Source organism: Serratia sp. Tan611, assembly GCF_905188235.1.
Lineage (GTDB): Bacteria > Pseudomonadota > Gammaproteobacteria > Enterobacterales > Enterobacteriaceae > Serratia_B > Serratia_B rhizosphaerae.
Genome location: NZ_LR994655.1, coordinates 803,848 through 861,518, shown reverse-complemented (window position 1 = coordinate 861,518; position 57,671 = coordinate 803,848). Strand labels below are relative to the sequence as shown.

Below are 57,671 nucleotides of genomic sequence, written 5' to 3'. Positions count from 1 at the left end.
GCGCCGCTATATATTAAGGTGCACGCCGATGATAATGTCGCTATCGTGGTCAATAAGCAGGGATTAGCCAAAGGCACGCTGTTTCCCTGCGGTTTACAGTTAATTGAACATGTGCCGCAGGGGCATAAGGTGGCGTTGAATCATATCGCCGCCGGCGAAGCGATTATTCGCTACGGGGAAACCATCGGCTATGCACAGCGCGATATCTTACGCGGCAGCTGGATTGATGAGTCGCTGGTGACGCTGCCGGAAGCGCCGGCGCTGGACAGCCTGCCGCTGGCCAATCGCGTGCCGCCGCCGTTGCCGCCGCTGGAGGGCTACACCTTCGAGGGCTACCGCAACGCCGACGGCAGCGTCGGCACTAAAAACCTGCTGGGGATTACCACCAGCGTGCACTGCGTCGCCGGCGTGGTCGACTTCGTGGTGAAAATCATCGAGCGCGATCTGCTGCCGAACTACCCCAACGTAGACGGCGTGGTGGCGCTGAACCATCTCTACGGCTGCGGCGTCGCCATCAACGCGCCGGCCGCCGTGATGCCGATCCGCACTATCCATAATCTGGCGCTTAACCCCAATTTCGGCGGCGAAGTGATGGTGGTCGGCCTTGGCTGCGAGAAACTGCAGCCGGAACGGCTGCTGCAGGGCACCCCCGATGTGCAGCCGATCTCGCTGGACGCCGGGCAGATCGTGCGTCTGCAGGATGAGAAGCATATCGGGTTTAAATCAATGGTGGACGATATTCTGGCGCTGGCGGAACGGCATCTGCGCAAACTCAATCAACGCCGGCGCGAACCCTGCCCGGCGTCAGAGCTGGTGGTCGGCATGCAGTGCGGCGGCAGCGACGCTTTCTCCGGCGTGACCGCCAACCCGGCGGTGGGCTATGCCTCCGATCTGCTGGTGCGCTGCGGCGCTACGGTGATGTTCTCGGAAGTGACGGAAGTGCGCGACGCCATTCATCTGCTGACGCCGCGCGTCGCCGACCAGGAAGTAGGCCGGCGCCTGCTGGAGGAGATGCGCTGGTACGACGATTATCTCAGCCAGGGGCAGACCGACCGCAGCGCCAACCCGTCGCCCGGCAATAAAAAAGGCGGGCTGGCCAACGTGGTGGAAAAGGCGCTGGGATCGATCGCCAAGTCCGGCACCAGCGCGATTGTCGAAGTGCTCTCCCCCGGCCAGCGCCCGAGTAAACGCGGCCTGATCTTCGCCGCCACGCCCGCCAGCGACTTCGTCTGCGGTACGCAGCAGCTGGCCTCCGGCATTACCCTGCAGGTGTTCACCACCGGACGCGGCACGCCTTACGGCCTGACCGCCGTTCCGGTGATCAAAATGGCGACGCACAGCGCGCTGGCCGAACGCTGGCACGATCTGATGGATATCGACGCCGGCAGCATCGCCAGCGGCGAAGCCACCATTGAGCAGGTGGGCTGGCAGCTGTTTGAACTGATTTTGGCCATCGCCAGCGGGCGCAAGAAAACCTGGTCGGATCAATGGGGACTGCACAATGCGCTGGCGGTGTTCAACCCGGCGCCGGTCACCTGAGCTATTCGTCCAGCTGCAGGCCGATATACAGCAGTAAACGTGCGTCGAAGCTGGACAGGTTCAGGCCGGTCAGTTCGGAAATACGGTTCAGGCGGTATTCCAGGGTGTTGCGGTGAATATACAGCGCCTTGGCGGTGGCGCTCGGCTGTACGTTATTCAAAAACCAGGCGCTGAGGGTACGCCGCAGCAGGCCGTTGCCGTCCATCGCCTTCAGGCGCGCCAGCGGCCTGACCAGCTCGTCCGCCTGCCAGCCGCCGCGCAGGCTGTCCAGCAGCACCGGCAGCATCAGGTCCTGGTAGTAGTAGGCGCGCTGCTCGAACATCCGCTGCTTGCCCACCGCCATGGTGGTGCGCGCGGTGCGGTAGGAGCGGGCGATGCTGCCCGGCCCGGTAAAGTAATTGCCCAGCGCCACCCGCACCCGCAGCCGGCTGCTCTCTTTCATGCGCGACAGCAGGTTTTCTACCCGGCGACGATGATCTTCAGCGTCCCAGCGGCCGTGGCCGTTGAGCGCCGGCTTCAGCACCACCATTTCGCTGAGCGAGACGATGGCAATCAGATTGTCGCGCTCCGGCAGCGTCAGCAGCGCCTGCAGCTGCTGCAGTTCCGCCATTGCGCTGTCGACGCCGAGCTGTCCGCTGTCCACCTCGACCACCGCCGCCACGCGCGGCTCTTCAGGGTCGATACCCAGCCGCTGCGCCCACTCCATCAGCGCCGGCGACAGCGCCTCCGCACGGATCAGGTTCAGCACCAGCTCTTCACGAAAACGGCTGTCCTGCGCCAGCAGGTGCATCAGCCGCGCCTGCTCCAGCATCATTTCAGCCGCCATGCACACCAGCTCGCCGTATTGGCGCAGCTGCGCCGGATTGCCGGTCAGGCCGATCACCCCGACGATGCTGCCGTCGATGCGCAGCGGCAGATTGATGCCCGGCCGCACGCCGTGCAGATGGCGGGCGACGGCTTCATCAATATCCACCACGCGGGCCTGCGACAGCACCAGCAGCGCCCCTTCGTGCAGTTCACCGACCCGCTCGCGGTCGCCGCTGCCGATGATCCTGCCGCGCGCGTCCATCACATTGACATTGCCGTCAATGATTTGCATGGTGCGCGCCACGATTTCCTGCGCCAGCTTGCCGTCAAGATGGTATTCCGCCATTCAATTCGCCCCAACCCGATTTTAGATAATCGCCCAGCATACCGACGCGCTGAGAGCGGCACATTGTGCAGATGCCCAAAGCGTTTCGGCAGCGCCGGGAGTTGTGGCAGGCTTCACAATTTAGCAACATGAAAAAGGCACGCCGTAGCGTGCCTGTCGGATGAGAGAGCGCAAGCAGATTACTGCATCAGCAGGTACAGCGTGCTGTCGCCGCGCAGGATGTTCAGCGCCAGTACCGGCGGCTTGCTGTCGAGAATTTTGCGCAGTTCGCTCAGGTTCTGCACCGGCTGTTGGTTGACCCCCAGGATCACGTCGCCTTTCTTCAGGCCAATGCTGGCGGCGGCGCTGCCGGCCTTCACGCTGTCGACCCTGACCCCTTTATGGTTGCCGGCCTGCGCGTTGCTCAGTTCGGCCCCCTCGATGCCGGCATTGATATTGCCGGAATCAACCTGCGTCTGCTTGCTTTGCTCCAGCGTCACATCCACGGTGACCGGTTTGCCCTCGCGGATAATCCCCAGCGACATTTTGCTGCCGGCCGGCAGCGTGCCGATCTGCGCGCGGAACGAGGCGAAGCTGGAAATGGCTTTGCCGTTCATGGTGACGATCACATCGCCCGCCTTGATGCCCGCTTTGGCGGCGGAGGATTTCGGCATCACCTGGCTGACGAAGGCGCCGCGCTGGGCGTCGACCTTCATCGCCTGCGCCAGCTCGGAATTCAGCTCGGTGCCCATAATGCCCAGCTCACCGCGTTTGACCTGGCCATATTGCACCATCTGCGCCGTCAGGCTTTTCACCATATTGCTCGGAATGGCGAAGCCGATACCGATATTGCCGCCGTCCGGCGCCAGGATCGCGGTGTTGATACCGATCAGCTCGCCGTTCAGATTAACCAGCGCGCCGCCAGAGTTGCCGCGGTTGATCGCCGCATCGGTCTGGATAAAGTTTTCGTAGTTTTCCAGGTTCAGGCCGCTGCGCCCCAGCGCCGAAACTATACCGGAGGTGGCGGTTTCACCCAGGCCATAAGGGTTGCCGATCGCCACCGTGTAGTCGCCGACCCGCAGCCGATCGGAATCCGCCATTTTGATCGCGGTGAGGTTCTTGAAGTTTTTCAGCTGGATCAGCGCAATATCAGAGCGCGGATCCTTGCCGATGATCTTGGCGTCAAAGCGGCGGCCGTCGCTCAACTGCACCTGGATCTTGCTGGCGTTGTCCACCACATGGTTATTGGTCACCACGTAGCCCTTCGCCGCATCGATCACCACCCCGGCGCCCAGCGCCTTAAAGCTCTCTTTGGCGCCCTGGCCACCCGGCCCGCCCTGACACATCGGCGAGCCCTGGAACGGCGAACCGTCCTGACAGAACGGCGAGTCTTCGCCGAAAAATTGCTGGAACTGCTGCGGCATACGCGGCGTATTGACGGCGGCGCTGCCTTCAACGTTGATGCTGACCACCGACGGCATCACCTTTTCCAGCATCGGCGCCAGGCTCGGCAACTGTGACGACGGCGTGCTGGCGGAAGCCGTTTCTGCGGCGGCGGCGCTTGCCGGGCCAAGGGCCATACCCATGCTGAAAGCCAGGGCGCTCAGAACTAATGCGGTTTTTTTCATCTGTGTGTCTCTATAAAGTCAGTCAATGCAGGGACATACCCCGTTCAGCGGGCGCCGCAGGGTATTGCGCTTGTTGTACTCAATGAGAACCTATTAATAACCTGAAGTTCAGCCGTGGAGTATTGAGAAGCGTAAAAAAATATTCTTCGTCTTTACACTTCTCTAAATAATAAACCGCGCCCTGAATGACGCGGTGGGATAAGAGATGTTTACGCGCCGGGATTATTCTGCTGCCATTAAACGTCGGTATTCATCATAGGCATAAAGATCGGTCATACCGCTGATATAATCCTGTAACAGCCGCGCGCGGAAATAATATTCTCGAATCTCCCGCTGCTCCGGGGATAAATACTGTATCCCCTCGACGGCTTCGATATAAGCCAGCCGATGCTTGGTGGACAATTTATGAAACAGCCGCGTCTCAATCGGGAAACCACGGTGGCTGTCTTCCTGCACCAGTTGGCTGAAATCCGCCAGCGACATCGCCAGCAGCGGGCTGTAAATATCCAGCAGACCGCTGATGACCCGGTAGCCCTGCAGCTCCAGCTGTTCCACTTCCGGATGGTTGAACACGTATTTAAACGCCACCTTCTTGAAGACTTTCAGCAGCCGGAATGCCGGACTGGAATCCTCCAGCAGCGCCTGATTAAAGCTGCCCTGATAAATCGCGTCCAGATTATCAATAAAACGCCCGGCGGCATGAGGCACCAGTTTAGCAACGGTAAATACCCGCAGGTACATAAAGAACTGATCTTCCGAACTGCGTCGCGCGCCGCCCTGCGCTATTTTGCCAAACGCGCCGGCCACCGTTTTATCAAACAGATCGCCCGGCGTCACCGCGCCCCATTCCTGGCTCAAATAGTGATAAAGCTGAACGACGGTGAAAATGTTTTTTTCCACCGCGTCTTCCAAATCGGCAATGCAATAAGAAATATCATCGGCAGCTTCCATGATATAAGTCAGCGGGAAACGGTCGAATTCCCCCATCTGCAATTCACGCCGCAGGCGGTCAACAAACGCCTCCTCCGCCAGATAGAAACCCGGCTTTTTCATCAGATAGCTGTGGCTGGCGGGGATATCCTGCGCCCAATACGCCGGGCGGGTATATTTCAGGATGCAGCCCACCTGGGCATAGGTCAGATTCAGTTTCAGCAGCGTATACACCAGCCGGATCGCCTGTGCGTTGCCTTCAAACTGGCTCAGATCGTGGCGGATGCGGCTGCGCAGCCGGTTCAGATCGCCATCCCCTTCACGCAGGCGCAGCACCTCGACCTGGCAGCCGTCCTGGCTGTTCGGCTCGCTGCCGCTGCTGGCCGGATCGAGCCGCTGGCTGAACCAGTCGTTAATCGCCGACTCGCCGAAGTGGCCAAACGGCGGATTGCCGATATCATGCATCAGGCAGGCCATTTCAACGATGCTTTCAAACGGATCCAGCAGATTGGTCAGGCCGAGTTCATCAATACGCTGCTCTTGCTTAAAGCGGTTGAGGATCTCTTTGGCAATGTGCCTCCCCACCTGCTGTACTTCCATCGAGTGGGTTAACCGGCTGCGCACCGCCGCGTTGCGCTCCAGCGGGAAGACCTGGGTTTTCTGCTGCAGCCGGCGAATCGCCGCCGAGTTGACGATCCGCCCGCGGTCGCTTTCAAACTGGCGGACAATGTCATATTCCTGCTCCGCCGCGATCGGATTGCTGAACGGGCGCTGAAAGCTGATTTTCTGTTTAAAGTCGATCCCGGACATCTGCGGCTCCCCTGTTTTGGCCCTGGCGCGTCTGCCTCCGTGATAACAATTCCACACGGCGGATGCAACGGATTATCTCTGTTTAACAGCCATGATAGACTATGCGGCACTTCTTCCCCCTATCAGCGAGTATTATTTATGAAAGTAGGCATTATCGGCGCCATGGAGCAGGAAGTTACCCTGCTGCGCGATCAAATCGAAAACCGTCAGACCATCCAGCGCGCAGGCTGTGAAATTTACACCGGCCAGATCAACGGAGTAGAGATTGCGCTGCTGAAATCCGGCATCGGTAAAGTCTCGGCGGCGATGGGCACCACCCTGCTGCTGGAGCACTGCCAGCCGGATATGGTGATCAACACCGGTTCCGCCGGCGGTCTGGCCGCCACGCTGAAAGTCGGGGATATCGTGGTGTCCGAAGAAGTCCGCTACCACGATGCCGACGTCACCGCATTCGGCTATGAGCCGGGCCAGATGGCGGGCTGCCCGGCGGCGTTCGTCGCCAACGACGCGCTGATCGCCCTGGCGGAACACTGCATCCGCCAGTTGGATCTTAACGCGGTACGCGGCCTGATCTGCAGCGGTGACGCCTTTATCAACGGCGCAGAACCGCTGGCACGCATTCGCGCCACCTTCCCGAGCGTCGCAGCGGTGGAAATGGAAGCGGCGGCGATCGCCCACGTCTGTCACCAGTTCGGTACGCCGTTTGTGGTGGTGCGCGCCATCTCCGACGTGGCCGACAGCGAGTCGCATATGAGCTTTGACGAGTTCCTGACCGTAGCCGCCAAACAGTCCTCGCTGATGGTCAACGCAATGCTGCAGATGTTGGCAAAGCGCGACTAAGGTGAAACGACGCTTTTGCTGCCTGTTGTGGCTGCTGGCGCTGGCGGTCTCCCTGCCCGCAGCTGCTGCACAGCGGGTGATCAGCCTGGCGCCCAATACCACCGAACTGGCCTACGCCGCCGGCATGGGGGATACCCTGCTGGCGGCCAGCGCCTTTTCCGATTACCCGCCGCAGGCCAAGAAGCTCGAACAGGTGGCGTCGTGGCAAGGGGTTAATCTGGAGCGGATCCTGGCGTTAAAGCCGGATCTGATCCTGGCCTGGCGCGGCGGCAATCCGCAGCGGGTCCTGGATCAGCTCGCCGCATTCGGCATTCCGATCTTTTACGCCGACGCCAAAACGCCGGAAGAGATCGCCCGTTTGCTGGACGATCTGGCCGCTTACAGTCCGCACCCGGAGCAGGCGCATCAGTCAGCAGCGCAGGTACGCCAGCAGCTCGCCCGTCTGAAGGCCCGCTATGCCGATAACCCACAGCGCCGCGTGCTGCTGCAGTTCGGCACCCAGCCGCTGTTCACCAGCTCCGCCGCGACGCTGCAAAGCCGACTGCTGAGCCTGTGCGGCGGCGAAAACATCTTTGCCGACAGCCGCGTACCCTGGCCGCAAATCGGCCGCGAGCAGGTGCTGGCTCGTCAGCCGCAGGCGATCGTCATCAGCGGCGGCGCCAAAGAGGTTGCCAACGTCAAAGCATTCTGGTCGCCTCAGCTGCAGGTGCCGGTCATCGCGCTGAATGAAGACTGGTTCAACCGCGCAGGGCCGCGCATTATGCTGGCGGCGCAGCAGCTGTGCAGCCAGCTGGCGGAGATTCGCTGATGCTGGTGTTCTGGCTGGATATCCTCGGCACGGCGGTGTTCGCCATCTCCGGCGTATTGCTGGCCGGCAAGCTGCGGATGGATCCTTTCGGCGTGCTGGTGCTCGGGGTGGTGACCGCCGTGGGCGGCGGCACCATCCGCGACATGGCGCTGGCCAATGGCCCGGTGTTCTGGGTGCAGGATCCCACCGATTTGGTGGTGGCGATGATCACCTGTGTGCTGACGCTGATGCTGGTGCGCCAGCCGCGCCGCCTGCCGAAGTGGGTGTTGCCGGTGCTGGATGCGGTCGGGCTGGCGGTGTTCGTCGGCATCGGCGTCAATAAGGCCTTTGCCGCCGGCAGCGGCGCGCTGGTGGCGGTATGTATGGGCGTGATTACCGGCGTCGGCGGCGGCATTATCCGCGACGTGCTGGCGCGCGAAATCCCGATGATCCTGCGCACGGAAATCTACGCCACCGCCTGCATTATCGGCGGCATCGTGCACGCCACGGCGTATTCCAGCTTCGGCATGCCGCTGCAGCAGGCGATGATGCTCGGCATGACCATTACGCTGCTGATCCGGCTGGCGGCCATTCGCTGGCACCTGAAGCTGCCGGCGTTTATTCTCGAACAATAAAAAACCCGCCTTACGGCGGGTTTTCTTAAGATCGGACGTCAGATTAGATGCTGAACGACGAGCCGCAGCCACAGGTGGTTTTGGCATTCGGGTTGGTCACCACAAAGCGCGACCCTTCCAGACCTTCGGTATAATCCACCGAACCGCCCACCAGATATTGCAGGCTCATCGGATCGACCACCAGAGCCACGCCCTGTTTTTCGATGGTCATATCGCCTTCGTTGACCTTATCGTCAAAAGTGAAGCCGTATTGGAATCCGCTGCAGCCGCCGCCGGTGATGTAAACCCGCAACTTCAGGTTCGGATTTTCTTCATCAGCGATCAGGAATTTCACCTTGTTCGCTGCTGCCTCGGTAAATTGCAGGGGCAGTGCTGTTTCTTCACTCATACTCTTAACTCCCAACATGATTCAGCATCAGGCTCCCTTATACGTCGGGCGGGTGCCGGCAACCTGATTAATACTGTGATTATCCAATACCTGAGTGTTGCGTTCAAGTATTCACCGCATTTGTTGCATTTTCTTTGCTTGTTTTCTCCGCCGCCCGCTGCTTCTCCAGCGTGCGCGCCAGCAGCGACGAATACAGCGGCTGACCGCCGAGGAACTGGGCCACCAGCGTCGCGCCAAGGCACGTAATGATCATCGGCAAAATCAGCTGATAATTGTCCGTCATTTCCAACACCAGCACGATGCCGGTCAGCGGCGCACGCACCGTCGCGGCAAACAGCGCCCCCATGCCGGCAATGGCGAACGTCCCCGGCTCGATGCCATACTGCGGGAAAAGGTGGCTGCTCGCCAGACCAAATGCGGTGCCGAACAGCGTACCCAATGCCAGCATCGGCGCAAAAATCCCGCCCGGCGCGCCGGAGCCAAAGCACAGCAGCGTGGTGACAATCCGGGCGATAAAGATAAACATCAGCATGCCGACGGTATAGTTGCCCGCCGCCGCAATCGGAATCAGGCCGAAACCGCCGCCGGCGGCCTCCGGCTGAATCAGCGCCAGTACGCCGCACAGGCCGCCCAGCCCACCGCCCATCAGCACAATTTTGCGCATTTCGCCGCCGTGCAGGCGGGCAAACATATCCTGGGTACGGAAGATCAGCCGGTTAAACATCACGCCGACGCCGCCGAACACCGCGCCCAGCACCAGATACAGCCACAGAGTGTTGGTCGGTGCCGATGAGAGTTTACCCACCTCGATCACCGCATGCTGACCATTGCACAACTGGTAGACCACGGTCGACATAATCACGCCGATAAATACCGCTTTAATCGAGATCAGGTTGTAACGAAACTGCGGGCGCATCTCTTCGATAATAAACAGAATCCCCGCCAGCGGCGCGTTAAACGCGGCGGACAGCCCCGCCGCCGCCCCGGTCGCCAGCAGCGAGTGGCGCGCCTCGGCGCCGCGGATACGGAAGATATCCAGCACCATGCGCCCGACATTGCCCCCCATCTGCACCGTCGGCCCTTCGCGCCCCAGCACCATGCCGGCGCCCAGCGTGCCCATGCCGCCGACAAATTTTACCGGCAGAACCCGCCACCAGCGCACCGGACGCAGCTCTTCCAACGCGCCTTCTATCTCCGGAATGCCCGACCCGCCGGCCTCCGGCGCAAAACGCCGCACCAGATAATAGCCCAGCATCGCCAACCCGGCGGACAACAGAAAAGCCAGAGGCCACACCAGATACCAGGCATCGGCGACGTACGACAGCGCGGAGAAACGCTGTTGCTGCACCCAGTCCACCGACTTTTCAAACGCTACGCCCAACAGCCCGGCCAGCGCGCCCACCAGGGCCGCCATCAACAAGATCGCCACCGGCGTTTTATCACGGCGAATAAACTGACGCACACTGTCAACGCGCTTCACACGCGGAGTAAGTACTAACGAGGGTTGTGGTTGCTGCTCACTCATAAGGGGTTGGTTACCGCCGGTAAGAATAAGTCATATAAATCGCAGAGCCGTCCATTCTATACCCAAAAAAGCGTACGGCACACCTCTCTTGGCAAACAGCGAAACTCACCGTTTACCCGTATCACGCTGCGGCGATCGTTTCATAACGGCGCGCACTCCACTAGAATAGCCCGGTAAAACACATTCAATATACATTCCTGGAGCCGATTTATGAGCTTACACAGCAAGTCCGAAAGTCTGTACGCCGAAGCGCAGCAGCTGATCCCCGGCGGGGTGAACTCCCCGGTGCGGGCATTTACCGGCGTCGGCGGGGTGCCGCTGTTTATCGAACGTGCCGACGGCGCCTACCTTTTTGACGCCGACGGCAAAGCCTATATCGATTACGTCGGCTCCTGGGGCCCGATGGTGCTGGGCCATAACCATCCTGCCATTCGCAACGCCGTCATTGCCGCCGCCGAACGCGGCCTGAGCTTTGGCGCGCCGACCGAAATGGAAGTGAAAATGGCCGCGCTGGTGACCGAACTGGTGCCGACGATGGATATGGTGCGCATGGTGAACTCCGGCACCGAAGCCACCATGAGCGCCATCCGTCTGGCGCGCGGCTACACCCAGCGCGATAAAATCATCAAGTTTGAAGGCTGTTACCATGGCCACGCCGACTGCCTGCTGGTCAAAGCCGGTTCCGGCGCGCTGACCCTCGGCCAACCGAACTCACCGGGCGTACCGGCGGACTTCGCCAAACATACCCTGACCTGCACCTATAACGATCTGGACTCGGTACGCAGCGCCTTTGAACAGTTCCCGTCAGAGATTGCCTGTATTATCGTCGAGCCGGTGGCGGGCAATATGAACTGCGTACCGCCGCAGCCGGACTTCCTGCCGGGGCTGCGCGCGCTGTGCGACCAGTACGGCGCACTGTTGATTATCGACGAGGTAATGACCGGCTTCCGCGTGGCGCTGGCCGGTGCGCAGGCGCACTACGGCGTTGAGCCGGACCTGACCTGTCTGGGTAAAATTATCGGCGGCGGTATGCCGGTAGGTGCATTCGGCGGCCGTCGCGACGTGATGGAAGCGCTGGCGCCGACCGGCCCGGTGTATCAGGCCGGGACGCTGTCCGGCAACCCGATCGCCATGGCGGCGGGCTTTGCCTGCCTGAGCGAAGTGGCGCAGCCGGGCGTTCACCAGACGCTGAACGAACTGACCGAAATGCTGGCGGACGGCCTGCGCCATGCCGCACAGGCGGAGAACATCCCGCTGGTGATCAACAACGTCGGCGGCATGTTCGGCCTGTTCTTTACCGATGCCGACGCAGTCACCTGCTATCAGGACGTGATGCAGTGCGACGCCGAACGCTTTAAGCGCTTCTTCCACCTGATGCTGGACGAAGGCGTATATCTGGCGCCGTCCGCCTTTGAAGCAGGTTTTATGTCCGTCGCCCACAGCAAAGAAGACATTCAGCGCACCATCGACGCCGCGCGTCGCTGCTTCGCCAAGCTGTAACGACGAGCGTTGCCGCAAACAAAAAGGGCTGAACCTGCGTTCAGCCCTTTTTTATCGCACGATGGCGGATTACAGCAAAGTGCCGTAAATCGTCAGCACCGCCACCACCACCACCAGAATCATCGTCACCTTACGCGCCAACACCACCGCGGCACGCGGCGTTTGTACCGGATCGTCATGCGGGTCCCGAGCCAGCGCAAACTGCGCCAGACGCGTCAGCACCTGGTACTGTGAAGTACGGCGATCGCCCAGCGAGGCGAACCAGGCCGGCAACGCCCTTTCTCCGTGGCCGATCAGCGCGTAGGCCACGCCCGCCAGCCGCACCGGGATCCAGTCCAGCCAGTGCAGCAATGCATCAATCCCCGATTGCGAACGCTCCAGCGGCGTATTGTGCCGCGCCAGCCAGGTTTGGTAAGCACGCAGGAAAGCATAGCCGGCCAACGCTATCGGCCCATAAGGACCGCACGCCACAAACCAGAACAGCGGCGCCAGATAATAGCGGTAGTTAATCCACAGCAGCGCATTTTGCAGTTCGCGCAGACGCTCTTCTTCGCTGCAGTCCACCGGCAGGCCGTGGATCAGCGCCAGCTCTTCCGCCATGGCATCAACCGCATGGCTGTCGCCCTGACGCGCCGCCTTCAGGTAGGCGCGGTAATGCTTGCGCTTAATGCCCGCCCCGACGCACAGCAGCGCCACGACAATCCACAGCAGCAGCGTCAGCAGACCGAAAAACAGCCCCTGTGCCAGCCATAAAATGCCCCAGACCACCACCATCCAGCCGCAGGCCAGCGCCAGCGTCTGCAGCAGCGAAAAACGGCGCAGACGCCGGAAAACCACTTCAAGCCGGTGATCCAGCTGCCAATGCTCGCCCAGCTTGAATAAACGTTCCCACGCCAGAACCAGTAACAGCGAAAACAGCGTCATTTGTTATGCCTCTCCCTTGTCATTGCGCCCGAGCGCTCGCCGGGGCCAACCACGTTGTTCCACAGATGCCAGATATTGCTCGCCACCGGTATCGGATAATACCTGATTCCTTGTTTAGCGACAGCGCATGCTGGCTATCACTGCCAGTGGTACTTGCCTGCACAACAGAGTAGCATGTTTCCTCCACATTCTTAGTTCCCTTTTCGGAGCCTTCTATGCCGACACGCCGCTACAGCGCCGACAGCCGTCGTGCTGAACTTCTTGAACGAATTGAACATGATATCCCTTTTGCCGTCGCCCAGGCGTTACGGGAAGATCTGGGTGGTGAAGTCAATCCTGAACGGGATATTACCGCCCAACTGCTGCCGGCGGACAAACAGGCCGAAGCCACGATCATCACCCGTGAAGCCGGCGTGTTTTGCGGCCAGCGCTGGTTAAATGAAGTCTTTATTCAGTTGGGTAATCAGGTGCGCGTGGAATGGCTGGCGGCCGACGGCGAAACGGTCACGCCGAACCAGCCGCTGTGCCGTCTGAGCGGCCCGGCGCGCATTATGCTGACCGGCGAGCGCACCGCGCTTAACTTTGTACAGACCCTGTCAGGCGTGGCGACCGCCGTCAGCCGCTATGTCGCACTGCTGGAAGGCACGCAGACGCGGCTGCTGGACACGCGTAAAACGCTGCCGGGGCTGCGCACCGCGCTGAAGTACGCCGTGCTGTGCGGCGGCGGCAATAACCACCGGCTGGGGCTGTCCGACGCCTTCCTGATCAAGGAAAACCATATTATCGCCTCCGGCTCAATCAAGAACGCGGTGGAGAAAGCCTTCTGGCTACACGCCGACGTGCCGGTCGAAGTGGAAGTGGAATCGCTGGACGAACTGCAGCAGGCGCTGGACGCCGGCGCGGATATCATCATGCTGGATAACTTCAGCGTGCCGATGATGAAGCAGGCTGTAGAACTGACCCAGCATCGCGCACAGCTGGAAGTCTCCGGTAATGTCACCAGCGACACCTTGCGCCAATACGCTGAAACCGGCGTGGATTATATTTCGGTCGGCGCGCTCACCAAGCACGTTACCGCCCTCGATTTATCCATGCGCTTTAAATAATCCCCCTTTTTTGCGCTCGCATCGCCAGCCCGGCGGCGCGAGCGGCTTTACACTGCGATCCGCGCCGCATTACACACTGCGAAAAACGGTAACCATCCAGATAGTGCTGGAAGCCATACGCAGTCCTGTCAGCATGCACTCGCACGCCCGGCCTCCTGACGCTACCGTTGCCACCCCACAACCAGGAGGAAGCAACGCATGGAAACACAACGTGGATTTACCCTGATCGAACTGATGGTGGTGATCGCCATCATCGCCACCCTGAGCGCCATCGGCGTGCCCGCCTATCAGCGCTATATCCAGAAAGCCGCAATGACCGACATGCTGCAGGCGATGACCCCCTATAAAATGGCGGTGGAGCTGTGCGTGCTGGACAGCGGCACCGCCGACGAATGCAACGCCGGCAGCAAAGGCATCCCGACAGGCGCCGCCTCGCGCTATGTCAGCGCCGTCAGCGTCAGCCGGGGAGTTATCACACTCACAGGCGCCCAGACGCTACAGGGGTTAACGGTCACAATGACGCCGACGCCGGACAGCAACGGCCTGATGCGCTGGGCGCGCAGCTGCAGCGCCGCAGAAAGCAGCGCGCTGCAGGATACCTGCCGGGAAGTGTTCCGCTTTGACGATGAGGCGGAACCATCCTGATGAGCCAGGCTATCAACGCTGAAATACAGACCCTGTGCCGGCGCTACCAGGCGCTGGCGCTGAGCGAAGATGAGCAATGCCTGACTATCGCCCTGCACGGCGAACCGCCGGCGCCGCTGCTCAATGCGCTGCGCTTCGCCAGCGGGAAACAGATCGCGCTGGAACAGTGGCCGCTGGCGCGGCTGGAGCAGGCGCTGTTTCAGTCGCCGGCGCTTCAGCCGGCTCAGACAGAGACCGCCGAGGCACACAGCTCCACGCTGGATGACGATACCGATACGCCTGCGGTCAACTTTATCAACCAAACGCTGCGCAGCGCGATCCAGCGACGCGCCTCCGACATTCACTTTGAACCTTACCAGCAACAGCTCAGCATCCGCCTGCGCATCGATGGCGTACTGCAGACGATCTCTCCGCCGCCGCTGGCCCTGGGCCTGCGCATTATCGCCCGGTTGAAGATCATGGCTCAGTTGGACATTGCCGAACGGCGGCTACCGCAGGACGGCCAGCTCGGCGTTCAGCTGGATCGCAGCCGCTACTCGATGCGCATCTCCACCCTGCCGACGCTATACGGCGAAAAGGTGGTGCTGCGGATCCTGCAAACCGACCGGCAGGATCTGCCGCTGGAGCAGTTGGGCATGACGGAGGCGGATCGCGCGCAGTTTGCCGCCGCCCTCGCCGGCCCACAGGGCATGATTCTGGTCACCGGCCCCACCGGCAGTGGAAAAACCGTCACGCTGTACAGCGGCCTGCACCAGTTGAACGATCGGCAGCGCAATCTGTGCAGCGTCGAGGATCCCGTCGAGATCCCGCTGTTTGGCGTCAACCAGACGCAGGTCAACGGAAAAATCGACCTGAGTTTTTCCCGCGTGCTGCGGGCACTGCTGCGCCAGGATCCGGACGTGATCATGATCGGCGAGATCCGCGACGGGGAAACCGCCGAAATTGCGGTGAAGGCCGCCCAGACCGGCCACCTGGTGCTATCGACCCTGCATACCAACTCCACCAGCGAAACCCTGACCCGCCTGACCAATATGGGCATCCCCGGTTATCTGCTGGCGGCCAGCCTCAAGCTGGTGATCGCCCAGCGGCTGGTGCGTCGACTGTGCCTGCACTGCCGCCGCCCGCAAACGGAAGCGCTGCACTTTCCCGCCGCGCTGTGGCCCCGCCCGTTGACGCCATGGCGCGCCGAAGGCTGCGAACACTGTTTCGGCGGCTATTACGGCCGCATCGGCATCTACGAATTACTGCACATCACCAGTGAGATACAGCACGGGTTACTGCACCAGTTAACGGCGGAGCAGTTAAACGAGATCGCACAGCGGCAGGGGCAGACTTCGCTGCTGCAGGCCGGGCTGGCGCTGGTGGCGGAAGGTATCACGTCGCTGCAGGAAGTGTATCGCGTGATAGGCCACACGGAGCTGCAGCCATGACGTCGCGGCGGCTTTTTCTCTGGCAGGCCATTAATAGTCAGGGTGAAATAGTTCCAGGAGAGTCGCTGGCTGAACGCAAAGAGCAGGTTTATCAACTGTTGATTGAACAGAACCTGCAGCCCTATCAGGTCGCACGCGGCAAGCCGGTTGGCCGGCGGCAATGGCGTGGCGAGGCATTGATCCTGTTCACCCGCCAGCTGGCTACGCTGCTGCAGGCCGGGCTGCCGCTGATGAACGCACTGCAGCTGCTGGCGCAGCAGCATCAGTCCGCTCCCTGGCGCTGTCTGCTACAGGAGATCGGCGAGCGGGTGGCTCAGGGCCAGCCGCTGTCTGAAGTGACGGCCGGCTACCACTACGTGTTTCCGCCTATTTATCGCCAGCTAATCACCTTGGGCGAACTGACCGGCAACCTCGATCGCTGTTGCCAGCAGCTGGCGCAACAGCAGGAAGAGCAGCAGAAGCTGCGCAAAAAAGTGCTGAAGGCCATCCGCTATCCGCTGTTTATCTGCGCGGTGGCCATACTGGTCAGCCTACTGATGCTGTTGATGGTGCTGCCGGAATTCGCCAAAGTGTATCAGTCGTTCGACGCTCCGCTGCCCTGGTTTACTCAGGGGTTAATGAATCTGTCGGCGCTGTTGGTCAGTGCCGGCCCCTATGTGTTGCTGGCCGGCGCCCTGCTGGCGGGCGGCTACTGGCGCTACTGCCATCCACATTCCCGCTGGCGGCGGCGGGAGCAGCGGCTCTGCCTGCGTCTGCCGCTGATTGCTCAGCTGATTAAAGGCGCCTGCCTGAGCCAAATCTTCCGTACGCTGCATATGACCCAACAGGCGGGGCTGACGCTGCTCGAAGGGTTGGATGCGGCGCTGCTGTCGATGGAGAATCTGTTTTTCCATCAGGCACTGGAGAATATTCGGCAGCGGCTGAACCAGGGGCTGCCGCTGTATCAGGCGCTGGCGGAACAGCCGCTGTTTCCACCGTTGTGCCAGCAGTTGGCGCGCGTCGGGGAAGAGTCCGGCACTCTGGACACTCTGCTGGGCAAACTGGCGTTATGGCATGAACAGCAGACGCATGAGCTGGCGGACGCTTTGGCGCAAACGCTGGAACCGTTGCTGATGCTGACCATCGGCATCATCGTCGGCGGCCTGGTGATCGCCATGTATTTACCGATTTTCCAATTGGGAACGGTGCTGGGATAAAACAGACGGGAGAAACGCCCCCACGGTGCGGGGGCGACAGGAGATTACTTGCTGCCGAATACGCGGTTTTCCTGCTCCGCAACGCGGATAAAGGTGGTGCGTTTGGTCAGCTCTTTCAGACGCTCTGCCCCCACGTAGGTGCAGGCCGAACGCAGGCCGCCGAGGATATCGCGTACGGTGAATTCCACTTCGCCGCGCAGCGGCAGCTTCACGGTTTTGCCTTCTGCCGCGCGGTACTCCGCGACGCCGCCCACGTGGCGCTTCATCGCGGATTCGGAACTCATGCCGTAGAACAGCATAAATTTCTCGCCGTTCTCTTCCACCACCGTGCCTTCGCACTCGTCGTGGCCGGCCAGCATGCCGCCCAGCATGACAAAGTCCGCGCCGCCGCCGAAGGCTTTCGCCACATCGCCCGGCACCGAGCAGCCGCCGTCGCTGACAATCTGCCCACCCAGCCCGTGCGCCGCGTCCGCGCATTCAATCACCGCGGACAGCTGCGGGTAGCCGACGCCGGTTTTCACCCGCGTGGTGCACACTGAACCCGGGCCAATGCCGACCTTAACGATATCGGCGCCGGACAGGATCAGCTCCTCGACCATTTCGCCGGTGACCACATTGCCGGCGCAGATCACGTGTTGCGGGCAGGCTTCGCGCGCTTTCTGCAGGAAGGCGACAAAGTGCTCCGAGTAGCCGTTAGCCACATCGATGCAGATAAACTTCAGCGCCGGCGACAGCGCCAGAATTTGCTTCATCTTTACGAAGTCGGCATCGGAGGTGCCGGTAGAAACCATCACGTGACGCAGCGTCTCTGCCGGTACGCGCTGAACGAATTCGGCCCATTGTTCAACCGAATAGTGTTTGTGTACCGCAGTAAGCACATCGAAAGACGCCAGAGCCTCTGCCATGCGGAAGGTGCCGACCGTATCCATATTGGCGGCAATGATAGGTACGCCGGACCAGTTCCATCCCGAATGTTTGAAGGTAAACTGGCGCTCCAGTTCTACTTCGGAGCGGCTTTTCAGCGTGGAGCGCTTCGGGCGGATCAGCACATCTTTAAAACCTAACTTCAAATCTTCTTCAATACGCATGACAACGGATTTCCTGGTTTATGGCGACGGATCGCAAGGGTGATCGAATCTTCTATCCCGCGGGTTTCAGCTAATGCCGCCACCTGCGCAGAACAGCTTGATGCCAGTTCCAGTGACGTTATCATACGCCGGAATAATCACGCGGCAAGACTGCGATTTCGTCTTTATTTACGCTACAATCCCAGAAATTTACCTGCGCCATTCCGATGTGATATTGCGCCCATTTTTGCCATTCTGGCGACAGAAACGCCAGCCTGACGGCGTCGACTTGCACTTCTGCACGATCGCTTTATGATTCGTCTATTGTTTCTGGATAAATCTTAGGGTGTCCCTTCACGCCATGACTTACATTGTTGCGTTGACCGGCGGCATCGGCAGCGGTAAATCAACCGTCGCCAATGCTTTTGCGCGTCATGGCATCGTGATTGTCGATGCCGACATCATCGCCCGCCAGGTTGTAGAGCCCGGCACGCCATCATTGGCGGCCATCAGCGCGCATTTTGGCCATGGGATACTCCAGCCGGATGGCGCTTTGGATCGGGCGGCGCTGCGTCAGCGTATCTTCAGCCAGCCGGATGAAAAACGCTGGCTGAATCAGCTGCTGCACCCGGTGATACAGCAGGAAACACAGCGCCAGCTGGCGCTGGCCGACAGCCCCTATGCGCTCTGGGTGGTGCCGCTGCTGGTGGAAAACCAGCTACAGTCACGTGCCGACCGGGTCGTGGTGGTCGATGTCGACAGCGATACCCAGTTGCTCAGAACCATCGCCCGCGACGGCGTCAGCCGCCAGCAGGCACTCAATATTTTATCTGCCCAGGCAACGCGCGAGCAGCGACTGGCAGTGGCGGACGACGTGATCGACAACTGCGGCGCCGCACAAGAGATAGAATCACACGTAGCCGCCTTGCATCGCCGCTATCTGGACCTTGCGGCATCAGCAAAACGACAGGATTAAACCGAATGAGTGACGCTTCTCCAACCGTTCTCTTTGAACACCCGTTGAATGAAAAAATGCGTACCTGGCTGCGAATTGAATTTTTGCTGCAACAGTTACATGGCCACCGGGCATTGAGCGATACCGCCATCGCCCTGACCTTTTTCCGTACCGTTTCCGATCTGCTGGACGTGCTGGAACGCGGTGAAGTCCGCACCGAACTGGCGAAAGAACTGGAACGCCAGCAGCAAAAACTGCTGCAGTGGGCCGACGTGCCCGGCGTTGATATGTCGCTGGTCGAACAGTTACGCAGCCAGTTGAAAGACCTTTCTTCACGTCTTATCGCCGCGCCGCGTATGGGCCAACCACTGCGTGAAGATAAACTCATCAGCCTGGTGCGCCAACGTTTGGGCATTCCCGGTGGCTGCTGCAGTTTCGATCTGCCGACGCTGCACATGTGGATGCACGTGCCTCAATCAGAGCGCGATGCCGACGTCGCCCAGTGGCTGGAAACCCTGGATCCGTTACATCAGGCGCTGACGATGATCCTGAGTCTGATCCGCCAGTCCGGGCCGTTCCGCAATCAAATCAGTCTGAACGGGTTTTATCAGGATAATGCGGAAGATGCCGATCTGCTGCGCCTGCGTATCGACCTGTCGCATCAGCTGTATCCGCAAATTTCCGGTCACAAGACGCGTTACGCCATTCGCTTCTTGTCGCTGGACGGCGACCATACTCAGGTGCCGGAACGCCTGACGTTCGATCTGGCCTGCTGTTAGTAAACAATAAAATGGCCCGTTGAAAAGCCGGCTAAGGAAGAGTAATGACTACCGTAGTAAATTGCCCGACCTGTGGCAAAGACGTTGTTTGGGGGGAAGTCAGCCCGTATCGTCCGTTCTGCAGCAAGCGCTGCCAGATGATCGATCTGGGTGAATGGGCGGCCGAAGAAAAGCGCATCCCAAGCAATGGCGACTTATCCGACAGCGACGAGTGGAGTGAAAAGGAAGACTACTAGCGCTCAATACGGCCTGGCTTGCCAGGCCGTTCGTTAACTGATATTCACTGCGCCGCGCCGGCCTGCGCAACCAGTTGCCGGACAATCGCGGCGTTGGCCGGCGGGAATTCATCTTCACGCAGCTCCGCCTGTTTTACCCAGCGCATCGGCTGGCCTTCACGGCCAAACGGTTCGCCCTGCCAGTGCTCCACCAGATAGAAATTCAACGTCACAATACGGTCGGTAAAACGGTGCTCCAGCACCTCCAACAGCACGGCCTGCCCGGCATCAATGCCGGTTTCTTCCTGCAGCTCACGGTACAGCGCCTGCTCCGCCGTTTCACCCGCTTCAATCTTGCCGCCAGGAAACTCCCAAAAACCTGCCATATGGGAATCCGCACCGCGGCGGGTAAGAAAGATCTCCTGCCGGGAATTACGAATAATACCCACGGCGATGTTCAGATGTTTCATCGCTAACTCCTAAATCATTCTTGAACTGCGCCACCGCTTACGGGTAACGCCAGATATAACTGGGGCCGGACATGTCCGGCCCCACAAGGCATTAATCGCCTGTTTCACGACGGCTTACTTTTGCAGACGGCCGTGGCACTGCTTATATTTTTTGCCGGAACCGCAAGGGCAAGGATCGTTGCGGCCCACTTTACGTTCGGCCACCGCCGGCGCATTCGGATCGCTCGTTGCCAGCGCATTTTCATCCTGGTGGCTCAGCTGCTGCTGCTGCGCCAGACGTTCCGCTTCTTCACGGCGTTGCTGCTCCAGCGCTTCCACCTCTTCCGGCATCCGCACCTGAACCTTGCTCAGTACGCTGATCACTTCATACTTCAGTGACTCCAGCATCGCGGCGAACATAGCGAAGGATTCACGCTTGTACTCCTGCTTCGGATCCTTCTGTGCATAACCACGCAGGTGGATGCCCTGACGCAGATAATCCATTGCCGCCAGGTGCTCTTTCCACAGCGAATCCAGCGTCTGCAGCATCACGCCCTTCTCGAAGTTACGCATCATTTCGCTGCCGACGACGTCTTCTTTCAGCAGATACTCTTCTTTGGCCTTTTCCAGAATGCGCTCGCGCAGCGTTTCTTCGTGCAGCTCCGGCTCTTTGTCCAGCCACTCGGCAATCGGCATCTCCAGATCGAAGTCGTTTTTCAGACGCTCTTCCAGCCCCTGCACATCCCACATTTCTTCCAGAGACTGTGGCGGAATGTAGTTGTCGATAGTGGCCTTGAACACGTCCTCACGGATGCTGGCGATGGTTTCGCTGATGTCGGAAACGTCCAACAGTTCGTTACGCTGGGTGTAAATGGCACGGCGCTGATCGTTCGCCACGTCATCATATTCCAGCAGCTGCTTACGAATATCGAAGTTACGGCTTTCCACTTTACGCTGCGCGTTGGCGATCGCCTTGGTGACCCACGGGTGCTCAATCGCCTCGCCTTCTTTCATCCCCAGCTTACGCATCATGTTGGAGACGCGGTCGGAAGCGAAGATACGCATCAGCGCATCTTCCATCGACAGGTAGAAGCGGGAAGAACCGGCATCGCCCTGACGACCGGAACGGCCGCGCAGCTGGTTATCGATACGGCGGGATTCATGGCGCTCGGTGCCGATAATATGCAGACCGCCAGCGGCCAGCACGGCGTCGTGGCGCACTTTCCAGGCGTCTTTAATCGCGGCGATTTGCTCTTCGGTCGGTTCTTCCAGCTGTGCGACTTCCGTCTGCCAGCTGCCGCCCAGCACGATGTCGGTACCACGACCGGCCATGTTGGTGGCGATGGTCACCGCGCCGGCCTGACCAGCCTGGGCAACGATATCCGCTTCCATGGCGTGGAATTTGGCGTTCAGTACCTTGTGCTCAACGCCGGCCTTGGTCAGCTCGCGGGATACCACTTCCGATTTCTCAATCGAGATGGTCCCGACCAGCACCGGCTGGCCGTTGGCGGTACGTTCGCGAATATCTTCAATGATCGCCGCAATTTTCTCTTGCTCGGTCATGTAAACCAGATCCGGCATATCCTTACGGATCATCGGACGGTTGGTCGGCACGACGATGGTGTCCAACTTGTAGATGGAGCTGAATTCAAACGCTTCGGTATCGGCGGTACCGGTCATCCCCGCCAGCTTCTCATACAGACGGAAGTAGTTCTGGAAGGTGATCGACGCCAGCGTCTGGTTTTCGTTCTGGATTTCCACGCCTTCTTTGGCTTCCACCGCCTGATGTAGGCCATCAGACCAGCGGCGCCCCTGCATGGTACGACCGGTGTGCTCATCAACGATGATCACTTCGCCGTCTTTCACAATGTAATCGACGTCACGGGTAAACAGCACGTGCGCACGCAGCGCGGCGGTGACGTGGTGCATCAGCATGATGTTGGTCGGTGAATAGAGCGATTCGCCCTCTTCCATAATGCCCGCTTCCACCAGCATCTCTTCGATCAGGATCAGGCCGCGCTCGGTCAGGTGCACCTGACGCGCCTTCTCATCCACCGAGAAGTGACCTTCACCCTGGAAGGTGTCGGAGTCTTCTTTTTCCTGGCGGATCAGTTTAGGGATCAGCTTGTCGACCTTGATATACATCTCGGAGCTGTCTTCAGCCGGACCGGAGATAATCAGCGGGGTACGCGCTTCATCGATCAGGATGGAGTCAACCTCATCCACCAGCGCATAGTGCAGTTTACGCTGCACGCGCTCTTCAGGGCTGAACGCCATGTTGTCGCGCAGGTAGTCGAAGCCGTATTCGTTGTTGGTGCCGTAAGTGATGTCGGCGGCATAGGCTTCACGTTTGGCCGGTGCCGGCATGCCCGGCAGGTTGATGCCGACGCTGAGACCCAGGAATTCAAACAGCGGGCGGTTGTTCTCGGCATCGCGCTGCGCCAGATAATCGTTGACGGTCACCACGTGCACGCCGCGGCCGCTCAGGGCATTCAGGTACGCCGGCAGGGTCGCCGTCAGGGTTTTACCTTCACCGGTACGCATCTCGGCGATACAGCGGTCGTTCAGCACCATGCCGCCCAGCAGCTGCACGTCAAAGTGACGCATGCCGAATACGCGCTTACTGGCTTCACGCACCACCGCAAAGGCTTCCGGAATCAGGCTCTCTACCGTCTCGCCTTTTTTCAGGCGTTCGCGGAATTCGTTGGTTTTGGCTTTCAGCTCATCATCGGACAGTTTTTCCATGTCCGGTTCCATGCGGTTGATCTGCTCAACCACTTTGCGCATGCGGCGCAGCGTACGATCGTTACGGCTACCAAAGACTTTGGTCAATAATTTAACTAACATGTGTTTAATATCTCGTTCATGACCGCCAAACAGGCCGTCATCTTGCTGTTATTTGTTGGTTATCGTTGCCAAGAGGGCTAAATCAGACTGCAGCCGCAGGGCCGGCTCGAATGCCCTGCACCTGCGCCAGCCACAGCCCGACCTGATGCTGCGCCAGCGGCGGATGAACGGAATGGTGCGTGTCGCGGATGATGGTCGGCGGCTTAGGCTCATGGGTCAACAGCGTATTGAGCGTAAACAGCAGCGCCAGCTGCGCCGCTTTTAGCGGCGGCTCGACCGGTTCAGCGTCGCTTTCCTGCACGCGCGCATAAACAACCTGCGGCGCCAGGGCGAAAGAGAGGTGACGGATGACGGTGCGCAGCGCATGCTGCTGCCAATAGTCGACGCTGAAGTTCGGCCGGCGGTGAACCTCTTGCAGCAAAGCCAGGCCGCTGAAGGCATGGCTGATGGAATTTTGCCGATTAAGGCTGGACGAGGTGCTCGGCAACGCGGCTTGATCGGGGCCGCCCGTCAGATTTTGCGGTACGCCAAGCGTAGCCGCTACCATCCCCAACAGGAGATGCGGCCAGAAATAACGTCTGCCAAATTGTCGCCAACGATTTAGAATACCGATCACGAGTTTGTTAATCCGCCGGAGCCATTATGCGCGATAGCCGTCCACAATTATTAGATGTCCTGTTTTCTGAGTCGTCATCCGCAGACAAAGGGCCGTTGCACAACGTTCAACAACGCGCTGCCGCCCTGCTGAAACTCAACCGCGCAGTCAAGGGCCTATTGCCGGCTCAACTGCATCCCTGGTGCCGTGTCGCAAACTTCAGACAGGGTGTATTAGTGCTGGAAACGGCCAATGCCAGCTGGATGATGCGCCTGCGCTACGAACAGCCGAGCTTATTATCCGCACTACGAGCGCAAATTCTACCATCATTGTCATCGATCGACATCAGGATTAATCCGGCGTTGATGGCAAAAGGCGGCAATCAGCAGCAGAATTCGCTGCAAAAAACAACAGATGAACCCGCCGCGGCGCCGATGCGTCGTCTGAGCGAGGAAAGTGCGGAACAATTACGGGGAATAGCCAGCCGCAGTCCGGAAAAACTGCGCAAGACATTAGAACGACTGGCAGCCCTGGCCGGAGAGGGTGCCAACACTACCAGTCGTGAGAAATAACCAGCGAATTCAGGCCTATGCTTATGCCAATACGGTGGACGGCGCTTTGAATGCCAACGGCATTTCAGCTTCGTCCTGGAACGTGACGAATTCCCACGCTTCCTGTTTTGCCAGTACCGCCTGCAGCAACTTGTTGTTCAGTGCATGGCCGGACTTATAGGCAGTAAATGCGCCAATGATATTATGGCCGCACATAAACAGGTCGCCGATGGCGTCCAGCATTTTGTGACGAACGAATTCATCTTCAAAACGCAGGCCGTCTTCGTTCAGGACGCGGTAGTCGTCCACCACGATGGCACAATCGAAGCTGCCGCCCAGGGCCAGGCCACGGGATTGCAGGTATTCGATATCGCGCATAAACCCGAAGGTACGCGCACGGCTGATTTGACGCACGAACGAGTCGGCAGAAAAATCTAAGCGGTAGCGCTGCGCGCTGGCGTCAATCGCCGGGTGGTTGAAGTCAATGGTAAAGTCCAGGCGGAACCCGTTATGCGGGGACAGCTCGGCCCATTTATCACCATCTTCAACGCGAACGGTGTCTTTCAGACGCAGGAATTTCTTCGCTGAGTTCAGTTCCTCAATGCCGGCGTCCAGCAGCAGGAACACAAACGGACTGGCGCTACCGTCCATGATTGGGATCTCGGCTGCGTCAACTTCAATAATGATGTTGTCGATGCCAAGGCCAGCCAGTGCGGCATTTAGATGCTCAACGGTAGAAATACGCACGTCATGCTCATTCACCAGGCAAGTACAGAGCATGGTATCACGCACGGATTTTGCATCAGCCGGAAAATCAACCGGTGGATTCAAGTCAGTGCGACGATAGATGACCCCGGTATTGGCCGGCGCTGGGCGCATCGTCAGCGTGACTTTCTTGCCGGTATGCAAACCGACGCCAGTCGCCTGAACGATACGTTTTAATGTCCTTTGTTTGATCATCGTTTTATCTCGCAATGTTATCCATCCTACCGGCCAAGCATACAGCATGGCCGGCGGGACAGTTTAGCACAAAGAGCGGAGATGCCAAATTCTCAGGAAATTCTTAGTCAGCTTGCTTACGCAAGAAGGCTGGAATATCCAGATAGTCAGGCTCTTTGTTTGGTTGCGCGTTCTGATCGTTCACTACCTTGGCGGCAGGCTTAACTTCCTGCGGCAGCGGCGACATACCGTGCTGCTGGTAACGATGATCCATCACCGGCTGGCTGACCTGCTGCTGCTTGTTGGTCACCAGAGTGATTTCCGGACGCTTGTCCATACCGATACCGGTCGCAACCACGGTCACGCGCAGTTCGTCGTTCATCTCCGGATCCAGAGAGGTACCGATCACCACGGTGGCGTTGTCGGATGCAAACGCGCGGATGGTGTTACCCACGGTTTCAAACTCGTCCAGACGCAGGTCAAAGCCGGCGGTGATGTTAACCAGTACGCCACGCGCGCCGGACAGGTCGATATCTTCCAGCAGCGGGCTGGAGATCGCCATTTCGGCCGCTTCTTCCGCACGGTCTTCACCACAGGCGATGCCGGAGCCCATCATCGCGTAGCCCATTTCAGACATCACGGTGCGCACGTCGGCGAAGTCGACGTTCATCAGGCCCGGACGGGTGATCAGCTCGGCAATGCCCTGCACCGCGCCTTTCAGCACGTCGTTGGCCGCGCCGAACGCGTCCAGCAGAGAAATACCGCGTCCCAGAACTTTCAGCAGTTTGTCGTTCGGGATGGTGATCAAGGAGTCCACATGCTTGGACAGCTCTGCAATACCCTGCTCAGCGAACGCCATGCGCTTCTTGCCTTCGAAATTGAAAGGCTTGGTAACCACGGCCACTGTCAGAATACCCAGATCTTTTGCTACTTCAGCCACCACTGGCGCGGCGCCGGTACCGGTGCCCCCGCCCATGCCGGCCGCGATGAAGACCATATCCGCGCCTTCCAGCGCGGTACGCAGGGCTTCACGGTCTTCTTCCGCTGAATTACGACCCACTTCCGGGTTCGCGCCCGCACCCAGACCTTTGGTAATGCAATTACCAATCTGGATGGTTTGGCCAACTGCCGTTTTACGGAGCGCCTGGGCGTCGGTATTTACGGCGAAGAATTCAACACCTTCGATGCGCTCGCGCACCATGTGTTCAACGGCGTTGCCACCGCCACCGCCGACGCCGATGACTTTAATCACCGCGTCATTGGTTAGTTCCATTGGTTCAAACATAGTTTCTCTCCGTTTTGTGCCTGTCGCTGCGAGACCATAAAAAATACCGATGCATGGTCTCTTTGTTAAAACATTAAAACTCTTTTCTCAGCCAGCTGTTGATACGTTTAAACCAACTGCCCACTGAGGCGCCTTTTTCTACTTCTGCCTCACCACTCAGGTGAGACTCTTTTCCATAGTGCAGCAGACCTACCGCCGTCGAGTAGTAAGGCTCCTGCGCATAATCCGTCAGACCCGTGATGTTCAAGGGTTGGCCGATGCGTACCTGGGTGTGGAACACCCGTTGCGCACAGGCTGCCAGGCCATCAATCTGGGCGGCGCCACCGGTCAGCACGATACCCGCTGCCAGATGATGCTTCACCCCTTGCTGACGCAGTTGCTCCTGTAATTGCAAAATCTCATCGTTAACCAGATTCAGCAGTTCGGTGTAGCGTGGCTCAATAACTTCAGCCAGCGTCTGTCTTTGCAGACTGCGCGGAGGACGTCCCCCGACGCTAGGCACCTCTACACTCTCATCCTTGCTAACAATCGATCCAAGCGCACAACCGTGTCGAACTTTAATCGCTTCCGCATCCGTCGGCGGTGTGCCGAAGGCGTAAGCAATATCGCTGGTGACCACGTTACCGGCATACGGGATAACCTTGGTGTGACGCAGCGCGCCACCGGTATACACCGCCATATCCATGGTACCGCCGCCGATATCCACCACACAGACGCCGAGCTCGCGTTCATCTTCGGTTAACACCGCATAGCTGGCGGCAAGACCGGCGAAAATAAGTTGGTCAACTTTCAGACCACAACGTTCAACCGCTTTAACAATGTTTTTTGCCATATCGTTATGGCAGGTGATCAGGTGCACCTTGGCCTGCATACGCACGCCGGACAACCCTACCGGGTTTTTGATGCCTTCCTGATAGTCGATGGCGTATTCCTGAGGAATCACATGCAGCACGCGGTGTTCATCACGCACACGCACCGATTTGGCGGTATGCACAACGTTTTCCACATCCTCCATGGTCACTTCCTCTTCGGAAATAGGAACCATCCCGATTTCATTCTGGCAACTGATGTGTTTGCCCGATAATGAGAGGTAGACCGAAGAAATCTGGCAATCCGCCATCAGTTCCGCCTGATCGATGGCGCGCTGCACGCACTTCACCACCGATTCCAGGTCATTAACGCCGCCCTTATCCATGCCCCGGGACGGACAGCTGCCCACCCCGATAATGTTGACCATGCCATCGGGCAGAACTTCCCCTACCAGTGCGGCGACTTTCGCCGTACCGATCTCCAGTCCAACTACCAGTTTTCTGTCCGTCGACTTGATCATCGTTGTTTTGCCTGTGCCTGATTCTGTTGCTGATTACTGTTTTGCTGTTCACGTGCCGCCTGCGGGTCGATTAACACCGGACTCCATCCTACCGAGGCACCGGCGTCATAGCGCAGGTCGACGTAGCTGACACGTTTGTTTTCCGCCTGGCCCTGTTGCACCAGCACCGGATACAGCTCGATAAAGCGTTGCAGGCGTCCCATGCGATCGTCACGCCCCAGTTCCAACCGAACATCGTTGTCCAAAGCCAGTTGCCAGGAGTGGCGCGCCGTCATCGCCGCCATCTTCAAGGTAAACTTGCCGGCGGCCAGCGCGCTGCTCATGGTGCGATAGCCGTCCAGCACGTCCTGCTCGCTCCCTTCCGGACCATAAAGCAGTGGCAATTTCTGCTTGCCGACGCGCTCCGCCGGAACGCTGAATGATTTGCCTTCGGCATCGACCATATGCAAATCATTCCAGCGCGCCACCGGGACATACTCCACCAGATGGATTTTCAGCTCATCCGGCCATTGCTTGCGCACGCTGGCCTGCTTAATCCACGGCAAGCGTTCAATCTGCTGCTGGATGACATTCACATCCTGCGTCATAAACGTGCCCGGCGATCCCAGCGCCAGGATAGCCTGGCGAATATCATCGTTGGTGGTGTAATGGCGTTCGCCGGTCACCACCAGGCGGGAGAGCGGCAAACGGCTGGCGTCTTTCATCCAGCCAATCACCGCCCAACCACTCCATAACACGGTCCCCAGCACCATCAGCAGAAAAAGTATTCCCGCCAGTTGGGTTCCATTGCTGCGCCGCGGGCTGTTGTTCTCCACCTCGCGGTCGCGTGCATTCAGGGCAGCTTGCGACATATCAGTCGGCCAATTCCAAAATTCTCGCCACCAGTTGCGAGAAGCTTAATCCAAACTGGCGTGCTGCCATCGGCACCAGGCTATGACTGGTCATGCCCGGCGAGGTGTTCACCTCGAGCAGATAGAAGCTGCCATCGTTATCCTGCATTACATCAACGCGGCCCCAGCCGCTGCAGTCCAGCGCACGGTAGGCGCGTACCGCCAGCGCGGCCAGTTCAGCCTCCTGCTCGGCCGACAAACCGCTCGGGCAGAAATACTGCGTATCGTCCGCAATGTATTTCGCCTGGTAGTCGTAAAACACACCGGCCGGCTGAATGCGAATCGACGGCATCACGCTGTCGCCAATAAACGCCACGGTGTACTCCGGGCCGCTCAGCCATTTCTCCACCAGCACGTCGTCATCGTGGCGGAAGGCCTCTTCCAGCGCCGCTTCAAGCGCGCCGAATGACTCAACCTTGCTCATGCCGACGCTGGAGCCTTCGCGGCTTGGCTTGACGATCAGCGGCAGCCCCAGAGCTTCGATGTTCGCCAGCGCCTGATGCTTGTCATCGCCGCTAAAACCCGCACGATGCAGCGCCACGTAAGGGGCGATCGGCAGGCCCAGCGACTGCCATACCAGCTTGGTGCGCCATTTGTCCATGGTCAGCGCCGAGGCCATCACGCCGCTACCGGTATACGGCAATTCCAGGAACTCCAGCATCCCCTGCAGGGTGCCGTCCTCGCCGCCGCGCCCGTGCAGCGCGATAAATACTTTGCTAAAGCCCTGCGCCTTGAGCTGCGACACCGGGAAGTCGCGGGTATCGACGCCGTGAGCGTCAATGCCGGCTTCGCGCAGACCGGCCAGCACCGCCGCGCCGGACTGCAGGGAAACATCACGTTCAGCAGAGGTGCCACCCAGCAGGACGGCGACTTTCTCAGTCATGCGGCTGCTCCTCTTTGTTCTGCGGCTGCAGCTTCAGCTCCGCCAGATTACGGGCAATTTTGCCGACGTTGCCCGCACCCTGCACCAGCACCAGGTCATCCGCCTGCAGCAGCTGGGCCAGCGTTTCCGGCACGGTATCCGCGTCGGACACTAAAATCGGGTCCAGCTTGCCGCGGTTACGGATGGTGCGGCACAGCGAACGGCTGTCCGCGCCCGGAATCGGCGCTTCACCCGCCGGATAGACCTCCAGCATCAGCAGCACGTCCACCTGAGACAGCACGTTGGCAAAGTCATCGTACAGGTCGCGGGTGCGGGTATAGCGATGCGGCTGGAACACCATCACCAGGCGTTTATCCGGCCAGCCGGCGCGTGCCGCTTTGATCGTGGCATCCACCTCAGTCGGATGGTGGCCGTAGTCGTCCACCAGCATCGCGCTGCCTGCGCTGCCGTTCACCGCATCCAGCGCGAACTCGCCCAGGAAGTCGAAACGGCGTCCGGTACCCTGGAAGCCGGCCAGCGCACGTAAAATGTCCTCGTCGTCAATGCCCTCTTCGGTAGCCACGGCCACCGCCGCCGCCGCGTTCAGCGCATTGTGACGTCCCGGCGCGTTCAGGGTAACCGTCATCTGCGGCTTATCCTGACGGCTCAGGGTAAAGTGCCCCTGTGGGCCAATCTGGCTGTAGCTCTCAATACGCACGTCGGCATCTTCGCTAAAACCGTACGTAGTAATATGACGCCCGACGCGCGGCAACAGTTCACGCACCACCGGGTCATCAATGCACATCACCGCACGGCCGTAGAACGGCAGGTTGTGCAGGAAGTTGATAAACGTCTGCTTCAGGTTTTCAAAGTCGCCATGGTAAGTGTCCATGTGGTCGGCTTCGATATTGGTGACAATCGCCACCATCGGCTGCAGGTGCAGGAACGACGCGTCGCTTTCGTCAGCCTCTGCAATCAGATAACGGCTGCAGCCGAGGCGCGCGTGCGTGCCCGCCGCCTTCACCAGACCGCCGTTGACGAAGGTCGGATCCAGACCGGCTTCCGCATAAATACTGGACACCATCGCGGTGGTGGTAGTTTTGCCGTGCGTACCGGCCACGGCGATGCCGTGACGAAAGCGCATCAGTTCGGCCAGCATTTCGGCACGGCGAATCACCGGAATGCGTGCTTCACGCGCCGCGACGATCTCAGGGTTGTCAGAAGCAATGGCGGTGGAGACCACCACTACGCTCGCATCCAGCACATTCTCCGGACGATGGTTGAAATAGATCGTCGCCCCCAGCGCGCTCAGCTGCTGGGTCACCGGATTCGGCGCCAGATCCGAACCGCTGATTTGATACCCTTCATTAGCCAACACTTCGGCGATACCACCCATGCCGGCACCACCGATGCCGACAAAGTGAATGTGCCGGACGCGACGCATCTCGGGCACGATTGTACGTAGTTTCGCCAGTTGTTGTGTATTCATACTCTCTCTAATCCAGGGCCCGCGTAGCGCCCACCACATGATATTTCTTTATTTACAGGCCCGGCGAACCGAACCCCTGCAATCTCTATTTCGCGACGCGGATCAGCTCCGCCGCCACCCGTTCGGTGGCATCGGTGATCGCCACCGAACGCGCTTTCTCCGCCATGGCCAGCAGGGTCGGACGATCCCAGCTCGCCAGCAGTTCGGCCACCGTATCGGCGTTGAACTGCGGCTGTTCAATAATCTTCGCCGCGCCGGCTTCTTCCAGCGGGCGGGCGTTCCAGTACTGCTGACGGTCCTTATGCTGGAACGGCACAAAAATCGCCGGCAGTCCCGCCGCGGCAATCTCGCTGACGGTCAGCGCGCCGGAACGGCACACCACCACGTCAGCCCAGGCATAGGCGGCCGCCATATCATCGATAAACTCGGCGACCTTATGCTGCGTCTGCCCGACGCGGGCATATTCGCGCTGAACCGTGTCCAACGCGCCTTTGCCTACCTGATGCCAGAGCGTAATTTTATCGCCCAAACGCGCCGCGACTTCAGGAACAGTCTGATTCAGCACGCGCGCGCCCTGACTGCCGCCAACCACCAGCACGCGGACAGGGCCTTCACGCCCGGCCAGGCGTTCCGCCGGCAACGGCAGCGCCAGCACGTCGGTACGTACCGGGTTGCCCACCACCGCCGCTTTCGGGAAGGCGCCGGGGAAAGCCTGCAGCACCGTGGTGGCGATGCGCGCCAGCCAGCGGTTGGTCAGGCCGGCGATGCCGTTCTGTTCGTGCAGCACGACCGGAACGCCGCACTGCCAGGCCGCCAGGCCGCCCGGGCCGGAAACGTAACCGCCCATGCCCAGCACCACGTCCGGCTGGTAGCTGCGCATAATCGCCTTCGCCTGACGCACCGCGCGCCAGATGCGCAGCGGCGCGCTCAGCTGCGCCATCACGCCTTTGCCGCGCAAGCCGGAAATACGAATAAAATCAATTTCGATCCCGTGCTTTGGCACCAGATCGGCTTCCATTCTGTCTGCGGTTCCGAGCCAGCGCACCTGCCAGCCCTGCGCCATCAGATGATGAGCGACCGCCAGCCCGGGGAACACATGCCCGCCGGTACCGCCTGCCATCACCATTAAACGCTTCGCTTTCCCGCTCATCCCTTACCTCTTAACAAACGCCTGGGCTTTCGCCAGACGCGTTTCATAATCAATACGCAATAACAGCACGATCGCCGTCGACATAATCAGCAGGCTCGAACCGCCATAACTGATCAGCGGCAGGGTCAGGCCTTTGGTTGGCAGCATGCCCGCCGCCGCGCCGACGTTAACCAGCGCCTGGAAGCTGAACCACACGCCGACCGAGCAGGCGAGAAAACCGGAAAAACGCTGATCGATTTCCAGCGCCCTGCGGCCGATCGACATCGCGCGAAAAGCGACGAAGAATACCATTAACAGCGCGAAAACCACACCGATATAGCCGAGTTCTTCACCTAAAATCGAGAAGATAAAGTCGGTGTGCGCCTCCGGCAAATATTCCAGTTTCTGCACCGAGTTGCCGAGCCCCTGCCCCCAGAATTCGCCGCGGCCGAACGCCATCAGCGATTGGGTCAGCTGGTAGCCGCTGCCGAACGGGTCGGCCCACGGGTTCCAGAATGAAGTCACGCGGCGCATACGGTACGGTTCGGCGATAATCAACAGCACCACGGCGAACACGCCGGAGCCGATAATCGCCAGGAACTGCCACATTTTGGCGCCGGCCAAGAACAGCATCGCCAGCGTGGTGATAAACAGCACCACCACGGTACCCAGATCCGGCTGCGCCAGCAGCAGCACCGCCAGCACCACCATCACGCCCATCGGCTTACAGAAGCCCCAGAAGTTGCTGCGCACCTCGTCCACCTTGCGCACCAGATAGCTCGCCAGGTAGCAGAACAGCGACAGCTTCGACAGCTCCGCCGGCTGGATACGCAGCGGCCCCAGGGCAATCCAGCGCGATGCGCCGTTTACCGAGCTGCCGACCACCAGTACGATGAGCAGCAAGACGATCGACACCAGCAGCATCGCGGTGCTGTAACGCTGCCAGACATCCATCGGGACGCGCAGCGTCACCAGCGACAGGCCGAACGCCAGCCCCAGATACAGCGCGTCACGCTTGGCGAACAGGAACGGATCGTCCGCCAGACGCTGGCCGATCGGCATCGACGCCGAGGTCACCATCACAAAACCGATAATCGCCAGACCGAACGTCAGCCACAGCAGCGTACGGTCATACAGCACCAGCGTGGCGTTCTCGTTTTCACGCGAGCCCATCACCCAGTCTTTCAGTTTTTCCGCTAAGCCGAATGACGGCAGTTGTAGTTTCATCCGCCAAGCTCCTGTGCCAGACGGGCGAACTCATCGCCGCGTACTTCAAAATTACGGAACTGGTCCAGGCTGGCGCAGGCGGGTGACAGCAGCACCATATCGCCGGAGCGCACCACGCCGGCTATCGCCCGCATTCCCTGTTCCATGGTTTCAGTCTGCAGCGCCACATCGGGACGCAGCTGCGCCAGCTGGGCGCCGTCGCGGCCAAAGCAGTACAGACGGATATTGTCGCCCTGCAGATAACGCGCCAGCGGCGAGAAGTCGGCCGATTTACCGTCACCACCCAGCAGCAGATGCAGCGTGCCGTCGACCTGCAGGCCGTTCAGCGCCGCTTCGGTGCTGCCGACGTTGGTTGCTTTGGAGTCATTAATCCAGCGCACGCCGTTATGCTCTAACACCAGTTGGAAGCGGTGCGCCAGCCCGGCGTAGGTGGTCAGCGCCTTCAGACTGGAGGAACGCGGAATTTTCACCGCGTCGGCCAGCGCCAGCGCCGCCAGCGCATTGGTCAGGTTGTGCTGGCCGCTCAGTTTCATCTCGCGGGTGTTCAGCACTTTTTCGCCGCGCACCCGCAGCCAGGTCTCTCCCTGCTGACGGTTGAGGTGGTAATCCCCCACGTCGACGCCGAAACTAATGCAGCGCTCGTCGGCGCCGCGCACCGGCATGGTCAGCCCATCATCCGCGTTCACCACGCAGGTCTTGGCCTGTTCGTAAATGCGCAATTTCGCCGCCCGGTACTGCTGCAACCCCAGCGGATAGCGATCCATATGATCTTCGCTGATATTGAGCACGGTGGCGGCAGCGGCGCGCAGGCTGCTGGTGGTTTCCAACTGGAAGCTCGACAGCTCCAGCACGTACAGATCGCACGCCTGGCGCAGCAGGCTCAGCGCCGGTAACCCGATATTGCCGCCGACGCCGACCGCCCAGCCGGCAGCCTTCGCCATCTCACCCACCAGGGTGGTGACGGTGCTTTTGCCGTTGGAGCCGGTAATCGCCACAATCGGCGCCTGTGCCTCACGGCAGAACAGTTCGATGTCGCCGACGATTTCCACGCCGGCTTCCGCCGCGCTGAGGAGGGCCGGTGTAGACAGCGCCACGCCCGGGCTGGCGACGATCAGGTCCGCCGACAGCAGCCAGTCTTCACGCAGATTGCCCAGATGACGTTCCACGCTCTCCGGCAGTTGCTCCAGCCCTGGCGGAGACATGCGGGTATCCATAACGCGCGGCGTCACGCCGTGCGTTATAAAGAAATCAACACAGGACAGGCCGGTCAGGCCCAGTCCGATGATGACCACTTTTTTACCCTGATAATCCGCCATGATTAACGTACCTTCAGCGTTGCCAGGCCAATCAGCACCAGCATCAGCGAAACAATCCAGAAGCGCACAATAACGCGCGGCTCCGGCCAGCCTTTCAATTCATAGTGGTGGTGAATCGGTGCCATGCGGAAAATACGCTGACCGCGCAGCTTGAACGATCCCACCTGCAGGATCACCGACAGCGTTTCAACCACAAACACGCCCCCCATAATCACCAGTAAAAACTCCTGACGCAGCAGCACCGCAATGGTGCCCAGCGCGCCGCCCAGCGCCAGCGAACCGACGTCGCCCATAAACACCTGCGCCGGGTAGGTGTTGAACCACAGGAAACCCAGCCCTGCGCCGACAATCGCGGTGCAGACAATCACCAGCTCGCCGGCATGCCGCAGGTACGGAATATGCAGGTAGTTGGCAAAGTTCATGTTACCGGTCGCCCAGGCCACCAGCGCAAAACCGGCCGCCACCAACACCGTCGGCATAATCGCCAGGCCGTCCAGGCCGTCGGTCAGGTTGACCGCATTGCCGGTGCCGACAATCACAAAGTAGGCCAGCAGTACATACAGCAGCCCCAGCTGCGGCATCACGTCTTTAAAGAACGGCACCACCAGTTCGGTGGCGGGGGTATCTTTACCAACCATGTACATGCTGAACGCCACCACCAGCGCAATCACCGACATCCAGAAATACTTCCAGCGGGCAATCAGCCCTTTAGTGTCCTTACGCACCACCTTACGGTAGTCGTCGACGAACCCGACAATGCCGTAACCTACCAGCACAAACAGCACGCACCAGACGTACGGGTTAGACGGATAGGCCCACATCAGCACCGAAATGGTGATGGAGGTCAGAATCATAATGCCGCCCATGGTCGGCGTGCCGCGCTTGCTGAAGTGCGACTCCGGGCCATCGTTACGTACAACCTGCCCGAAGGACATCTGCTGCAGGCGGCTGATCAGCCGCGGCCCCATCCACAGAGAAATAAACAGCGCGGTCAGCAGGCTGACAATGGCGCGAAACGTCAGATAGGAAAAGACGTTAAAGCCGGAATAATATTTGACCAAATGCTCGGCCAGCCAAACTAACATGCTGCTTTCTCCTGTAACGCGCGTACTACCTGCTCCATCGCGGCACTACGTGACCCTTTGATTAACACGGTAATGACCGCATGTTCCTGCAGTAATTCCGCTACGCGCGCGATTGCTGCCGCTTGATCCTGAAAATGCTCGCCGTTGCCGGCCGCGTCGCTGAGCGCCTGACTCAGAACCCCCACGCTCAGCACTTTATCTACGCCCGCCTGCCGGGCCGCTTCACCGACCTGACGATGGCACTCTTCCGCGTCATCGCCCAGTTCCGCCATATCGCCCGCCACCATCACCCGGTAACCCGGCATCTCCGCCAGCACCTGTGCGGCGGCGGTCATTGAACCGACGTTGGCGTTATAGCTGTCGTCCAGCAGCAGCTTGCCTTCCGCCAGCGCAATCGGGAACAGACGCCCCGGCACCGCCTGCAGCTGCTGCAAACCGCAGCGCACCGCTTCCAGCGACGCGCCTACCGACATCGCCAGGGCGGTTGCCGCCAGCGCGTTGGCTACGTTATGGCGCCCAGGCAGCGGCAGTGCGATATCCGTGCGGCCAAACGGGGTATGCAGGGTAAACTGCGTGCCGTTGCCGTTAACCGTGATATCGCTGGCGAAGAAGTCCACGCCTTCCGCCGCCTGCGGCGAGAAGCGCCAGACGGTTTGATCCGTCAGCAGGTTTTGCCAGCGCGGCCAGTCGTTGTTGTCCGCGTTGATAATGGCGACGCCATCCGCTGGCAAACCTTGAAAAATTTCACCTTTCGCCTGCGCCACCCCTGCCAGCGAACCGAACCCTTCCAGGTGCGCCGCCGCCAGGTTGTTGACCAGCGCGCTTTGCGGGCGCGTCAGCGCGGTGGTGTAGGCAATTTCACCAATGTGGTTAGCGCCCAGCTCAATCACCGCAAAATCATGCTGCGGCTGCAGACGCAGCAGCGTCAACGGCACGCCGATATCGTTGTTAAAGTTGCCGGCGGTATACAGCACGTCCCCGCACTCGCGCAGGATCGTGGCGGTCATCTCTTTCACCGAGGTTTTACCCGATGAGCCGGTCAGCGCCACCACTTTGGCCGGCACCTGCTGACGAACCCAGCCCGCCAGCGCGCCCAGCGCCAGCCGGGTATCCGCCACCACCAACTGCGGCACCTCCACCGGTAAGCGCTTGCTTACCAGCAAAGCACCTGCGCCGGCGGCAACCGCATCTGCGGCAAAATCATGTGCGTCAAAACGCTCGCCTTTCAGCGCCACAAACAGACAGCCTGCAGTCACTTGGCGGGTATCCGTCGTCACTTCATCAATTTGGCAATCGACGCCGATTAACTCGGCGCGCAATACATCGGCCAGGGCCTGAAGGGAAACGGGAATCATGCCATCACCCCCAGCAAACGCGCGACGGTGGTGCGGTCGGAATAATCCAGACGGCGATTGCCCACCAGTTGATAATCCTCATGACCTTTACCGGCCACCAGCACCACGTCTTGTTCTTTCGCCTGCATCACCGAGCTGGTTACCGCCTCGGCACGCCCGTGAATCACCTGCGCCCGGCCGGCGTCCAGCAGACCGCTCAGGATATCGGCGATAATCGCCTGCGGCTCTTCGGTACGCGGGTTGTCATCGGTGATCACCACCCGGTCGGCAAACTGCTCGGCAATCGCGCCCATCAGCGGGCGCTTGCCTTTGTCGCGGTCACCGCCGCAGCCAAAGACGCACCACAGCTGCCCGCGGCAGTGCAGACGCGCGGCTTCCAGCGCTTTTTCCAGCGCGTCCGGCGTGTGGGCGTAATCGACCACGACCGTCGGCTTGCCCGGCGCATTGAACACTTCCATGCGGCCACAGACCGGCTGCAGTTGCTGCGCGCTGGCCACCAGCGCCGCCAGCGGATAGCCCAGCGACAGCAGCGTCGCCAGCGCCAGCAGCAGGTTGCTGACGTTAAATGCCCCCATCAGACGGCTTTCAATCTCGCCATCCCCCCAGCTGGAGCTGAAACGGATAGTGGCGCCGTTATCGTGATAGTCCACCGAGGTGGCCTTCAGCCAGCGGCCGTGGCAGCCCGGCTGCAGGTTATCCTGCATGGTGACAGCCACCGCATCCGGCAGCTGCGCCAGCCAGCGCTGACCGACTTCATCATCGGCATTGATAATCGCCTGGCCGACCTGGTGCTCGGCGAACAGCGACCATTTCGCCGCTTCATAGCTGGCCATGTCGCCGTGGTAATCCAGGTGGTCGCGGCTCAGGTTGGTGAACACCGCCGCGGCAAACGGCAGCGCCGCAACGCGGCTTTGCACCAGACCATGGGAAGAGACTTCCATCGCCGCCAGCGTCGCGCCGCGATCCGCCAGGTCATTTAATACATGTTGCACATCCACCGCCGAACCGGTGGTATTTTCTGTCGGGCACACCTGGCCCAGCAGGCCGTTGCCGACGGTGCCCATCACCGCGCTGGTTTCGCCCAGCAGCTGCCCCCACTGCGCCAGCAGCTGGGTGGTGGTGGTTTTACCGTTGGTACCGGTCACGCCGACCAGACGCAGGCGTTCTGCCGGCTGATGGTAAAAACGCCCGGCCAGCGCAGACAGGCGCTGATTCAACTGGCCGAGGTAAATCACCGGCACACCGTGCATCGTACGAATTTCACCGTCTTCGGCGGCGCCTTCAGCTTCTGCGATCACTGCGGCGACGCCCTGGGCGATGGCTTGCGGAATATAGCGGCGACCATCCGTCTGGTGGCCGTTTACGGCGACAAACAGATCCCCGGCAGCCGCAATCCGGCTGTCTAATATCATTTCCCGCAGCGCGCGCTCGGGGGCCGAAGGCACCCACGGAGCGAGTAGGTCGCGCAAATTACGATCTGCCACCTGAACCCTCTTTTTTATTAATCACTAATTCGCTTTTATCACCGGTGGGCAACGCGTCCGGCTCAACGTTCATGGTGCGCAGTACGCCGCCCATGATGGCGCCAAACACCGGCGCGGAGATTGCGCCACCATAGTATTTCCCGCCCTGCGGGTCGTTGATGACCACCACCAGGGCAAAACGGGGCTGACTCGCCGGCGCAACGCCGGCGGTATAAGCGATATAACGGTTGACGTATTTACCGTCCGGCCCCACTTTCTTCGCGGTACCGGTTTTAATGGCGATACGGTAACCCTTGATGGCGGCTTTCACGCCGCCGCCGCCCGGCAGGGCCACGCTTTCCATCATGTGCACCACGGTACGCACCAGCGGTTCAGGGAATATGCGTTTGCCGGCAACCGGCGGGTCAACCTTGGTAATCGACAGCGGGCGATACACGCCCAGGCTGCCGATCGTTGCATAGACTCGCGCCAACTGTAACGGTGTTACCATTAGCCCGTAGCCGAAAGAGAAGGTGGCCCTCTCTATGTCAGACCACCGTTGTTTTTTTGGATATATGCCACTGCTTTCTCCGACCAACCCCAAATTGGTCGCTTTTCCCAGCCCAAAACGTGAGTAAGTATCTACTAACGCTGAGGACGGCATCGCTAACGCCAGCTTGGAAACACCGACGTTACTCGACTTCTGCAAGATCCCGGTCACCGACAGTTCCGGATAACGCGCCACGTCTTTAATCTCATGGCCGTTAATGCGGTAAGGCACGGTGTTCAGCACGCTGTTTTCTCTCACTACGCTGTGCTGCAGCGCCGTCATCACCACCATCGGTTTGACGGTAGAACCAGGCTCAAAAATATCGGTAATGGCGCGGTTACGCATGGTCTCTTTCGGCGTGCCGGCCATATTGTTCGGGTTATAAGACGGGCTGTTGGCCATCGCCAGCACTTCGCCGGTGTTGACGTCGATCAGCACAGCCGTACCGGATTCCGCCTTGTTGAACGCCACCGCGTTGTTCAGCTCGCGGTAGACCAGCGCCTGCAGACGTTCATCAATGCTCAGCGCCAGGTTATGCGCCGCCTGGCTGTCGACCGAAGAGATATCCTCAATCACGCGGCCATAGCGGTCTTTACGCACAGTACGCTCGCCCGGTTGTCCGGTCAGCCAGTGATCAAAGCTTTTCTCAATGCCTTCAATACCCTGACCGTCGATGTTGGTCACGCCGATAATGTGCGAGGTGACCTGCCCGGCAGGGTAATAGCGGCGCGACTCCTGACGCAGGTAAATGCCCGGTAGCTTCAGCTTGTGAATATACTCGCCGATTGCCGGATTAACCTGGCGCGCCAGATAGACAAAACGTCCGCGCGGGTTGGCGTTAACGCGCTTGGAGAGCTGATCGAGCGGGATGCCCAGCGCGTCCGACAGCGCTTTCCAACGGTTGTCCAGCGTAATGCCGCCGCGCTCGTTCAGCTCTTTCGGATCCGCCCAGATGGCGTTCACCGGTACGCTGACCGCCAGCGGCCGCCCGGCGCGATCGCTGATCATTCCACGCGATGTCGGCACCTGCTGTACACGCAGCGAACGCATATCGCCTTCTTTCACCAGCCGATCCGGGTTAATCACCTGCAGATACGCCACCCGCAGCATCAACCCGACCAGCGCCAGCAAAATACAGCCGCACAGCAACGCAAAACGCCAGCTGACAAAGCTGGCTTGATCTTCCTGGCGTTTCAACTTACCGGGGCGTGCTGCTTTCATGCGTTCCCTTTTTGCTCCGTTTCATTACGTCGGTTAAACCACTCATTGTTTAACGATGATATTTTCTTGCGATGGATCGACATGCTGCATCTGCAGCTTCTCAGTCGCCGTACGCTCCACGCGACTGTGGTCGCCCAGCGCATTCTCTTCGAGGATCAGGTTGCGCCACTCGATATCCAGCGCATCGCGCTCCAGCACCAGCTGCTCGCGCTCGGCGGTCAACAGGCGGGTACGGTGCGCGGTGGTTACCACCAAAATGGCGGAAACCAGCACGGCTATCAGTAAAATCAGCGGGATCTTGGCGTTGCGCAGCAAATCGCCGCCGATAACCCCAACCAACCCATGGCGCTCATTCCCAATCACTCGGATACCCTCTCGGCAATGCGCAACACTGAACTGCGCGCACGTGGATTTTCGGCGACTTCTTCAGCCGGCGGCATCATCTTGCCCAGCGCTTTCAGGCTGCGACCGCCCAGTTCGCGCAACTGCGCTTCGGTCAGCGGCAGTCCCGCCGGCACCTGCGCGCCGCGGCTGTGGTGACGCATAAAGCGTTTTACAATCCTGTCTTCCAACGAGTGGAAGCTGATAATCGACAAACGCCCCTGCGGCGCCAGCACGTCCAGTGCGCCTTCCAGCGCACGTTCGATCTCTTCCAGTTCGCTGTTGATGTAAATACGGATGGCCTGGAAGCTGCGGGTCGCCGGGTGTTTATGCTTTTCTTTGAACGGACTGGCAGCGGCAATCAGCTCGGCCAGTTCTTTGGTGCGCGTCATCGGCTCGGTTTTATTACGCTCGACGATGGCGCGTGCAATACGCTTGGCAAAACGCTCTTCGCCGAAGGTTTTCAGCACCCAGGCGATATCTTCTGCTTCGGCTTTCAGTAACCATTCGGCGGCGGACTGGCCGCGCGAAGGGTCCATGCGCATATCCAACGGTCCGTCGCGCATAAAGGAGAAACCGCGCTCCGGGTCGTCGAGCTGCGGTGAAGATACGCCCAGATCCAGCAGAACGCCGTCGATCTGCCCTTCCAGTCCGCGCTCCCGCACATAATGCGACAACTCGGAAAACGGGCCATGTACGATGTTAAAACGAGGATCTTCAATAGATTTGGCGGCTGCAATCGCCTGCGGATCGCGGTCAATCGCCAACAAGCGTCCTTCCGGCCCGAGCTGGGACAGAATCAGACGAGAATGGCCACCGCGACCAAAAGTACCGTCGATATATATGCCGTTACTGCGGATGTTGAGGCCGTTAACCGCCTCATCCAACAGTACGGTAGTGTGTTTATAATTTTCCAACATGCTTATAGCGACAAGTCCTGTAGCCGCTCAGACAACGGTTCCTGAGACGACTGTTCAGCGTCAATATCATCCTTGACTTGTTGATACCAGGTCTGTTCATCCCACAGTTCAAACTTGTTGAACTGACCGACCAGCATCACTTCTTTCGTTAATCCGGCGTGTTGGCGCAGCGTACTGGCTATCAACAACCGGCCGGCGTTATCCATCTGACACTCACTGGCATGTCCCAGCAGCAAGCGCTGTACGCGGCGCTCCGCAGGGTTCATGCTCGACAGACGGGATAACTTTTGTTCAATCACTTCCCATTCGGGCAACGGGTAAAGCAGCAGGCAGGGCTGATGGAGGTCAATGGTACAGACCATTTGGCCTTGCGATTCCTCGTTCAGCGAGTCCCGGTAACGGGTTGGTACGGCAAGCCGCCCCTTGCTGTCGAGGTTGACCATCGTCGCCCCTCGAAACATTCCTGAGCTACCCCTTCGTGACCTTTTTCACCACTTTACCCCACAAATTCCCACATAAAGGAGTTTACGGAGGGTATTAAAACCTTGTCAAGCCAGAGCGGCGGTGCTTTGGCAATATTTCTCTGTTCGTTTTGGGAGCTGACTCGCGAAAGGAACTCTTTTTATTCGGCAATTAAAAATTAACACCATGATAAACGAGGAGAATTTTTTGAAAGGAAAGTAGGCGGTTAACAATCTGACAAATTGGCGATTAATTAGCTCAATACTTTCTTCTGTAATCGAAGTCTCATTTTTCAATTGTTCTTTTGCCCCACGGCATGACGGCCAAACCCGCGACGGCGCAGGCCTGCGGCACGGTGCCTCCCCGAAAGGGCTGACGATAATGCCCTATATTAATTAAGGCTGATGTCGGCAGTCCGATAACGGGGGCGTTATTTTACTGCAATTAAACGGCGAATGCCGAGAGGGGGAAATAAAATAAATATTTTTACGATTACCAGGCGGGCTAATTGCGATCTAAATCATATTACTAAGATTATTCCCAAAAAACTTTACAATGCGGCCGCATTTCCTTACATGTTTATTCCTATCGTTTTTGACATTTCAATTAGAAAAACGCATGAAAAACACAACCCACTGTTTTATATCGGTTTATTAAAAACATCAGGCAGGTGTGTCTTGCGGCAAGGGAACAGCGCGCTGCTCCCCCGTCTTGCCGCTTACTTTCTGCTCAGGCTACCGCGGCGGAACAGATTACGGCGAATGCGCGTCAGGCCCGGCTTCGGCTTGCGCGGTTCGTCCAGACTGGCCAGCACCAGTTCCAATACGCGCTCCGCCACGTCGCGGTGGCGCTGCGCCACCGCCAACACCGGACACTGCAGGAAATCCAGCAGTTCATGATCGCCAAACGTGGCAATGGCCAAATCGGTCGGCAGACGCCCTTGTTGCTTCAAGGTCACATCCATCACGCCCTGCAGCAATGAAAACGAAGTGGTGAACAGCGCCTGCGGCATCGGGTGGGTTTGCAGCCACTGGGCGAACAACGTCCCTGCGGCTTCGCGCTCATAGCTATTGGCGTACAGATAATCCACCTGGCGTTCATCATCCTGCCAGGCCTGACGGAACCCCTGCTCGCGCAGGAAACTGACCGACAGTTCCGGCAGCGCGCCTAAATACAGCACCGACTCCGCCGGGAAAGTGCGCAGCTCCTGCGCCAAGGTGAAGGCGTCTTCCTGATCGGCGCCTACGACGCTGATGAAATGCTCGCGATCCAGCGCGCGATCCAGCGCGATGATCGGCAGTGAGCCATTCGCCCAGCGCTGGTAGAAAGGGTGTTCCGGCGGCAAAGCGGTCGAAACGATAATCGCGTCGACCTGACGCTGCAGCAGGTGCTCGATACAGCGCATTTCGTTATCCGGCTGATCCTCAGAGCAGGCAATCAGCAGCTGGTAGCCACGCTGGCGCGCCTGCCGTTCCAGATAGTTGGCGATGCGTGTGTAGCTGGTGTTTTCCAGGTCGGGAATCACCAATCCGATAGAACGTGTCCGACCGGCGCGCAGCCCTGCCGCCACGGCGTTCGGATGATAATTATGCTCCCTGACCACGGCCATCACTTTTTCGACGGTTTTATCGCTGACGCGATACTGTTTCGCCTTACCGTTGATGACATAACTGGCCGTAGTGCGCGAAACACCTGCGAGACGCGCGATTTCATCCAGTTTCACGTTAACCCCTTACTGATGCTGAAAATAGAGAGTGAAGGCAGCCCTCAGCAAGCATCGCAGCCATGCAATGCTTCAAGCCGGCTTAACGATCTAACAGCAGAAACCTCTACCGGGCAACCGATTTTGCCGCAAGGTGCCGGCAAACGGGAAAATTTTACCGCGAATGCCTGAGACAGGGGCGCCAGCGCGCCCTGCCCCCCCTCTTTTCAGCGCATGATCTTATCGCCACGCGAGACGCCAACGACGCCGGAGCGTGCCACTTCGACGATTTCCGCCACTTCACGCACCGTTCCCAGGAAAGCATCCAGTTTATCGCTGGTGCCCGCCAGCTGCACGGTGTACAGCGTCGCGGTGACATCAACAATCTGCCCGCGGAAAATATCGGCGCAGCGCTTCACCTCTTCACGGCCGTAGCCGCTGGCCTGCAGCTTGACCAGCATGATCTCACGCTCGACGTGCGCCCCCTGCGCCAATTCGCTGACGCGCAGCACATCCACCAGCTTATGCAGCTGCTTCTCAATCTGTTCCAGCACCTTCTCGTCGCCCACGGTCTGGATGGTCATACGCGACAGCGTCGGATCGTCGGTCGGCGCGACCGTCAGGCTTTCAATGTTGTAGCCGCGCTGGGAAAACAGCCCGACCACGCGCGACAACGCACCGGATTCATTCTCCAGTAATACAGATAAAATACGCCGCATGATCAGGTCCTCTCCGTTTTGCTCAGCCACATTTCGTCCATGCCGCCACCGCGGATCTGCATGGGGTACACATGTTCCGTTTCATCAACGGTCACATCGACAAACACCAGTCGTTCCTTCTCCGCCAGCGCCTGCGCCAGCTTACTTTCCAGTTCATCCGGGGTGCGGATGGCGATACCGACATGCCCGTAAGCCTCGGCCAGTGCGACGAAATCGGGCAGCGACTCCATATAGGACTGCGAATGACGGCCGGAATAGATCATGTCCTGCCACTGCTTCACCATGCCGAGATAGCGGTTGTTCAGATTCACCACCACCACCGGCAGATTGTATTGCAGCGCGGTGGACAGTTCCTGAATGTTCATCTGGATACTGCCGTCGCCGGTCACGCACACCACGGTTTCCTCCGGCAGCGCCAGCTTCACCCCGAGTGCCGCCGGCAGGCCGAAGCCCATCGTGCCCAGTCCGCCGGAATTGATCCAGCGGCGCGGCTTGTCGAACGGATAATACAGCGCAGCGAACATCTGATGCTGGCCGACGTCAGACGTCACATAAGCGTCGCCTTTGGTCAGCCGGTGCAGAGCTTCAATCACCGCCTGCGGTTTGATGGTATCGCCATTTTTGTCATACCCCAGACAGTCGCGCGCGCGCCACTGTTCAATCGACTGCCACCAGTCGCGCAGCGCATCAAAGTCCTGCTGCCTGTCACTCTGCGCCAGCAGCTCCAGCATCTGAGCCAGCACCTGCTTCGCGTCACCGACGATCGGGATATCCGCATCCACGGTTTTGGAAATTGAAGTCGGGTCGATATCAATATGCAGCACGGTGGCGTCCGGACAGTATTTCGCCAGATTGTTGGTGGTACGGTCGTCAAAACGCACGCCGACGGCAAAAATCACATCGGCGTGGTGCATGGTCTTGTTAGCTTCATAGGTACCGTGCATCCCCAACATACCGACGCTTTGGCGGTGCGTGCCCGGGAAAGCCCCCAACCCCATCAACGTACAGGTGACCGGCAGGTTGAGCCGTTCCGCCAACGCCGCCACCTCCGTATGGCATTCGGCATTGATCGCGCCGCCGCCGACATACATCACCGGCTTTTTCGCCGCCATCAGAGTATGCAGGGCACGTTTGATCTGGCCGCGGTGGCCCTGCACCGTCGGGTTGTAAGAACGCAGGCTGACCTCCTGCGGATAGGCATACGGCATGCGCACCGCCGGGCCGACAATGTCTTTCGGCAGATCGATTACCACCGGGCCGGGACGGCCGCTGGCGGCCAGATAAAACGCTTTTTTCAGTACGCCGGGAATATCCTCGGTGCGCTTGACCAGAAAACTGTGCTTCACCACCGGACGCGAAATCCCCACCATATCGCACTCCTGGAAGGCGTCGTAGCCAATCAGCGAGCTCGGCACCTGGCCGGAAAGCACCACCATCGGAATGGAGTCCATATAGGCGGTGGCAATACCGGTAATCGCATTGGTCGCGCCCGGGCCGGAGGTGACCAGCACTACGCCGACTTCGCCGGTGGCGCGTGCGTAGCCATCGGCCATATGCACCGCCCCCTGCTCATGGCGCACCAGTACGTGATCGATTCCGCCCACCGTGTGCAGGGCGTCATAAATATCAAGCACCGCCCCGCCCGGATAACCGAATACATGTTTAACGCCCTGGTCGATCAGCGATCGCACGACCATTTCGGCTCCTGACAACATCTCCATGGGTTTGCCTCCAGGCTTACTTATACTTGTCTGGCGCCGGAACGTGGCGCCTGCTCGTCGGGTATACCCCGACGTGATGCGTTTTTGGCCTACCCATCGCCGCGCTGAATAAGGTCATGAATGAAGGCGGCCAACCGGCGCTTAATCCGGAAAATGACGGGTATAGAATCCCTTAACATAACGTCAGTATATGAGGCAGGCAAACGGCAAAACGTCGGCAGGAAAACGCGGAAATGGCTATCGATCTGGCATTTGGCGACAGGTTAAAACAATGCACTAGCCAACAGCGGATGCGGCTAGGCATTGTTTCATGAATGGCGGTAATTACAGAACTAAATCAGGCTGACTTTATGCCGTTTTTTTCAGCAGCGGCGAATAGTAAACCGTCCTCGGTCAGAAGATTTACTGATACATGGCCTCGATTTCATTCTGATAACGCTGAGAGATCACCTTACGCCGCAGCTTTAGCGTCGGCGTAAGCTCCCCCAGTTCCATCGAGAATGCCGCCGGCAACAGAGTGAATTTCTTTACCTGCTCGAAACGGGCCAGCTCTCTTTGCATCTCGCGCAGACGCGTCTCAAACATCTCGATAATCTGGCTATGGCGCAGCAGTTCCAGACGGTCGTGATATTTGATATTGAGCGATTTGGCATACTCTTCAAGCGATTCGAAGCACGGCACGATCAGCGCGGAAACAAACTTGCGCGCATCGGCGATCACCGCCACCTGTTCGATAAAACGATCCTGCGCCAGCGTGCCTTCCAGCATCTGTGGCGCAATATATTTACCGCCGGAGGTCTTCATCAGATCCTTCAGCCGCTCGGTGATAAACAGATTGCCGTGATCGTCTACCGCCCCGGCGTCACCGGTCCTCAGCCAGCCGTCGGCGGTAAACGCCTGCGCGGTTTCCAGCGGTTTATTGAAGTAACCGCGCATGACAATCGGGCCACGCACCTGAATCTCGTTCTCTTCGGCGATGCGTACCTCAACGTCAGACAGCGGTTTGCCGATAGAACCGAAGCGGAAGTCGTGTTCTTCCCAGCAAGAAACGGTGGCGCAGGTTTCCGTCATACCGTAGCCATACTTGATATTTACGCCCAGCGCCTGGAAGAACAGGATCACATTATCGTCCAGCTTGGCCCCGGCCGCCGGCAGAAAGCGCACCCGTCCTCCCAGCAGACCCCGCAGTTTGCTGAGTACCAGCTTATCGGCCCAGCGATGCGTCTGAGCAAACAGCCGGCCGCCAGACGTGCCGGCACGCTCCTGCAAGAATTTACGCTCACCGCAGCCAATCGCCCAGCGGAACAACAGACGACGCCACCACGGCGCGCGGGCGACTTTCTCATGCACCGCGCTAAAGATCTTCTCATAGAAGCGCGGCACGGCGCACATTACGGTTGGCTGCACCGCCGTCATCGCCTCACGCACCCAGTCGGTATTCGGCAGAAAAACATTCTGTGCGTCGGAATGCATGATAAAGAAGCTCCAGGCACGTTCAAACACGTGCGACAGCGGCAGGAAACTGAGGGAAACATCTGCCTCGCCCACCGTCAGGCGCTCATCATGCTGATACAGCTGAGCCGCCATATTGCGATAGTCCAGCATCACGCCTTTTGGTTCACCGGTAGTGCCCGAGGTGTAAATCAGCGTGAATAGATCCTGCAGTTCACGACCGTTGATGCGCTCATCCAGCTGCGCCTGATAACGCTCGACGTCCGCGTCTCGCTCCAGTTGGTTCAGGTAACAGGCAATCTCGCAGCCGTGCAGCTCCACCGCGTCGTTAAAGGCAATAATCTGCGTCAGCTGCGGGCAAACCCCACGCAGCGCAATCGCGGCATCCATTTGCGCCTGATCGCCGACAAACAGAATGCGGATGTCAGCATCATTCAGGATAAACGCCGCCTGCGCGGCGGTATGCGTCGCATACAGCGGCACGCTGACCGCACGCAGCTGCAAAATAGCCAAATCGGTTAATGACCAGGCCATGCTGTTGTTGGCAAAAATTGCCACGCGCTCCTGCACTTCAACGCCTAACGCCAGCAAAGCGCTGGCGATATGATCCATATGCGTGCCGACCTGCCGCCAGCTCAGGCGGGTTTCCCCTTCTGGCGTCCATTGGCGAAAAGCAATGCATTCGGCGCGCTGGCTGCGTTGCTGCTGGATACGCTGGATCAGATGGTAGTGCTGTAAATGTCTGGTCATAAAGCCTTAAGCCTGAAACGGATCAATCGGTTAGCGGTAGCCGGGCGTCGACGCCCCAAAATCTCAGCTTACACGTGTTTACTTTTTTCCGCGCAGTCTACCGACTCTCTGATTGAGGGGGAAGAAATTTCAGCGTCGTTCTGTGAGCTCAAACGCCGGGTAAATCCGTTGAACGTGATGCAAAGCACGCGACAAGGAGAACGACAGTCTAAAAGCATTCCGCTACAGCGCCCTCACGATACCGAAACGCCCTGCCCCACAGACAGTACAAAATTCCATTATTTTATTAGATTGTAGTTTTTAGCTTTGAAGGGATAAAAATGAATCACTGCCGTACTGAAACAGGAAAATTCTAAATAAAAAACTCGATTAACTTATAAAACCGCTGAGGATAATAAAAAAAATTAACCCGAGAGCGATCCCTCGGGTTAATTTCCCACCTGTTAACGCAGCGCTTCAGATTCGCTAAGTACAGACTTCATCCACTGATGTCCTTTATCCCGTTCGGCAGACTCGTGCCAAGAGAGATAGCAAGTCACCTGTTTTTTATCCAGCGGTAAAGGGAGTAATTTCAGCTGCAGGTTCGCCGCATACTGCTGGGCAAACCAACGGGGAGCAATGGCCAGCATGTCGGTACGGGAAACCAGATTCATCACGCTATATAAATCCGTACACTGCTGAGAGACAACACGTTGCATTGTGTCGTCGATATAATACGGACGGCTGAAAGAACAGAATCTTTCCAGAGAAACCACCGCATGCTGCTCCTGCATCAGCTGTTCACGCGTAATGCCGTTCATTATCCGCGGATGGGTTTCCGCGGCAACAATCACCAGCTCATCGTCAAACAGCGCATAACGCTTAAACTCGCCATGCTCAAAATACGTATAGCCAATAACAAACTCCATCTCCTGATAACGCAACTGATGCTCAATATTATTATTGAGGTACGATTTTATTTGCAGGCGGACATGAGGCGCCATTTCCTTAACGCTGTTGATGACTTTCGCCGTCAGGCGCAAATCCAGCGGGCTACAAATGGAGATTGGGAAAATACGCTCGCTGGTCAAGGCATCAAACCCGGCCCCCGGCAGTTCATTTTGCACCAGCTGTAGCGCCTGGCGAATCGGCCCGAACAGCTGTCTGGCACGCATTGTCGGCTGGATGCCGCGCCCAAAACGCACGAACAGCTCATCGTTAAACATCACTTTCAACCGGGCGACCGCATTGCTTACCGCAGGCTGTGACATACCAAGTACATTCGCCGCACGCGTAATATTTTGCATTTGCATCACAGCATCAAACACGGTGAGCAGATTAAGATCGACGCTGCGCAGATGAATATCGCCGCCCCCCTTCCCTAAGACATTTCCCGATTCATATCCAGACATATCCAACTCCACTAAGTCCTATGTAGATAACTTCACCGACGCACCACTAAGAATGGTGTCAGAAATAGCATTCCATTTTCCCTATCGGTAAAGTTAGTCCTCTTGGGGAATTATCCATAAAAGATAAAACCCAAGAATCATCCAATATAAATACAACACTAAAATTTATGCCAACTACTTTATCGGCTCCATTGAAAAAACGTCATAAATCTCAATAGGAATAAGCCGAAACGGTGATTAAAAAAACGCCCCACACAAGATGAATCAGAACATAAAAATAGGCAATGGACAATCACACAATATTAAAAGCAGTGATTTTTAGGACAGTTATATTCCATACCTGTCGATTATATACGCTTAGCCATTCCCTCACTCTATTTATTATAATAATAAATTAAAATTATGAATGGTTCACCTCCGGGATATGCGCCAACCATCGCGAAGTGGTTAAATATTACCCCACCCCACTCCAGAATCAACGCCATATCTCACTATTCAATTCATTTATGCTAAGGTCGTCCCAATTCCAATACTCTTTTAAACTAACAACCGATTTTTTTTCAACATTATCTGCTGTTGAATAGCGCGGGAACGCATCAGGCTTAATTCAGCATGGGTTTTAAAATCAGGTGTTGACATCGCCTGAGCGATAACGTATCAAATTAGGCAACGCAAACATTTTAGAGAAGTGGAATCACATGATCCGTATTACTCGTCTACTAGGCCTACTACTAAACGCATCTTCTTTGCGCGGTATGCCAGTGGGCGGCGATCGGTCCTGATTCAGCCACTCAGCTATAACAAACCCGCGCTACTGCGCGGGTTTTTTTTTGCCCGCTTAGCGTGAAAAACACGATAAGGAACCAAGCGATGAGTCAACAAGTCATTATCTTCGATACCACATTGCGCGACGGTGAACAGGCGCTGCAGGCCAGCCTGAGCGTAAAAGAAAAGATTCAGATCGCGATGGCGCTGGAGAGAATGGGCGTCGACGTAATGGAGGTTGGCTTCCCGGTTTCTTCACCGGGTGACTTTGAATCGGTGCAAACTATTGCACGCCAAATCAAAAACAGTCGCGTCTGCGGCCTGGCGCGCTGCGTCGACAACGATATCGATGTCGCCGCCGAGGCGCTGCGCGTCGCCGAAGCGTTCCGTATCCACGTCTTCCTGGCCACCTCAACGCTGCATATCGAGTCAAAATTAAAGCGTTCGTTCGATGAAGTGCTGGAGATGGCCGTACGCTCGGTGAAACGCGCACGCAACTATACCGACGACGTCGAATTCTCCTGTGAAGACGCCGGACGCACGCCGATCGACAATCTGTGCCGCGTGGTTGAAGCAGCCATCAACGCCGGCGCCACCACCATCAATATCCCCGATACCGTCGGCTACACCACGCCGAACCAGTTTGGCGGCATTATCAGCACGCTGTACGATCGGGTGCCGAACATCGACAAGGCGATTATCTCCGTACACTGCCATGACGATTTAGGCATGGCGGTCGGCAACTCAATCGCGGCAGTGCAGGCCGGCGCCCGTCAGGTGGAAGGCACGATCAACGGCATCGGCGAGCGCGCGGGCAATACCTCATTGGAAGAGGTGATCATGGCGATTAAAGTGCGCCAGGACATCATGAACGTGCACACCAATATCAACCACCAGGAAATCTACCGCACCAGCCAGTTGGTCAGCCAGCTGTGCAATATGCCGATTCCCGGCAACAAAGCGATCGTCGGCTCTAACGCCTTCGCCCACTCTTCCGGCATTCACCAGGATGGCGTGCTGAAAAACCGTGAAAACTACGAAATCATGTCGCCGCAGACCATCGGTCTGAAAGACGTTCAGTTGAACCTGACCTCGCGCTCCGGCCGCGCGGCGGTGAAGCACCGCATGGAAGAAATGGGCTACAAAGATCAGGACTACAACCTGGACGATCTGTACGCCGCCTTCCTGAAACTGGCGGACAAGAAAGGTCAGGTGTTCGACTACGATCTGGAAGCGCTGGCGTTTATCAATAAGCAGCAGGAAGAACCGGAACACTTCAATCTGGGTTACTTCAGCGTGCAGTCCGGCAGCAGCATTATGGCCACCGCCTCGGTCAAACTGATGTGCGGCGGCGAAGAAAAAGCCGAAGCGGCCACCGGCAACGGCCCGGTCGATGCGGTCTATCAGGCCATCAACCGCATCACCGACTTCCCGATCGAACTGGTGAAATATCAGCTGACGGCGAAAGGCCAGGGTCGCGACGCGCTGGGCCAGGTGGATATTGTGGTTTCCTACAACGGCCGCCGCTTCCACGGCGTCGGCCTGGCGACCGATATCGTCGAATCCTCCGCCAAGGCGATGATCCACGCATTAAATAATATTTGGCGCTCCCAACAGGTAGAAAAAGAAAAACAGCGTCTGCAGCAAACCAAACATCAAAATAATCAGGAAACGGTGTGAACATGACGAAGAATTACCATATTGCCGTCTTACCCGGAGACGGAATCGGCCCGGAAGTAATGGCGCAGGCAAAGAAAGTGTTGGAGGCGGTACGCCAGCGCTTTGATATCCGCATCACCACCAGCGAATACGACGTCGGCGGCATCGCCATCGACCGCCACGGCAGCCCGCTGCCGGCGGCGACGCTGAGCGGCTGCGAGCAGGCGGACGCCATTTTGTTCGGCTCGGTGGGCGGCCCCAAGTGGGAACATCTGCCGCCGGCGGAACAGCCGGAGCGCGGCGCGCTGCTGCCGCTGCGTAAACACTTCAAACTGTTCAGCAACCTGCGTCCAGCCCGCCTGTACCAGGGGCTGGAAAACTTCTGTCCGCTGCGCGCCGACATCGCCGCCGCCGGCTTCGATATCCTGTGCGTCCGCGAGCTGACCGGCGGCATTTACTTCGGCCAGCCGAAAGGGCGCGAAGGCCAAGGCATGCAGGAGCGCGCCTATGATACCGAGGTGTATCACCGCTTCGAGATCGAACGCATCGCGCGCATCGCCTTTGAATCGGCGCGCAAACGCCGCAATAAGGTCACCTCCATCGATAAGGCCAACGTGCTGCAAAGCTCGATCCTGTGGCGCGAAGTGGTGAACGAGGTTGCCAAAGATTACCCGGATGTGGCGCTGTCGCACATGTACATCGACAACGCCACCATGCAGTTGATCAAAGATCCGGCGCAGTTCGACGTGCTGCTGTGCTCCAACCTGTTCGGCGATATTTTGTCGGACGAGTGCGCAATGATCACCGGTTCAATGGGCATGCTGCCTTCCGCCAGCCTGAACGAAGCGGGCTTCGGCCTGTACGAACCGGCGGGCGGCTCTGCGCCGGATATCGCGGGTAAAGGTATTGCCAACCCGGTAGCCCAGATCCTGTCGCTCACCCTGCTGCTGCGCTACAGCCTGGAGGCCGGTGAAGCCGCCGATGCGATTGAGCGCGCCATCAACCAGGCGCTGGAACAGGGTTACCGCACCGCCGATCTGGCCGGCGACGGCAAGGCGGTCAGCACCGATGAAATGGGCGATATCATCGCCCGCTTTGTGGCACAGGGGGCATAACATGGCTAAGACGTTATATCAGAAATTGTATGATGCCCACGTGGTGTACGAAGCGCCGAACGAAACGCCGCTGCTGTATATTGACCGCCACCTGGTGCATGAAGTCACGTCGCCGCAGGCCTTCGACGGCCTGCGCGCCATGGGCCGCAAGGTGCGCCAGCCGGGCAAAACCTTCGCCACCATGGATCACAACGTGTCGACGCAGACCAAAGACATCAACGCCAGCGGCGAGATGGCGCGCATTCAGATGCAGGAACTGATCAAGAACTGCGCGGAGTTCGGCGTATCGCTGTATGACCTGAACCACCCGTTCCAGGGCATCGTTCACGTGATCGGCCCGGAGCAGGGCATGACGCTGCCGGGGATGACCATCGTCTGTGGCGACTCCCACACCGCCACCCACGGCGCCTTCGGCTCGCTGGCGTTCGGCATCGGCACGTCAGAAGTAGAACACGTGCTGGCGACCCAGACGCTGAAACAGGGGCGCGCCAAGACCATGAAAATCGAGGTCACCGGCGACGCGGCGGCGGGCATCACCGCCAAAGACATCGTGCTGGCGGTGATCGGCAAAACCGGCAGCGCCGGCGGCACCGGCCATGTGGTCGAGTTCTGCGGCAAGGCTATCGAAGCGCTGAGCATGGAAGGCCGTATGACGCTGTGCAACATGGCGATTGAAATGGGCGCCAAAGCCGGGCTGGTCGCGCCGGACGACACCACCTTCGCCTACCTGAAAGGCCGCCAGTTCGCGCCGACCGGCGATAACTGGGAACAGGCGGTCGCCTACTGGCGCACGCTGAAGTCCGATGACGACGCACAGTTTGACAGCGTGGTGACGCTGCGCGCCGAAGATATCGCGCCGCAGGTTACCTGGGGCACCAACCCGGGGCAGGTGATCGCCGTCAACCAGATCATCCCGGCGCCGGAGTCGTTCAGCGATCCGGTCGAACGTGCTTCCGCCGAAAAAGCGCTGGCCTATATGGATCTGCAACCGGGCATCAAACTGACCGAAGTGGCGATCGACAAAGTGTTTATCGGCTCCTGCACCAACTCACGCATTGAGGATCTGCGCGCCGCTGCGGCCATTGCCAAAGGGCGCAAAGTCGCCAGCGGCGTCCAGGCGATTGTAGTGCCCGGCTCCGGCCCGGTGAAAGCGCAGGCGGAGGCCGAAGGGCTGGATAAAATCTTTATCGAAGCCGGTTTTGAATGGCGTCTGCCCGGCTGCTCCATGTGTCTGGCGATGAACAATGACCGCCTGAACCCGGGCGAGCGCTGCGCCTCCACCAGCAACCGTAACTTTGAAGGGCGTCAGGGACGCGGCGGGCGCACCCACCTGGTCAGCCCGGCCATGGCCGCCGCCGCCGCCGTCAGCGGCCACTTTGCCGATATTCGTGAACTGCACTAAGGAGCATCACCATGGCTAAATTTACTCAACATACCGGCTTAGTGGTGCCTTTGGATGCGGCCAACGTCGATACCGACGCCATTATCCCGAAACAGTTTCTGCAGAAGGTGACGCGCACCGGCTTCGGCCAGCACCTGTTTAACGACTGGCGCTTTCTGGACGATGCCGGCCAGCAGCCCAACCCGGACTTCGTGCTGAATAAAGCGCGTTACAAGGGCGCCAGTATCCTGCTGGCACGGGAGAACTTTGGCTGCGGCTCCTCGCGCGAACATGCGCCGTGGGCGCTGACCGACTACGGTTTCAAAGTGGTGATTGCGCCGAGCTTTGCCGATATTTTCTACGGTAACTCGTTCAACAACCAGCTGCTGCCGGTCACGCTGAGCGAGCAAGACGTGGATACGCTGTTCAAACTGGTGGAAGCCAACGAAGGCATCGAGTTTACCGTCGACCTGGAACAGCAGACGGTGAACGCCGGCGGCCACAGCTACCCGTTTGAGATCGACAGCTTCCGCCGCCACTGCATGATCAACGGCCTGGACAGCATCGGCCTGACGCTGCAGCACGACGCGGATATCGCCCGTTACGAAGCCAATCAGCCGGCGTTTCTCAACTGATTCGGCCACGCTGACGCACAGCAGGGGCGGATATTCCGCCCCTGCTTCATCACCGGCCCCTCGCCGCCCTTACCAATATCCCAGCCACTTCCACCAGGCGGCGCCAATCGTCAGCCAAATCAGCAGGTTTACCACGCTCATCACCAGACCGGTTTTCCACCACTCGCCCAGCGTGCTGTAACCGGAGCCGAAAATAATCGGCGCGGTGCCGGTCGCATAGTGAGTCAGCGACATCATCAGCGAAGAAGAGAACGCCAGAATCAGGCCAAGCAGCGCCGGCGGCGCGCCAAGCGCCACGCCTGCGGCGAAGAAGGCGGCAAACATGGCGGTCACGTGCGCCGTGGTGCTGGCGAAGAAGTAGTGAGAATAGAGATACACCAGCGTCAGCAGCAGCGTGCCGCCCACCCAACTCATCCCCATATGCGCAATACCGGCGCCGACCGTCTGCGACAGCCAGTTAATCAGCCCCAGTTTGCCCAGATAGGTCGCCATCATCACCAGCGCGGAGAACCAGACCACGGTATCCCAGGCGCCCTTCTGCCTCAGGATGTCATCCCAGCTCAGTACGCCGCTGGCCAGCAAAATCGCCAGGCCGATCAGGGCGGCGGTGGTCGGGTTCACCGCCAGCGCCGGACCAAAAATCATCGCCGGAATACCGGCCCACAGCACCAGCAGCAGCGCAAACACCGCCAGCGTAATCTTCTCCGGCAGCGTCACCGGCCCCAGCGCCTGCAGCTGCCGTTTGGCGAAGTTCGGCGCATCCGGGGTGCTTTTAATTTCCGGCGGATAGAGGAAATACACCACCAGCGGCATTACGATCAGCGAACAGAGGCCCGGCAACAGCGCCGCCAGCGCCCACATGCCCCAGCTCAGCTCCACGCTGTTGTGCGTGCCTTTGGCGATCAGGCTGACCACCAGCGGGTTCGGCGCGGTGGCGGTGATAAACATCGCCGAGGTGATCGGGTTGATGTTGTAGTTCACCAGCGCCAGATAGCGGCCGATCTTGCCGCTGGTGTTCAAGCCGGGGCTGGAGCCGAAGCTGTCGGCGATCGATTTCATAATCGGGTGGATAATCCCACCGCCGCGCGCGGTGTTGCTCGGCGTCACCGGCGCCAGCGTGGTCTCCGCCAGCGTCAGCGCATAGGCGATGCCCAGCGTCTTTTTGCCGAACAGCGAAATAAAGTAATAGCCGATACGCCCGCCCAGCCCGGTTTTATTCAGGCTGAGCGAGATCATGATAGAGAAGCCGATCAGCCAGATCAGCGGATTGGAAAAGCCGCTCAATGCATCGCCGAGCGCCGCCCCCGGCTTGCCGGGGTTGGTGACGCCGGTCACCGCCACCAGCGCGATGGCGATCACCGATACCGCGCCAATCGGCATCGCCTTGCCGATAATGGCGATAATGGTGCCGATAAACAGCGCCAGCAGCTGCCAGGCGTTGGGTTCAACGCCCTCAGGAACCGGGATGACAAACCAGATAAGCAGCGTGGCGGCAACGGCAATCAGGGAGGGAACAGGCTTGAGCGGCGTTAGTTTATCCATAACATACCCACGAGATTCAACGGAGAGGCGCGGCGGCGGCGTGGAGCAAAACCAACGACGCCGACGCCTTATGTCCGTTTAGCTTGCGACTATGGGCTAATGTTCTCAATGATTTACATCAATGTTAACGAAAATAGCGGTTAAACCTCCCGCACGCGGGCGCACAGCCACCAGGAGAGCGCCGCCAACGCCACCGCCAGCCAATACACCGCGTAGTGTCCCAGATTCTCCACCAGCGCCCCCTGCAGCACCCCGGCTAAAATGACGCCGGTGGAAATACTGTTGGTAAACATGGTGGTCGCCGCGCCGGGACGCCCCGGCATCAAATCCTGAAAATAGAGCATGCCGATGCCGGCAATAATGCCGATAAAGATCGCGTTGAACAACTGCAGGCCAATCAGCGCCAGTTTAGCGGTGAACAGCGTCAGTCCAAGATAAAACAGCAGGCCCGCCGCCACGGCG

Annotated in this window: 51 protein-coding genes (2 of these 51 only partly in view); 18 read left to right on the top strand and 33 right to left on the bottom strand. The window is 58.9% G+C overall.

Annotated features, from left to right (window positions below):
• A protein-coding gene (gene garD / locus TAN611_RS03955; RefSeq protein WP_111737719.1) for a galactarate dehydratase crosses the window boundary here: on the top strand, positions 1-1,539 show its 3' portion. 27 nt of this gene lie to the left of the window's left edge; only the last 1,539 of its 1,566 coding nucleotides appear in the window; its start codon lies off the left edge, out of view; it ends in the stop codon at positions 1,537-1,539.
• Between the two features lies 1 nt (position 1,540).
• Here garD and TAN611_RS03950 read toward each other — a convergent pair whose 3' ends face one another.
• The 3 genes from TAN611_RS03950 to dgt form a co-directional block, all read right to left on the bottom strand.
• Positions 1,541-2,692 (bottom strand): CdaR family transcriptional regulator, encoded by a 1,152-nt coding sequence (locus tag TAN611_RS03950; RefSeq protein ID WP_054305125.1) that lies wholly within the window; start codon positions 2,690-2,692, stop codon positions 1,541-1,543.
• 179 nt (positions 2,693-2,871) lie between these two features.
• Positions 2,872-4,299: a serine endoprotease DegP gene (gene degP / locus TAN611_RS03945; RefSeq protein ID WP_105229794.1), complete on the bottom strand. Its 1,428-nt coding sequence runs from the start codon at positions 4,297-4,299 to the stop codon at positions 2,872-2,874.
• A gap of 222 nt (positions 4,300-4,521) precedes the next feature.
• On the bottom strand, positions 4,522-6,039 hold the full coding sequence (dgt, locus tag TAN611_RS03940) for a dGTPase (RefSeq protein WP_203067308.1): 1,518 nt from the start codon (positions 6,037-6,039) through the stop codon (positions 4,522-4,524).
• A gap of 138 nt (positions 6,040-6,177) precedes the next feature.
• On the opposite strand from dgt, the gene mtnN reads away from it, so the two are divergent.
• The 3 genes from mtnN to TAN611_RS03925 are packed head-to-tail and all read left to right on the top strand — an operon-like array spanning position 6,178 to position 8,301.
• Positions 6,178-6,879 (top strand): 5'-methylthioadenosine/S-adenosylhomocysteine nucleosidase, encoded by a 702-nt coding sequence (gene mtnN / locus TAN611_RS03935; RefSeq protein ID WP_105229792.1) that lies wholly within the window; start codon positions 6,178-6,180, stop codon positions 6,877-6,879.
• A gap of 1 nt (position 6,880) precedes the next feature.
• A complete protein-coding gene (gene btuF, locus TAN611_RS03930; protein WP_111737721.1) occupies positions 6,881-7,687 on the top strand; it encodes a vitamin B12 ABC transporter substrate-binding protein BtuF in 807 nt (268 codons plus the stop codon).
• A complete protein-coding gene (locus TAN611_RS03925; protein ID WP_105229790.1) occupies positions 7,687-8,301 on the top strand; it encodes a TRIC cation channel family protein in 615 nt (204 codons plus the stop codon). Before btuF ends, TAN611_RS03925 begins: the two co-directional genes overlap by 1 nt.
• Positions 8,302-8,344: 43 nt before the next feature.
• Here TAN611_RS03925 and erpA read toward each other — a convergent pair whose 3' ends face one another.
• Both erpA and clcA read right to left on the bottom strand, forming a co-directional pair.
• Positions 8,345-8,689, bottom strand: a complete 345-nt coding sequence (erpA, locus tag TAN611_RS03920) for an iron-sulfur cluster insertion protein ErpA (protein WP_015670939.1) — start codon at positions 8,687-8,689, stop codon at positions 8,345-8,347.
• A 103-nt stretch (positions 8,690-8,792) separates the two neighbouring features.
• Positions 8,793-10,214, bottom strand: coding sequence for a H(+)/Cl(-) exchange transporter ClcA (gene clcA, locus TAN611_RS03915; protein ID WP_111737722.1), 1,422 nt, complete (start codon positions 10,212-10,214; stop codon positions 8,793-8,795).
• Between the two features lie 210 nt (positions 10,215-10,424).
• Here clcA and hemL point away from each other — a divergent pair, with 210 nt between their 5' ends.
• Positions 10,425-11,714, top strand: coding sequence for a glutamate-1-semialdehyde 2,1-aminomutase (gene hemL, locus TAN611_RS03910; RefSeq protein WP_105229788.1), 1,290 nt, complete (start codon positions 10,425-10,427; stop codon positions 11,712-11,714).
• Between the two features lie 69 nt (positions 11,715-11,783).
• Here the strand turns inward: hemL and ampE are convergent, their stop codons facing one another.
• Positions 11,784-12,638, bottom strand: a complete 855-nt coding sequence (gene ampE, locus TAN611_RS03905) for a beta-lactamase regulator AmpE (RefSeq protein ID WP_105229787.1) — start codon at positions 12,636-12,638, stop codon at positions 11,784-11,786.
• A 215-nt stretch (positions 12,639-12,853) separates the two neighbouring features.
• Here ampE and nadC point away from each other — a divergent pair, with 215 nt between their 5' ends.
• From nadC to hofC, 4 genes are all read left to right on the top strand, one after another.
• Positions 12,854-13,744, top strand: a complete 891-nt coding sequence (gene nadC, locus TAN611_RS03900; RefSeq protein WP_105229786.1) for a carboxylating nicotinate-nucleotide diphosphorylase — start codon at positions 12,854-12,856, stop codon at positions 13,742-13,744.
• Between the two features lie 198 nt (positions 13,745-13,942).
• Positions 13,943-14,389, top strand: a complete 447-nt coding sequence (gene ppdD, locus TAN611_RS03895) for a prepilin peptidase-dependent pilin (RefSeq protein WP_111737723.1) — start codon at positions 13,943-13,945, stop codon at positions 14,387-14,389.
• Positions 14,389-15,819: a type II secretion system protein GspE gene (gspE, locus tag TAN611_RS03890; RefSeq protein ID WP_203067307.1), complete on the top strand. Its 1,431-nt coding sequence runs from the start codon at positions 14,389-14,391 to the stop codon at positions 15,817-15,819. Before ppdD ends, gspE begins: the two co-directional genes overlap by 1 nt.
• Positions 15,816-17,015: a protein transport protein HofC gene (hofC, locus tag TAN611_RS03885; RefSeq protein WP_105229783.1), complete on the top strand. Its 1,200-nt coding sequence runs from the start codon at positions 15,816-15,818 to the stop codon at positions 17,013-17,015. The genes gspE and hofC overlap by 4 nt, the downstream gene beginning before the upstream one ends.
• A gap of 44 nt (positions 17,016-17,059) precedes the next feature.
• On the opposite strand, the gene TAN611_RS03880 is transcribed toward hofC, so the two are convergent.
• Complete coding sequence (locus tag TAN611_RS03880) at positions 17,060-18,103, bottom strand: GMP reductase (protein ID WP_105229782.1); 1,044 nt, start codon at positions 18,101-18,103, stop codon at positions 17,060-17,062.
• Positions 18,104-18,443: 340 nt separating this feature from the next.
• Between TAN611_RS03880 and coaE the strand changes: the two genes are divergently transcribed.
• The 3 genes from coaE to yacG are packed head-to-tail and all read left to right on the top strand — an operon-like array spanning position 18,444 to position 20,052.
• A complete protein-coding gene (coaE, locus tag TAN611_RS03875; RefSeq protein ID WP_197951272.1) occupies positions 18,444-19,058 on the top strand; it encodes a dephospho-CoA kinase in 615 nt (204 codons plus the stop codon).
• A gap of 5 nt (positions 19,059-19,063) precedes the next feature.
• Entirely contained in the window at positions 19,064-19,816 is a 753-nt protein-coding gene (gene zapD / locus TAN611_RS03870; RefSeq protein ID WP_105229780.1) for a cell division protein ZapD, read from the top strand.
• Between the two features lie 44 nt (positions 19,817-19,860).
• Positions 19,861-20,052: a DNA gyrase inhibitor YacG gene (gene yacG / locus TAN611_RS03865; RefSeq protein ID WP_105229779.1), complete on the top strand. Its 192-nt coding sequence runs from the start codon at positions 19,861-19,863 to the stop codon at positions 20,050-20,052.
• A 44-nt stretch (positions 20,053-20,096) separates the two neighbouring features.
• On the opposite strand, the gene mutT is transcribed toward yacG, so the two are convergent.
• The 3 genes from mutT to secM form a co-directional block, all read right to left on the bottom strand.
• The gene (gene mutT / locus TAN611_RS03860) at positions 20,097-20,501 is read right to left on the bottom strand and encodes an 8-oxo-dGTP diphosphatase MutT (RefSeq protein WP_197951270.1); all 405 of its coding nucleotides are present in this window, start codon (positions 20,499-20,501) and stop codon (positions 20,097-20,099) included.
• Positions 20,502-20,615: 114 nt separating this feature from the next.
• Positions 20,616-23,327, bottom strand: a complete 2,712-nt coding sequence (gene secA / locus TAN611_RS03855) for a preprotein translocase subunit SecA (RefSeq protein WP_105229777.1) — start codon at positions 23,325-23,327, stop codon at positions 20,616-20,618.
• An 82-nt stretch (positions 23,328-23,409) separates the two neighbouring features.
• A complete protein-coding gene (secM, locus tag TAN611_RS03850; protein ID WP_105229776.1) occupies positions 23,410-23,943 on the bottom strand; it encodes a secA translation cis-regulator SecM in 534 nt (177 codons plus the stop codon).
• A gap of 26 nt (positions 23,944-23,969) precedes the next feature.
• On the opposite strand from secM, the gene TAN611_RS03845 reads away from it, so the two are divergent.
• Positions 23,970-24,494, top strand: a complete 525-nt coding sequence (locus TAN611_RS03845) for a DUF721 domain-containing protein (protein ID WP_105229775.1) — start codon at positions 23,970-23,972, stop codon at positions 24,492-24,494.
• Between the two features lie 21 nt (positions 24,495-24,515).
• On the opposite strand, the gene lpxC is transcribed toward TAN611_RS03845, so the two are convergent.
• The 21 genes from lpxC to leuO form a co-directional block, all read right to left on the bottom strand.
• Positions 24,516-25,433 carry a UDP-3-O-acyl-N-acetylglucosamine deacetylase gene (lpxC, locus tag TAN611_RS03840; RefSeq protein ID WP_105229774.1) on the bottom strand — a complete coding sequence of 306 codons (918 nt, stop codon included), beginning with the start codon at positions 25,431-25,433 and terminating at the stop codon, positions 24,516-24,518.
• A gap of 103 nt (positions 25,434-25,536) precedes the next feature.
• Positions 25,537-26,697, bottom strand: a complete 1,161-nt coding sequence (gene ftsZ / locus TAN611_RS03835) for a cell division protein FtsZ (protein WP_015670922.1) — start codon at positions 26,695-26,697, stop codon at positions 25,537-25,539.
• A gap of 73 nt (positions 26,698-26,770) precedes the next feature.
• Positions 26,771-28,027, bottom strand: a complete 1,257-nt coding sequence (gene ftsA / locus TAN611_RS03830) for a cell division protein FtsA (RefSeq protein ID WP_015670921.1) — start codon at positions 28,025-28,027, stop codon at positions 26,771-26,773.
• Positions 28,024-28,878 carry a cell division protein FtsQ gene (gene ftsQ / locus TAN611_RS03825; protein WP_105229773.1) on the bottom strand — a complete coding sequence of 285 codons (855 nt, stop codon included), beginning with the start codon at positions 28,876-28,878 and terminating at the stop codon, positions 28,024-28,026. The genes ftsA and ftsQ overlap by 4 nt, the downstream gene beginning before the upstream one ends.
• A 1-nt stretch (position 28,879) precedes the next feature.
• Complete coding sequence (locus TAN611_RS03820; protein ID WP_105229772.1) at positions 28,880-29,800, bottom strand: D-alanine--D-alanine ligase; 921 nt, start codon at positions 29,798-29,800, stop codon at positions 28,880-28,882.
• Positions 29,793-31,268, bottom strand: coding sequence for a UDP-N-acetylmuramate--L-alanine ligase (gene murC, locus TAN611_RS03815; protein WP_105229771.1), 1,476 nt, complete (start codon positions 31,266-31,268; stop codon positions 29,793-29,795). Before murC ends, TAN611_RS03820 begins: the two co-directional genes overlap by 8 nt.
• An 85-nt stretch (positions 31,269-31,353) precedes the next feature.
• Positions 31,354-32,418, bottom strand: coding sequence for an undecaprenyldiphospho-muramoylpentapeptide beta-N-acetylglucosaminyltransferase (gene murG, locus TAN611_RS03810; protein WP_105229770.1), 1,065 nt, complete (start codon positions 32,416-32,418; stop codon positions 31,354-31,356).
• 3 nt (positions 32,419-32,421) lie between these two features.
• On the bottom strand, positions 32,422-33,624 hold the full coding sequence (gene ftsW / locus TAN611_RS03805; protein ID WP_105229769.1) for a cell division protein FtsW: 1,203 nt from the start codon (positions 33,622-33,624) through the stop codon (positions 32,422-32,424).
• Positions 33,621-34,940, bottom strand: a complete 1,320-nt coding sequence (gene murD, locus TAN611_RS03800; protein WP_105229768.1) for a UDP-N-acetylmuramoyl-L-alanine--D-glutamate ligase — start codon at positions 34,938-34,940, stop codon at positions 33,621-33,623. Before murD ends, ftsW begins: the two co-directional genes overlap by 4 nt.
• 2 nt (positions 34,941-34,942) lie before the next feature.
• Positions 34,943-36,025 (bottom strand): phospho-N-acetylmuramoyl-pentapeptide-transferase, encoded by a 1,083-nt coding sequence (gene mraY, locus TAN611_RS03795; RefSeq protein ID WP_203067306.1) that lies wholly within the window; start codon positions 36,023-36,025, stop codon positions 34,943-34,945.
• Positions 36,019-37,380 (bottom strand): UDP-N-acetylmuramoyl-tripeptide--D-alanyl-D-alanine ligase, encoded by a 1,362-nt coding sequence (murF, locus tag TAN611_RS03790; protein WP_203067305.1) that lies wholly within the window; start codon positions 37,378-37,380, stop codon positions 36,019-36,021. Before murF ends, mraY begins: the two co-directional genes overlap by 7 nt.
• Positions 37,377-38,864 carry a UDP-N-acetylmuramoyl-L-alanyl-D-glutamate--2,6-diaminopimelate ligase gene (gene murE / locus TAN611_RS03785; protein ID WP_197951264.1) on the bottom strand — a complete coding sequence of 496 codons (1,488 nt, stop codon included), beginning with the start codon at positions 38,862-38,864 and terminating at the stop codon, positions 37,377-37,379. The genes murF and murE overlap by 4 nt, the downstream gene beginning before the upstream one ends.
• Positions 38,851-40,614: a peptidoglycan glycosyltransferase FtsI gene (locus TAN611_RS03780; RefSeq protein WP_203067304.1), complete on the bottom strand. Its 1,764-nt coding sequence runs from the start codon at positions 40,612-40,614 to the stop codon at positions 38,851-38,853. The genes murE and TAN611_RS03780 overlap by 14 nt, the downstream gene beginning before the upstream one ends.
• A 42-nt stretch (positions 40,615-40,656) precedes the next feature.
• On the bottom strand, positions 40,657-40,977 hold the full coding sequence (gene ftsL, locus TAN611_RS03775) for a cell division protein FtsL (protein ID WP_105229764.1): 321 nt from the start codon (positions 40,975-40,977) through the stop codon (positions 40,657-40,659).
• Entirely contained in the window at positions 40,974-41,915 is a 942-nt protein-coding gene (rsmH, locus tag TAN611_RS03770; RefSeq protein ID WP_105229763.1) for a 16S rRNA (cytosine(1402)-N(4))-methyltransferase RsmH, read from the bottom strand. The genes ftsL and rsmH overlap by 4 nt, the downstream gene beginning before the upstream one ends.
• A 2-nt stretch (positions 41,916-41,917) precedes the next feature.
• Positions 41,918-42,376: a division/cell wall cluster transcriptional repressor MraZ gene (gene mraZ, locus TAN611_RS03765; protein ID WP_105229762.1), complete on the bottom strand. Its 459-nt coding sequence runs from the start codon at positions 42,374-42,376 to the stop codon at positions 41,918-41,920.
• Between the two features lie 719 nt (positions 42,377-43,095).
• Entirely contained in the window at positions 43,096-44,100 is a 1,005-nt protein-coding gene (cra, locus tag TAN611_RS03760) for a catabolite repressor/activator (protein ID WP_105229761.1), read from the bottom strand.
• A gap of 206 nt (positions 44,101-44,306) precedes the next feature.
• Positions 44,307-44,798 (bottom strand): acetolactate synthase small subunit, encoded by a 492-nt coding sequence (gene ilvN, locus TAN611_RS03755; protein ID WP_015670906.1) that lies wholly within the window; start codon positions 44,796-44,798, stop codon positions 44,307-44,309.
• Between the two features lie 2 nt (positions 44,799-44,800).
• Entirely contained in the window at positions 44,801-46,519 is a 1,719-nt protein-coding gene (gene ilvI / locus TAN611_RS03750) for an acetolactate synthase 3 large subunit (protein WP_105229760.1), read from the bottom strand.
• A 402-nt stretch (positions 46,520-46,921) separates the two neighbouring features.
• Positions 46,922-48,721: a long-chain fatty acid--CoA ligase gene (locus TAN611_RS03745; RefSeq protein ID WP_203067303.1), complete on the bottom strand. Its 1,800-nt coding sequence runs from the start codon at positions 48,719-48,721 to the stop codon at positions 46,922-46,924.
• Positions 48,722-49,164: 443 nt separating this feature from the next.
• On the bottom strand, positions 49,165-50,112 hold the full coding sequence (leuO, locus tag TAN611_RS03740; protein WP_105229758.1) for a transcriptional regulator LeuO: 948 nt from the start codon (positions 50,110-50,112) through the stop codon (positions 49,165-49,167).
• 698 nt (positions 50,113-50,810) lie between these two features.
• Between leuO and leuL the strand changes: the two genes are divergently transcribed.
• The 5 genes from leuL (at position 50,811) to leuD (ending at position 55,667) form a co-directional block, all read left to right on the top strand.
• A complete protein-coding gene (gene leuL, locus TAN611_RS23660) occupies positions 50,811-50,894 on the top strand; it encodes a leu operon leader peptide (protein ID WP_111737729.1) in 84 nt (27 codons plus the stop codon).
• Between the two features lie 88 nt (positions 50,895-50,982).
• Positions 50,983-52,557: a 2-isopropylmalate synthase gene (gene leuA / locus TAN611_RS03730; RefSeq protein ID WP_187043630.1), complete on the top strand. Its 1,575-nt coding sequence runs from the start codon at positions 50,983-50,985 to the stop codon at positions 52,555-52,557.
• Between the two features lie 2 nt (positions 52,558-52,559).
• Complete coding sequence (leuB, locus tag TAN611_RS03725; protein ID WP_105229756.1) at positions 52,560-53,651, top strand: 3-isopropylmalate dehydrogenase; 1,092 nt, start codon at positions 52,560-52,562, stop codon at positions 53,649-53,651.
• Between the two features lies 1 nt (position 53,652).
• Positions 53,653-55,053: a 3-isopropylmalate dehydratase large subunit gene (gene leuC, locus TAN611_RS03720; protein WP_111737731.1), complete on the top strand. Its 1,401-nt coding sequence runs from the start codon at positions 53,653-53,655 to the stop codon at positions 55,051-55,053.
• Positions 55,054-55,064: 11 nt separating this feature from the next.
• Positions 55,065-55,667: a 3-isopropylmalate dehydratase small subunit gene (gene leuD, locus TAN611_RS03715; protein WP_105229754.1), complete on the top strand. Its 603-nt coding sequence runs from the start codon at positions 55,065-55,067 to the stop codon at positions 55,665-55,667.
• Between the two features lie 69 nt (positions 55,668-55,736).
• On the opposite strand, the gene TAN611_RS03710 is transcribed toward leuD, so the two are convergent.
• Together TAN611_RS03710 and TAN611_RS03705 are read right to left on the bottom strand one after the other, a co-directional pair.
• The gene (locus TAN611_RS03710) at positions 55,737-57,209 is read right to left on the bottom strand and encodes a DASS family sodium-coupled anion symporter (RefSeq protein WP_187043633.1); all 1,473 of its coding nucleotides are present in this window, start codon (positions 57,207-57,209) and stop codon (positions 55,737-55,739) included.
• 140 nt (positions 57,210-57,349) lie between these two features.
• Positions 57,350-57,671, bottom strand: the 3' end of a protein-coding gene (locus tag TAN611_RS03705) for a sugar efflux transporter (protein WP_105229752.1). The gene runs 863 nt beyond the window's last position; only the last 322 of its 1,185 coding nucleotides appear in the window; the start codon falls outside the window, past its right edge; it ends in the stop codon at positions 57,350-57,352.

Excerpts from the sequence above, each read along its gene's own strand:
- yacG (WP_105229779.1), top strand. The coding sequence starts at position 19,861 with ATGACTACCGTAGTAAATTGCCCGACCTGTGGCAAAGACGTTGTTTGG.
- ilvI (WP_105229760.1), bottom strand. The coding sequence starts at position 46,519 with ATGGAGATGTTGTCAGGAGCCGAAATGGTCGTGCGATCGCTGATCGAC.
- leuA (WP_187043630.1), top strand. The coding sequence starts at position 50,983 with ATGAGTCAACAAGTCATTATCTTCGATACCACATTGCGCGACGGTGAA.
- degP (WP_105229794.1), bottom strand. The coding sequence starts at position 4,299 with ATGAAAAAAACCGCATTAGTTCTGAGCGCCCTGGCTTTCAGCATGGGT.
- TAN611_RS03820 (WP_105229772.1), bottom strand. The coding sequence starts at position 29,800 with ATGACTGAGAAAGTCGCCGTCCTGCTGGGTGGCACCTCTGCTGAACGT.
- TAN611_RS03780 (WP_203067304.1), bottom strand. The coding sequence starts at position 40,614 with ATGAAAGCAGCACGCCCCGGTAAGTTGAAACGCCAGGAAGATCAAGCC.
- TAN611_RS03745 (WP_203067303.1), bottom strand. The coding sequence starts at position 48,721 with ATGACCAGACATTTACAGCACTACCATCTGATCCAGCGTATCCAGCAG.
- hofC (WP_105229783.1), top strand. The coding sequence starts at position 15,816 with ATGACGTCGCGGCGGCTTTTTCTCTGGCAGGCCATTAATAGTCAGGGT.
- TAN611_RS03845 (WP_105229775.1), top strand. The coding sequence starts at position 23,970 with ATGCGCGATAGCCGTCCACAATTATTAGATGTCCTGTTTTCTGAGTCG.
- nadC (WP_105229786.1), top strand. The coding sequence starts at position 12,854 with ATGCCGACACGCCGCTACAGCGCCGACAGCCGTCGTGCTGAACTTCTT.
- dgt (WP_203067308.1), bottom strand. The coding sequence starts at position 6,039 with ATGTCCGGGATCGACTTTAAACAGAAAATCAGCTTTCAGCGCCCGTTC.
- mtnN (WP_105229792.1), top strand. The coding sequence starts at position 6,178 with ATGAAAGTAGGCATTATCGGCGCCATGGAGCAGGAAGTTACCCTGCTG.
- ftsW (WP_105229769.1), bottom strand. The coding sequence starts at position 33,624 with ATGAAACTACAACTGCCGTCATTCGGCTTAGCGGAAAAACTGAAAGAC.
- ilvN (WP_015670906.1), bottom strand. The coding sequence starts at position 44,798 with ATGCGGCGTATTTTATCTGTATTACTGGAGAATGAATCCGGTGCGTTG.
- ftsQ (WP_105229773.1), bottom strand. The coding sequence starts at position 28,878 with ATGTCGCAAGCTGCCCTGAATGCACGCGACCGCGAGGTGGAGAACAAC.
- ftsZ (WP_015670922.1), bottom strand. The coding sequence starts at position 26,697 with ATGTTTGAACCAATGGAACTAACCAATGACGCGGTGATTAAAGTCATC.
- ftsA (WP_015670921.1), bottom strand. The coding sequence starts at position 28,027 with ATGATCAAGTCGACGGACAGAAAACTGGTAGTTGGACTGGAGATCGGT.
- hemL (WP_105229788.1), top strand. The coding sequence starts at position 10,425 with ATGAGCTTACACAGCAAGTCCGAAAGTCTGTACGCCGAAGCGCAGCAG.
- TAN611_RS03925 (WP_105229790.1), top strand. The coding sequence starts at position 7,687 with ATGCTGGTGTTCTGGCTGGATATCCTCGGCACGGCGGTGTTCGCCATC.
- mraZ (WP_105229762.1), bottom strand. The coding sequence starts at position 42,376 with ATGTTTCGAGGGGCGACGATGGTCAACCTCGACAGCAAGGGGCGGCTT.
- lpxC (WP_105229774.1), bottom strand. The coding sequence starts at position 25,433 with ATGATCAAACAAAGGACATTAAAACGTATCGTTCAGGCGACTGGCGTC.
- erpA (WP_015670939.1), bottom strand. The coding sequence starts at position 8,689 with ATGAGTGAAGAAACAGCACTGCCCCTGCAATTTACCGAGGCAGCAGCG.
- ppdD (WP_111737723.1), top strand. The coding sequence starts at position 13,943 with ATGGAAACACAACGTGGATTTACCCTGATCGAACTGATGGTGGTGATC.
- murD (WP_105229768.1), bottom strand. The coding sequence starts at position 34,940 with ATGGCGGATTATCAGGGTAAAAAAGTGGTCATCATCGGACTGGGCCTG.
- leuL (WP_111737729.1), top strand. The coding sequence starts at position 50,811 with ATGATCCGTATTACTCGTCTACTAGGCCTACTACTAAACGCATCTTCT.
- murG (WP_105229770.1), bottom strand. The coding sequence starts at position 32,418 with ATGAGCGGGAAAGCGAAGCGTTTAATGGTGATGGCAGGCGGTACCGGC.
- murC (WP_105229771.1), bottom strand. The coding sequence starts at position 31,268 with ATGAATACACAACAACTGGCGAAACTACGTACAATCGTGCCCGAGATG.
- TAN611_RS03710 (WP_187043633.1), bottom strand. The coding sequence starts at position 57,209 with ATGGATAAACTAACGCCGCTCAAGCCTGTTCCCTCCCTGATTGCCGTT.
- rsmH (WP_105229763.1), bottom strand. The coding sequence starts at position 41,915 with ATGTTGGAAAATTATAAACACACTACCGTACTGTTGGATGAGGCGGTT.
- murF (WP_203067305.1), bottom strand. The coding sequence starts at position 37,380 with ATGATTCCCGTTTCCCTTCAGGCCCTGGCCGATGTATTGCGCGCCGAG.
- clcA (WP_111737722.1), bottom strand. The coding sequence starts at position 10,214 with ATGAGTGAGCAGCAACCACAACCCTCGTTAGTACTTACTCCGCGTGTG.
- leuO (WP_105229758.1), bottom strand. The coding sequence starts at position 50,112 with ATGTCTGGATATGAATCGGGAAATGTCTTAGGGAAGGGGGGCGGCGAT.
- TAN611_RS03950 (WP_054305125.1), bottom strand. The coding sequence starts at position 2,692 with ATGGCGGAATACCATCTTGACGGCAAGCTGGCGCAGGAAATCGTGGCG.
- leuC (WP_111737731.1), top strand. The coding sequence starts at position 53,653 with ATGGCTAAGACGTTATATCAGAAATTGTATGATGCCCACGTGGTGTAC.
- coaE (WP_197951272.1), top strand. The coding sequence starts at position 18,444 with ATGACTTACATTGTTGCGTTGACCGGCGGCATCGGCAGCGGTAAATCA.
- gspE (WP_203067307.1), top strand. The coding sequence starts at position 14,389 with ATGAGCCAGGCTATCAACGCTGAAATACAGACCCTGTGCCGGCGCTAC.
- zapD (WP_105229780.1), top strand. The coding sequence starts at position 19,064 with ATGAGTGACGCTTCTCCAACCGTTCTCTTTGAACACCCGTTGAATGAA.
- ampE (WP_105229787.1), bottom strand. The coding sequence starts at position 12,638 with ATGACGCTGTTTTCGCTGTTACTGGTTCTGGCGTGGGAACGTTTATTC.
- leuD (WP_105229754.1), top strand. The coding sequence starts at position 55,065 with ATGGCTAAATTTACTCAACATACCGGCTTAGTGGTGCCTTTGGATGCG.
- mutT (WP_197951270.1), bottom strand. The coding sequence starts at position 20,501 with ATGAAACATCTGAACATCGCCGTGGGTATTATTCGTAATTCCCGGCAG.
- TAN611_RS03880 (WP_105229782.1), bottom strand. The coding sequence starts at position 18,103 with ATGCGTATTGAAGAAGATTTGAAGTTAGGTTTTAAAGATGTGCTGATC.
- mraY (WP_203067306.1), bottom strand. The coding sequence starts at position 36,025 with ATGTTAGTTTGGCTGGCCGAGCATTTGGTCAAATATTATTCCGGCTTT.
- leuB (WP_105229756.1), top strand. The coding sequence starts at position 52,560 with ATGACGAAGAATTACCATATTGCCGTCTTACCCGGAGACGGAATCGGC.
- secA (WP_105229777.1), bottom strand. The coding sequence starts at position 23,327 with ATGTTAGTTAAATTATTGACCAAAGTCTTTGGTAGCCGTAACGATCGT.